Here is a 57,251-nt window from a genome sequence, read left to right as displayed (position 1 = left end):
TTAGCGGGCGATAACGTTACCAACAGCGGCAGTGCTCTGCTGGCGCAGAATGGCCTTACCATCGACAGCAGCAACAGCATTAACAACCTCAACGCGGGTCTCATCCGGGCTGGCGGCGGGCTGGACCTGAGCGCGCTGGCCGATATTAATAATATCGGCTCCGTCATCAGCGGTAAGACGGTACAACTGGAAAGCACCGATGGCAGCATCAACAACATCACCCGTACGCAGCAGTGGAGCGTGGGCGGTGACAGCCGTCGCGAAAGTGTCCACATAAGTGGCACCGATGTCGGACAAACCGCCTCCATCAGCGCCAGCGATGGTCTTTATATGGCAGCGGCGAACGACATCAATATCACCGGCGCGAAAGTAAACGCGGGCGGTGACCTCGCCATGGATGCCGGCAATAGCATCAATATCGCCGCTAACCAGATAACCGACAGCAGCAGCCGATCAGGTGTTTGGGGCCAGAAAAACACCAGTACATCCTCCACCTCAAATCAGGGTAGCAGCATTACGGCGGGCGGTAACGCGGTAATGCAGGCGGGCAACGATCTGAACGTGACGGCGAGCGCTATCAATGCGGGTAAAACCGCGCAGCTGGTGGCGGAAAATGATCTGAACCTGAACGCGGCGGACAGCGGGCAGACCAGCCGCACGGGCGGCAGTGAAAGTCATCAGAGCAGCGCCGACAGAACAACGATCTCAGCGGGCGACAACGTAACGCTGGTTGCCGGACGGGACGTGACCAGCCAGGCGGCAGGCATCGCGGCGGAAGGGAATGTCGGGATCCAGGCCGGGCGCGACGTTAATCTGCTGGCGGAAGAGTCTGTGACCGGCAGCAGCTCACACTCGAAAAAGAAAACCGTTATCGATGAATCCGTGCGCCAGCAGGGGACCGAAATCGCCAGCTCCGGCAACACCACCATCGTCGCCGGACGCGACGTCAACGCCGAAGCGGCGCAGGTGACCGCCAGCGGGGATATCGGCGTGGCGGCAGGCCGCGATGTGAACCTGACCACGGCGACGGAAAGTGATTACCACTACAGGGAAGAGACAAAGACCAAAAAAGGGTTTCTTAGCAAGAAAACGACTCACACCATCGAGGAAGACAGTGCGACCCGTGAAGCAGGTACCTTGCTTTCCGGCGACAGCGTCACCGTGCAGGCGGGCAACAACCTGCTGGTGAAAGGCTCCTCCGTAGTGGGCGATAACAGCGTGGCGCTCGACGCAGGTAATAACGTCGATATCGTGGCCGCGACCAACACGGATACCTCCTGGCGCTTTAAGGAAGAGAAAAAATCCGGCCTGATGGGCACCGGGGGGATCGGGATCAGTATCGGCAGTAGCAAGACTACCCACGATTTACGCGAGGCGGGCACCACGCAAAGCCAGAGCTTCAGCACCGTCGGATCTACGGGCGGTAACGTGGTTATCGCTGCCGGAAACCAGGCGCACATCGGCGGCGCAGACCTGATTGCCGGTAAGGACATGAGTCTCAGCGGCAGTAGCGTCATCATCGACCCGGGCCACGACAAACGTACCCGCGATGAAACTTTCGAGCAGAAGAAAAGTGGGCTGACGCTGGCGCTTTCGGGCACTGTCGGCAGCGCGATTAATAATGCGGTTACGGCGGCACAGGATACCAAAGAGGAAAGTGACGGACGGCTCAAAGCGCTTCAGGCCACTAAAACTGTGCTCTCCGGTGTGCAGGCCGGACAGGCGGCTGAGGCGGCTGACCTGACGGCCGACCCGAACGCGATGGGCGTCAGCCTCTCGCTGACCACGCAGAAATCCAAATCGCAGCAGCACGCTGAGAGCGATACGATAACGGGCAGCACGCTGAATGCAGGCAACAATCTCTCCATTACCGCGAATGGAAAAGGTAAGGGCCCGAACAGCGGCGATATCGTTATTGCCGGAAGCCAGGTGAAAGCGGGCGGCGACACGCTGCTGGACGCCAGGCATGACGTCATTCTCAGTGGGGCTGCTAACACTCAACAGTCCAGCGGCAAGAACAGCAGCAGCGGAGGCGGTGTCGGCGTAAGTATTGGTGCAGGTAAAGGCGCCGGTATCAGCGTGTTTGCCAATGTCAACGCAGCCAATGGCAAAGATAAAGGCAACGGTACCGACTGGACTGAAACCACCATCGACAGCGGCAAGACCGTCACCATTAAGAGCGGGAATGACACCGTGCTCAATGGGGCACAGGTTAGCGGCAATAAAATTGTCGCCAATGTGGGGCACGACCTGCTGTTGAGCAGCCAGCAGGACAGCAACAAATACGACAGCAAGCAGAGCAGCGTGGCGGCGGGCGGCAGCTTCACCTTCGGCAGCATGACGGGCTCCGGCTATATCTCTGCCTCCCAGGACAAGATGAAGAGCCGCTTTGACTCTGTTGCCGAACAAACCGGGATGTTCGCCGGTGATGGCGGCTTTGATATCACCGCGGGCAACCATACCCAACTGGATGGCGCAGTGATTGCCTCCACGGCCACGGCGGACAAAAACAGCCTCGATACCGGCACGCTGGGCTTCAGCGACCTGCACAACGAAGCGGACTTCAAAACCCAGCACTCAGGCATCAGTATCAGCGGCGCGGGCAGCTTCGGCGACCAGTTCAAGGGCAATATGCCGGGCGGGATAATTGCGGCGGCGGGCAACAGTGGGCATGCCGAAGGCACGACTCAGGCCGCTGTGGCTGACGGCACCATCACCATTCGCGACAAGGATAATCAGAAGCAGGATGTGGCGAACCTGAGCCGCGACACCGAACATGCCAACGACAGCATCAGCCCGATCTTCGACAAGGAGAAGGAGCAGAACCGTCTGAAGGAAATCGGGATGATCAGCGATATCGGCGGTCAGGTGGCGGATATCGCGCGGACGCAGGGGGAATTGAATGCGCTGAAGGCTGCGCAGGATAAATACGGGCCTGTTCCTGCGGATGCGACGGAAGAACAGCGGCAGGCATATCTGGCAAAACTGCGTGATACGCCGGAATACAAAAAGGAACAGGAAAAGTATGGCACCGGCAGCGACATTCAGCGCGGCATCCAGGCAGCAACTGCAGCGCTTCAGGGGCTCGCGGGCGGTAATTTAGCGGGTGCACTGGCGGGGGCTTCAGCACCGGAGCTGGCGCATCTGCTGAAATCGACAGAAGATAACCCTGCTGTCAATGCCATAGCACACGCGATCCTTGGAGGTGCGGTTGCTGCGCTTCAGGGAAATAGCGCGGCAGCGGGCGCGATTGGTGCAGGGGGCGGAGAGCTGGCGGCACGTGCTATCGCCAATATGCTCTACCCTAATGTAGATAAACTTTCTGAAGAACAGAAGCAGACAGTCAGTGCGCTGGCGAGCATATCTGCGGGTATGGCTGGAGGGATCGCTACAGGGAATACAGTTGGGGCCGCGACGGGTGCCGGTGCCGGTAAGAATGCGGTGGAGAATAACTTTTTGGGTGATAAGGACATCACGACCTTCACCGAAAAGTACGCAAATGCGAAGACGGAGGCCGAGAGAGAACAGCTACTGTCTGACCTGAAAAAGCTGGATGCAGATAAGCAAAAACAAGCCCTTGCTACAGCTATCCCGGTTAATGAGCAGAAAGCAGAGCTGGAGAAACTGAAAGTTCTACAAGCCTCGCCGGAGTGTAATACTCAGTGTCAGGGACTGGTTGCTTATTCGATCTCTGAACTTGAACCGGTGGCGAATAATACAGAGCTGCACAAGAACAACCTGAGCAAAGCGGTTCTTGCGTCGGTGATTGTGGCGTTTACACTAGATAAACCATCATCAGGAAACGGAAAGGCTTCTCAGGGAACAGCGGCTACGGGTAAGTCTGGTTCGTCGGCTATTGATAGTATTGTTAAGGGAGGTGAACAGGCGGGGAAAAATCTTGCTAAAAGCGAAACTGCACTTCTTAATGATGCCAGCAAGCAATTAGATAAATATGTAAATTCTTTTGCGGGTAGCAAGTACAAACCAGCGACAGCAATTGGTGCCGTTGATCCTCTAACAGGAAAAATAGTGACGACATCTAATGGCGCTGTACCTACCGTAGTTGCTCCAGAGTTGCAGGCCTATGCTGATAAGTTAGGCGGGTTGGGAGTAAAAACTGCGTGTGGAAATACATTAGGCCGTTGTGCGGAGTTTAGAGCAGCAAATGAGCTTTTATTGGCAAATCCAAGTTTAAAACTTAAAGATATTCAGTTCACTCCTGCGATTCGACCAAGAACCGGAGAAGTGGTTCCTCGTTGTGAAAACTGTAAAAACATATTTGGTGCTGAATAATGATGTATATGGATGATGATTTTTTAGAAAATGATTTGGACTGGTTTTTATCCGGTCAGGATGGCTTTTTAGCTCACTTTGCAACTGGTGGGAAAGGCCCAGTTCCAGATAAAATTAAAGAATCTATTGATAATTATGAATTAATTTATGATTACTTCTATTCTCTGGAGCCTTTATCTGACGTCGAGGTTATTGAATACAATCTTCCTGATTTTTCAGATGAGGAACAGCGCTCTCGTTATTTGAAGTCATTCATAGAAATGTCACGTAAAGGATTATTTAGTTATGACTATAGGAATGGCGAGTATAAGTTAATATCAAAACCTCTATACCCGTTGAGATATAGTGTATTACCAGATGATATAAAAGGAGTTATTTATATCTCACCTGAAAATATCTCATGAGTGGAATAAGCTGACTATATAACATGACGATCCCGGCCCCAGCGCCGGGATCGTGTTATCAGCGGCTATGCTCCCGAAAAATGTCCCTTGCCACGCTTGATCACCGGCAGATCGCCGGTGTCGTTAAGCGCGCCGGGGAAGGTCTTCAGCCACTGAAGCATCTTTGCCCGGTTGACGCCCGCGACGCTTAAGCCTTCGGCGCAGCCGTACAGCTCGCGGGTGTTCTGGGCGGTGATGATGATGCAGTCCGGCGTCACCCGGGTCCGGATCGGCATCCCGTCAGTAAATCCCGCCTGCGGTATCCACTCGCCGCGCAAAAATATCGCGTTATGCACGGCCCGGCTGTCCTGGGAATCCAGGAAAAAGCGTCTTTCCTCAAAGCTGGTCAGCAGACAAGGTTGTCCATGTTGTGGGCGACATAGCTACTTCACCCGATACTCAATGGTTTGCCCAGACAGGAACTGGCGGAGCGTATACAAACGCAGGAAGACCGGCAAGATGGGTTGCTTGGGAAGAACGAGGTGGTGTTAGAGTTCGTGTGGTATACGAGCCAGCTAGTGGTAAAATAGTAACGGCGTTCCCGGATAGTAATCCGACTCCTCCAACTTTAAAACCTATTTAGAAATAGTGTGGGTGTAATGGATATTAATGACAAAATTAGATCATTAGGTGAAGGATTAAAGGATCGGCTGGAACCTTCGTTAGTTGACTTTGCTCTTGATTATATTGGGTTCTCAGAGAATGTATTAGCGTTCGAAACGCTATGTGATCACATCGCTGATCATGATGTTGTGATCAGTAAAGATGAGTACACACAGGTGCTTAAAATAGCGAATGATCTTGGTCTGGAAATAGATAGTAGGTATACATATATAAATCCAGAAAAATAATAACCTTAAATCTATAAATAATCCCGGCCACCACGCCGGGATCTTTTTACCCGTCAGCCCCTGACTGGCTCGATCACCAGTCGTCCCTGTTCCACGCTGACCATCACCGGCGTATCGGTGCTGAATCCCGCTTCTGCCAGCTAGTTGCCGTTCAGGCGCCGGCTGGGGCTAAGGAAGAGAAAAAATCCGGTCTGATGGACACCGGCGGTATCGGGATCAGTATCGGCAGTAGCAAAGCTACCCACGATTTACGCGAGGCGGGCACCACGCAGAGCCAGAGCTTCAGCACCATCGGATCTACGGGCGGTAACGTGGTTATCGCTGCCGGAAACCAGGCGCACATCGGCGGCGCAGACCTGATTGCCTCCACGGCCACGGCGGACAAAAACAGCCTCGATACCGGTACGCTGGGCTTCAGCGACCTGCACAACGAAGCGGACTTCAAAACCCAGCACTCAGGCATCAGTATCAGCGGCGCGGGCAGCTTCGGCGACCAGTTCAAGGGCAATATGCCGGGCGGGATGATTGCGGCGGCGGGCAACAGTGGGCATGCCGAAGGCACGACTCAGGCCGCTGTGGCTGACGGCACCATCATCATTCGCGACAAGGATAATCAGAAGCAGGATGTGGCGAACCTGAGCCGCGACACCGAACATGCCAACGACAGCATCAGCCCAATCTTCGACAAGGAGAAGGAGCAGAACCGTCTGAAGGAAATCGGGATGATCAGCGATATCGGCGGTCAGGTGGCGGATATCGCGCGGACGCAGGGTGAGCTGAGTGCGCTGAAGGCTGCGCAGGATAAATACGGGCCTGTACCGGCGGATGCGACGGAAGAACAGCGGCAGGCATATCTGGCAAAACTGCGTGATACGCCGGAATACAAAAAGGAACAGGAAAAGTATGGCACCGGCAGCGACATTCAGCGCGGCATCCAGGCAGCAACTGCAGCGCTTCAGGGGCTAGCGGGCGGTAATTTAGCGGGTGCACTGGCGGGGGCTTCAGCACCGGAGCTGGCGCATCTGCTGAAATCGACAGAAGATAACCCTGCTGTCAATTCTATAGCACACGCGATCCTTGGAGGTGCGGTTGCTGCGCTTCAGGGAAATAGCGCAGCGGCAGGTGCGATTGGTGCAGGGGGCGGAGAGCTGGCGGCACGTGCTATTGCCAATATGCTCTACCCTAATGTAGATAAACTTTCTGAAGAACAGAAGCAGACAGTCAGTGCGCTGGCGAGCATATCTGCGGGTATGGCAGGAGGGATCGCTACAGGGAATACAGCTGGGGCCGCGAAGGGTGCCGGTGCCGATAAGAATGCGGTTGAGAATAATGCGCTCAGTGTTCCACAAATAGAAAGTTTTGCGGAGAAAGCCAGGGGCTGTGAAGCACGTGGTGACTGTGGTCAGATCGTGAAAGAAATGGAAGATCTGAGCCTCAATCAGCAGAAAGAAATGATTGCGGTCTGTTCCACCAATCCAAAGGCCTGTAAAGATAAGTACGGTGATATTCCGGCCAACGGAATGCTGGTTCGCAAGGCGCTTGATAGTCTGTTTGATGCCGATGTTCCGTCAGAAATGAAGAACGATATCTCTTCATTCTGGGCGCAGCAGATGGAAGCGGAAGGTGCCGTTACCAGTACCGAGTTTGCGAGCCAGCTGGAAAGCCGGTATGGCATGGATAAACAGCAGTCTGAAATCCTGGCAATGGCAGTACTGGGTGCCGTGACCGGCGGGATGGGTAAAGGCGGAAAACCGGGGGCGGGTACATCAGGTAAAAACATTGTTGTTGTGGACTCAGGTAAGAAAGGAGCCTGGAACAAGGCAATGAATAAGCCGGAACCGAACACCGTTTATAAGGTCGATGGGAATAAAACATTCCAGACTGATGCATTGGGAAGAACCAGTTCAGCAGAAGGGATACTGGTTGCTTCGAAAAGCGACAGAAACACTTATCAGCAATGCAAGGCCGGGAAATGTGGTAGCTCTGGTGATGAAGGTGGTCATTTAATTGCCAGTATTTTTAATGGTCCTGGCGAAAAACTCAATCTCGTTCCTATGGATGGCAACCTGAATAAAGGTGTATGGAAACAGATGGAAAACACATGGGCTAATGCTTTGAAAGATGGCAAACAAGTTAATGTTAAAATAGAACCTGTTTACACTGGGGAGAGTAAGCGTCCTGATAGCTTTAGTGTAACATACTCTATTGACGGAGGCCGTCCTGTTATCAAAGACATCAGCAACACCCCCGGAGGGGTAAAATGAACGAATTAGATGATCTGCATAATAAAATAGGTCAGTTATTAGTGGATGCCGGTCCTGCTAATGCGATGAAGATCATTGCTCGTGCTAAATTATCACTTGATGGTGAGTCATGTGAGTATGAGTATGATTATCTTGATCAAGAGGGAGATGAAGACTGGTTCGTTCCTGATAAGTTAGCTAGTCACGATCTTAGACTACTGTTAGTTAAAATGAGGGATTTTTACATCCAAAATAATATGACTAACGGGAAACCAGCATGGATAGGTTGTGAAATAATCGTTGATATACCAGAAGAAAAAATAAGCATAAACCTTCAATATGATGATTAACTGAGATCCCGGCCCCAGCGTCGGGATCCCCACAATGTCCGTACCGTGTACGGTCGAAAAAAGCGCGTCGGGGCAAAAATCGATGGGCAGCGAAAAGTAACAGGAAAAATCGGTTGTAACTCACGGAAAGGAAAGGGAAATCCTAGTTTATCGCAGCAACCTGCGTCGGAAAGAGTTGTTGTTGAGAATAACGCGCTGGGTAGTGTCCTTGCCGCAGCGAATAAGCAGAAGCCGGGAACTGTAGAAAACTACGAGGCTGGTACTCAGGCCGCAATTAAAGAGGCTTGTAGTGGAAATACTCCAGTATCCTGTGAAACGGCAATGGCAGCGGTAGGAAGCGCTCTTGCCTGGCCGTTATTGCCCGAGATGGCTGCTACCACTAGTCTGATCGGTGCGAGTGCAAATGCTGGTGTAGGCTTACTGATTAATGGTGAAGTGAATCCGAATGATGTAATCCTTGGTTACTGGACAGGTGCATTCACGGCAGGAACTGGGTTATGGGGCACAATGGCAGTCAATACTGGTAGTGGAGCGACATCAAGTTACCTTAAAGGTGATGACCCGTGGAAAGGTGGAACAATCAGCGGCATAGCATCTGGGTTGGGTTATGGCGCAGGTAAATTGGTTGAATTGCCATTTGATAAAGTCCTTAATCCAATGAAACCATGGAAAGACTGGATCTGGACAGATGTCGGGATGGGAATATCAAAACCACTGCCGATTAATCCAGTGCCCGGCGTTGCTGGCAACATAACTGGTTCAGTCACAACAGAGTATGGCAATGATCAAGCAGGAAAAGTAACGGAGGGGCAGAAATGAAAGTTTCACTCTCAAAATGGCTTTTGATCCTACTCTACTTAGTAATTGCTTTACCTATTGGAATATTTATTGCAACGGTTGCCACTCAAGTTGTAATAAAATTGTTTTATTTTATTACTAGCGGATTGTCTATGGATTTATTATCCATCGATTATGTGAAAATTTTGAAAGGCAGCGTTGTTGGTGGCGTTATTGGAGCTATAGGTTGCTGGTTTGTGTACTACCAGCACTATAGGAAAAACAGACGCAAATAACGCTATCGAAGTGAGTTGTTGTTGAGAATAACTCGCTGAGCAAAGATAAGATCTTTGACATAAACCCGATGCTGAGAGTCGGGATTGAAGGTGCAGATGGCGATCCGCTGAAAGGCGGTGGTGGGATTGTAAGCACATCTGTTTAACTTCCACGCGCTTTTTTAGATTTCCGATTTTTCAGCTATCAGCCGGTACCCTTCTATCCAGGTGCAGTTCAGGCATAGGATAGCGCTGCAGGACAGCGACCACTACGACAGTACGCAGAACAGCGTCAGCAGTGGTCTGACTTGCAGCTAACTTGCTGATATCTTTTTTACTCATGATATTACTTTCAGAAAATCCCGGTCATCGTTCCTGGATTTTACTTTATACACCCGTCAGTTACTGCTCTATCGCTGTGGCCTGTTGTTCCGCTTGATAATACCTCCTCAACACACTGCATAAATACCCGCATTGCCGGGCTGACCACTTTACCGGCGTGATGGGCGCATATCGCGTTAATAGTGAGTGGAATATCGCTGAACGGGAGTTCAACCAGCGTACCGCGCTTAAGCTCTTCCTCAACGGTGAAACGTGGCAGATAGCTGACGCCAAGATTGCTCGCCACGCACTGCTTAATACTTTCGATACTCCAGAGCTCAATGGTATTTTCCAGGGTAATGGCGCGCTGGCGAAGCGTGCTTTCAAAAATTTGCCTAAATACGCACTGTGGCTCATTGATAACAAAGCTCAGCGGAATATGTTGCCCGCAGTGGGTAAAATCGACCGCCGGATGCTGCGGCGAGGCGACCAGCGTCAGCGACTGCTGGCCAAAGCTTTTCATGGTTAACGCGTCATCGTTGCCAACCCGATAAAACACGCCCAAATCGGCGCTATCGTTGAGTAGTGCGTCGCGGATGACATAACAGTTGAGCGACTGCAGCGATAAGCGTACCTGCGGGGCCCGTTGTTTAAAGCGCTGTAGCACCTGCGGCATTTTATAGGCCAGCAGGGTTTCCCCACAGGCAACGCGCAGCTCGCCAGCCGGTTCTCCATCTTCACGAGCCGCCTCACGAATAGTTTCCATCACCCTCGCCAGTTCATGGACGTGCGGCAGCACCTTTTTACCGGATTCGGTCAGGCACATGCGGCGGCCAATTTTTTCAAACAGCTGAACGGCAAGCTCTTGCTCAAGCTGTTGAATATGAAAGGTCACCGTGGATTGCGTACAGCATAGCTTTTGTGCCGCGCGTAAAAACGAGCCTTCTTCCACTACCGTCTTGAGAGTAATAAAACGCCGCAGATCCATTTCGCCACCAACTATCGAAAATATCGAATTCAGAATCAAAAAAACATTCATTTTTTTAAATGAATGGCATCGGGTACTGTCTGCCAAAACGAAGGAGAAGACAAGTGACCCCAGCTTTGATTAGTGCTTTTTTGACTTATACCCTGATAACAGCGCTGACTCCCGGCCCCAATAATATTCTTGCCCTCAGCAGCGTCACCTCCCATGGCTTACGCCGCAGTCTGCGGGTGCTGGCGGGGATGAGCATTGGTTTTATTATCACTATGCTGATTTGCGCGGCGTTAACCTTTTCGCTGGTGGAACTCGACTCGCGATTTACCCGGATATTGGGATGGATTGGCGCGGCGTATATCCTGTGGCTGGCCTGGCAGATAGCCAAAAGCAAACCGGGGGCAGGCGCGCTGAGTACAGAGCCGGTGGGTTTCTGGACGAGCCTGGGCCTGCAGTTCGTCAACGTAAAAATTATTCTGTATGGCATCACCGCGCTCTCTACCTTTGTCCTGCCCGTTACCCGCGAGCCGGTTTGGCTCATCGGCGTGAGTCTGCTGCTGGCGGCGATTGGTGCGCTGGGAAATCTGTGCTGGGCGCTGGCGGGGCATCTGTTTCAGCGCCTGTTTTTGTTGTACGGGCGGCAACTGAACTGGGTGTTGGCAGCGTTATTGGTCTACTGCGCTTTGCGGATCGTGGTGGAATAAAAAGGGAGCGCAGCGGCTCCCGAAAAGTGTTTAGCCGATCGTGAAAGGATCGGCATCCTGCCAGGCCGGAAATTTCTCGCGATACTCCTGCAGCGCGGCCAACGACAGATCGGCATCGAGCCGCGTCGCCTGATGCGGTTCGGCGGTGGCGATAATCTCTCCCTGCGGGCTAATGATACGGCTATCGCCCCGATAGTGATGGCCGTTTCCATCGGTGCCGACGCGGTTGCAGCCGGCGACGTAGGCCTGGTTTTCAATTGCTCTGGCGACCAGCAGCGATTGCCAGTGCAGCGAACGCGGGGCAGGCCAGTTAGCAACATACAGCGCCAGGTCGTAATCGTTGTGGTTACGCGACCATACCGGGAAGCGCAGGTCATAGCACACCAGCGGCAGAATCCGCCAGCCGCGCCATTCAAAGACCACTCGTTCAGTACCTGCCTCATAATGGTGGTGCTCATCCGCCATGCGGAACAGGTGACGCTTATCGTAAAAGTGCGTTTTACCGCCGGGCTCTACCAGCAGAAAACGGTTCACCGGGCCACGTTCGGTCTGCAAGGCCGCGCTACCGGCAATCAGCGCGTTGGTCTGCTCCGCTTTCGCCAGCATCCACTCAACGACCTCTCCTTGCGGCATCGATTGTTTCGCCGCTTCCATGGCAAATCCGGTAGTAAACATCTCAGGCAGCACAATAATGTCGCGCCCGCTCACTTCTTCCAGTTGACGATCGAAATGGCGCAGGTTGGCGGGACCATCCATCCACACCAGCGGTTGCTGCAACAGCGTAATTTTCAAGCCAGGCACAGTGGTGAACTCCATTATGAAGAGGGCATTAAGCTAATTTTAATACCATATCAGCAGCCGGAGGCGGCATGGAATATTTTGTTAAAAAAATGCTATCTACGGCGAGTAACGGCAAAAGAAAAGGCGGGGAAATTCCCCCGCCTTTGTCGTGATGTGCAGTATTGCTTTTATTATGCCGCTTCAATCTTGCGGATTTTTTCCGGCAGCTTTACCGGTTTGGTCGCCAGTTCATCCGCCGCGAAATCATCAACGTTAATACTGCGCAGACGGCTGGTTTCCGCACGGGTCAGGATTGCGGCTTCTTCCTGATTAATTAACCCTTTCGCCAGCGCATTAGTGGCCAGCTCATCCAGGCGGGTGAACGGCAGATTTTTACCCAGCTCTTTGCAGATGCGCTGGTGGATTGGATCCGCCGCCATCACATCCAGCAGCGCCTCTTCCAGCAGGCCAACCGGGTTATGTTCGCTTGGCGTCAGGTACTGACCGCGACCGATACGAGAGCGGGTCGCGCTCGGAACCTGCAGGATTTTCGCCACTTTATGATCCAGCTTATCGGACGGCGCATCGTAGTGACGGCCGGTCGGGAAGATGGCGAGACGCAGCGCGCCGGCGACAAAGCGGTTCGGGAAGTTCTTCAGCAGGTCATCGATAGCCTGCTCCGCCTGATACAGCGCATCCTGCACGCCCCAATGGACCAGCGGCAGATCCGCTTCATTACGGCCTTCATCGTCATAACGTTTCAGCACCGCCGATGCCAGGTAAAGCTGGCTCAGCACGTCGCCGAGACGCGCGGAGATACGTTCGCGACGCTTCAGGCTGCCGCCCAGCACCGCCATTGATACATCCGACAGCAGGGCCAGGTTGGCGCTCAGGCGGTTCATGTGCTGATAGTAGCGGCGCGTGGTGTCACGGGTCGGCGCGCTGCTGGTGCGGCCGCGAGTCAGGCCCAGCCAGAAGCTGCGTACTTTGTTGCTACCAACGTGGCCGATATGTTTAAACAGCAGCTTGTCGAAGGCGTTAACGTCATTGTTCTGCGCGGCGGCCATTTCATCCAGGACATACGGATGGCAGCGAATCGCCCCCTGACCAAAGATCATCATGCTGCGGGTGAGGATATTCGCCCCTTCAACGGTAATGGCGATCGGCGCGCCCTGATAAGCGCGGGCAAGGAAGTTGCCTTCGCCCAGCATGATGCCTTTACCGCCGGTAATATCCATGGCGTCAATAATTGAACGCTGGCCGCGGTGGGTACAATGATATTTAACGATTGCCGACAGCACCGCCGGTTTCTCGCCAAGCATAATCCCATAGGTAATCAGCGAAGCGGCGGCGTCCATTACGTAGGCGTTGCCTGCGATACGCGCCAGCGGCTCTTCGATACCTTCCATTTTACCAATCGAGATTTTGAACTGACGGCGAATGTGGGCGTAGGCGCCGGTCGCCATAGCGACGGATTTCAGGCCGCCGGTGGCGTTGGACGGCAGAGTAATGCCGCGACCCACGGACAGGCACTCAACCAGCATACGCCAGCCCTGGCCGGCCATGCTCGGGCCGCCGATGATGTAATCGATCGGTACGAAAATATCTTTACCGCGAGTGGGGCCGTTCTGGAACGGTACGTTCAGCGGGAAATGACGACGGCCAATTTCCACGCCCGGCGTTGAGGTGGGGATCAGCGCGCAGGTGATACCGAGCTCTTCCTCGCCGCCCAGCAGACGGTCCGGGTCAGAGAGTTTGAAAGCCAGGCCCAGCACGGTGGCGATTGGCGCGAGGGTGATATAGCGCTTGTTCCAGGTCAGGCGCATACCCAGCACCTGCTGACCCTGCCAGTCGCCCATACAGACTACGCCGGTATCCGGGATCGCGCCGGCGTCGGAGCCCGCTTCCGGGCTGGTCAACGCGAAGCATGGGATCTCCTGACCACGCGCCAGGCGCGGCAGATAGTGATTTTTCTGCTCTTCAGTACCGTAATGTTGCAGCAGTTCGCCCGGCCCTAACGAGTTAGGCACGCCGACGGTGATCGCCAGGATCCCGGAAACGCCGGACAGCTTTTGCAGCACGCGAGACTGGGCATAGGCGGAAAACTCCAGCCCGCCGTACTCTTTCTTAATGATCATCGCGAAGAAGCGATGCTCTTTCAGGTACGCCCACAGCTCCGGCGGCAGATCCGCCATCTCATGGGTAATTTCGAAGTCGTTCGCCATGCGGCAGGCTTCTTCTACCGGGCCGTCGATGAAAGCCTGCTCTTCGGCGGTGAGGCGCGGCTGCGGATAGTTATGCAGCTTGTGCCAGTCCGGATTGCCGCGGAACAGATCGCCTTCCCACCAGGTGGTACCGGCATCAATGGCTTCTTTCTCCGTACGCGACATCGGCGGCATGACTTTACGGAAAGCGCGGAACGCCGGGGCGGAGAAAAGCGATTTACGCATCGGCGCAAAGTTGAACGGCAGCAGGATAATCGCCAGCGGCAGCAGCAGCCAGATATTCCATAGCCCAGCCACGCTGAGCGCCGCGGTCCAGGCGAGCAAAATCACGCTGCTGAGAAGCAGGCTGACTCGGTGATAGAAGAGCACGCCGAGTAACACTACGGTTGCAACAATACTCAAAATCATCATAGAGAAATGCTCCCTTATCTTGTAGGAGGTCTGACCACTTGTGATGTATTGGTTGTAGTGGATGTAATTTGTTTTAGCAATGTGTTTACAAAATAATTACAACCTTGCTCACATTGTTGGCTGGAAAAGCGGCACGTAAAATCAAAAGAACGGGGGATAACGTCGCCTGCTGCTTCTCGCTTCGGCGGCTATCCGGTACACTGCCAGGGTTATTCCAACCAATACTGAAGGATTATCCTCATGTACCAGGATCTTATTCGTAACGAACTGAACGAAGCCGCGGAAACGCTGGCCAACTTTCTGCAGGACGAGGCCAACATTCATGCTATCCAGCGCGCGGCGGTACTGCTGGCGGATAGCTTCAAAGCTGGCGGTAAAGTGCTTTCCTGCGGCAACGGCGGTTCTCATTGCGATGCGATGCATTTTGCGGAAGAGCTGACCGGGCGTTATCGCGAGAACCGCCCTGGTTATCCGGCGATCGCTATCTCTGACGTCAGCCATCTGTCCTGCGTGAGTAATGATTTTGGCTATGAGTATGTCTTCTCACGTTACGTTGAATCGGTTGGCCGCGCAGGCGATGTTCTGCTGGGGATCTCCACCTCCGGCAACTCCGGCAACGTGATCAAAGCGATTGAAGCCGCTCGCGCGCAGGGAATGAAAGTGATCACCCTGACCGGTAAAGACGGCGGCAAAATGGCGGGTTCCGCCGATGTTGAAATCCGCGTACCGCATTTCGGTTACGCCGATCGCATTCAGGAGATTCACATTAAGGTGATTCATATTCTGATTATGTTGATCGAAAAAGAGATGGTTAAAGCTTAAAAGGCTATTTTGTTAGCCATTTTGAACCCGGCCAGTGCTCAGACAAAACTCACCGAGTTTTGAACGCCCTTCAGGGCGGCCCGAAGGGGGAGCGTAGCGAATCATCCTCACGTACATGAAGTACGCTCCGGTTTTTGCGCGCTGGCCGTGTCCAAACTGACTGCACCAATAACGCCTTTTATGTTTCAGTAAGTTGTATGAGGTGATCTATGTGCGAATTGCTCGGGATGAGCGCCAATGTGCCGACCGATATCTGTTTTAGCTTCTCCGGGCTGGTTCAGCGCGGGGGCGGCACCGGGCCGCATAAAGACGGCTGGGGCATTACCTTTTACGAAGGGAAAGGGTGTCGCACATTTAAAGATCCGCAGCCGAGCTTTCAGTCGCCGATAGCCAAACTGGTACAGGATTATCCCATCAAATCCTGTTCCGTCATTGCCCATATCCGTCAGGCCAACCGTGGCGAGGTGGCGCTGGAGAACACCCATCCGTTCACCCGCGAACTGTGGGGCCGTCACTGGACCTACGCCCATAACGGCCAGCTCAAAGGCTATAAATCGCTGAAGACCGGAAATTTCCGCCCGGTGGGCGAGACCGACAGCGAAACGGCTTTCTGCTGGCTGCTGCACCGTTTAACCGAGCGCTATCCGCGCACGCCTGGCAATATGGTCGGCGTGTTTAAGTACATCGCGACGCTGGCGGGCGAAATGCGCGAGAAGGGCGTGTTTAATATGCTGTTATCGGACGGGCGCTATGTAATGGCGTACTGTTCAACCAACCTGTACTGGATCACCCGTCGGGCGCCGTTTGGCGTGGCGAAGCTGCTGGATCAGGATGTGGAAATTGATTTTCAACGTGAGACCACACCAAACGATGTGGTCTCCGTTATCGCCACTCAGCCGCTGACCGGCAATGAGGCCTGGAATAAAATCATGCCAGGCGAGTGGGCGTTATTTTGCCTCGGGGAGCGTATAGTTTGAGGCCAGCTGCGGCTGGATAACCTCGTGGCTGAGTGGCTTGCTGACGATATAGCGGCCATCCATCACCGAAACCACCGGCGGTTTGTGGGTCTGCTGGAAGTAGTCATAGCCTGGCTTCAGCTGCTTCCAGAAATCCGCATAGTACGAGAACTTATGTCGCGCCATGTTGGCGTCGGTCATCCGGAACGGATAGATGCTGACCTGCACGCTTGGCTGGCCAAATACCAGCGCGCCGGTGACAAACTGGAAGATCTCGTCAATGCCGGTATCGGTCATCGCGTAGCAGCCGACGGAAACGCAGGCGCCGTGGATCATCAGGTATTTACCTTCATAGCCGTGCGCGCGATCGTAGGCATTCGGGAAGCCGATATTGATCGCTTTATAAAAGCGGCTGTCTGGTTTTAGCTGACTGCGCGAGACGTTATAAAATCCTTCCGGACTTTTGAAATCGCCCTGGCGTTGCTTCGGCCCGAGGCCGCCGGAGTAGTTACAGATCCGGTAGCTATCGAGAAGCTGGTAGGTTTCGCCCATTTTGACGTAGAGATCGAGCATCCGCTCTTCTTTGAAGATCTCAATATAAACGGGGGAGCCCATTAACTGCTGTTTATATTCTTTGCTAACCGGCGTTGTCGGGCTGTTACTGCTGAGTAACCCAGCAAATGACACGCACGGCAACAGAAGCATCGCAATAAAGAATGCGATTTTGCGCATACTGCTTGTTCCTTGATAAAACAAAAAACCACATGCCAGGACGGCAAGAGATACCCGAAATCAGAGTTTTCTGGATTTAGAGCGCTCACATTAGCATCACGGCAGTTTTTCGCAAGCACGGTGTGGCTGCGTTTACAATTTAATGTTCCTTTATAGCGAATATTGCCGCAAAGCGCAGTGAGAACTTTGCGCAATAGCTCGCATTTTAGAAGCACTTATTGGCGCTTTTCCTACTTCTGTCACTCACAAAATGTTACACTCCCGCCGTTTATGACCAGGGTAAGAAAGGATGCTTCTCTCCCGTCTTGTGCCCCCGTGGCACCGCTATCCCTTTCTTATTCTGATATTCCATCAATAATGCTGGCCTCGGCTTGAGCCGGGGTTTAGGTTACGGATACCTGCTAACGATATGATTAAAATCACGAAAGGGCTGGATTTGCCCATAGCTGGCATGCCATTACAGCAGATCTCGTCCCGGCCTGCGGTAAAACGCGTCGCGCTGCTCGGCGAGGAGTACGTCGGCATGCGCCCCTCGATGGCGGTGAGCGAAGGCGATCGGGTGCAAAAAGGCCAGGTGCTGTTCGAAGATAAAAAGAACGCCGGGGTGCGTTTTACCGCGCCAGCCAGCGGGGTGGTCAGCGCCATTCATCGCGGCGAGCGCCGGGTGCTGCAATCGGTGGTGATTGATGTCGACGGCAGCAATGAGGCGGTGTCGTTTCCCCGCTATGCATTAGACGATCTTAACGATTTGCCACGGGAAGCAGTGCGGCAACAGTTGCTGGACTCCGGGCAGTGGACGGCGTTTCGTACCCGTCCTTTCAGTAAAATTCCCGCGCCGGGCAGCGTTCCGGCGGCTATCTTCGTCACCGCTATCGATACCAACCCGCTGGCGGCTGAACCGCAGCCGATTATCCTGGCCCAGCGTGAAGCCTTTGACGCTGGTCTGACGGTGCTGACGCGCCTGACGGACGGTAAAGTCCACGTCTGTCAGGCCAGCGGCGGCAAGCTGGGCGGCCATCCCGCCGGGCAGGTGACATTCAACCAGTTTAGCGGCCCGCATCCGGCAGGGCTTGCCGGTACGCACATTCACTTCCTTGAGCCGGTCAGCCTGACCAAACAGGTCTGGCATCTCAACTATCAGGAGGTCATCGCCATTGGCAAACTGTTCCTCGACGGCGAGCTGTACAGCGAACGCGTCATTGCCCTTGGCGGCCCGCAGGTAAAACAGCCGCGATTGCTGCAAACCTGTCTCGGCGCCAGCCTCGATGAACTGCTGGCGGGCGAGCTGGTAGATGATGAAAACCGGGTAATTTCCGGTTCTGTCTTGAGCGGCACCCACGCCTGCGGCCCTCACGCCTTCCTCGGGCGCTACCATTTGCAGGTCAGCGTGGTACGAGAAGGCCGTGAAAAAGAGCTGTTTGGCTGGGTGATGCCGGGCAAAGAGAAGTTCTCGATTACCCGCACCACCCTTGGTCATTTCTTTAAGCGCAAGCGCTTTAATTTTTCCACTGATACTAACGGCGGCGAGCGGGCGATGGTGCCGATCGGCAACTATGAGCGGGTAATGCCGCTGGATATTCTGCCCACCATATTGCTGCGCGATCTGCTTGCCGGCGATAGCGATAGCGCCCAGGCGCTGGGCTGTCTGGAGCTGGATGAAGAAGATCTGGCGCTCTGCACCTACGTTTGTCCGGGCAAATATGAATACGGCCCGGCGCTGCGCAGCGTGTTAACCCAGATTGAGCAGGAAGGATAAGAGATGGGCTTAAAGCACCTGATTGAGAAACTTGAGCCGCATTTCACGCACGGCGGCAAGTTAGCAAAATATTACCCGCTGTATGAAGCGGCGGCGACGATCTTCTACACCCCGGGTTTAGTCACCCGCGGCGCCGCGCACGTACGTGACGCCATCGACCTCAAGCGGATGATGATCCTCGTCTGGTTTGCAGTGTTCCCGGCGATGTTCTGGGGCATGTACAACGTCGGCTTGCAGACAATTCCGGCGCTGCACAAGCTATACGGCGCCGAACAGCTGCAGCAGGTCATTGCCAACAACTGGCACTATAGCATTGCCCAGTGGTTAGGGGTGAGCTTCAGCGCCGATGCCGGGTGGCTTAGCATGATGACGCTGGGGGCGGTGTTTTTCCTGCCTATCTACCTGACCGTATTCGTCGTTGGCGGTTTTTGGGAAGTACTGTTCGCGATTGTGCGCAAACATGAGATCAACGAAGGCTTTTTCGTTACCTCGATTCTCTTCGCGCTGATTGTGCCGCCAACGATGCCGCTATGGCAGGCGGCGCTGGGGATCTCCTTTGGCGTGGTGATTGCCAAAGAGATTTTCGGCGGCACCGGGCGCAATTTCCTCAACCCGGCGCTGGCGGGGCGCGCGTTCCTGTTCTTCGCCTACCCGGCGCAGATTTCCGGCGACCTGGTATGGACGGCGGCGGACGGTTTCTCCGGCGCGACGCCGCTCTCCCAGTGGGCCAGCGGCGGCGGTGAAGCGCTGGTTAACGTCGCCACCGGCATCCCGGTGAGCTGGATGGACGCCTTCCTCGGCAACATTCCCGGCTCGATTGGCGAAGTGTCGACGCTGATGATCCTCATCGGCGGCGCGTTCATTATCTTTGCCCGTATCGCTTCCTGGCGCATCGTCGCCGGGGTGATGGTCGGTATGATCGCCACCGCCACGCTGTTTAATTTCATCGGTTCTGATACCAACCCAATGTTCTCGATGCCGTGGTACTGGCATCTGGTGCTCGGCGGTTTCGCCTTCGGCATGATGTTTATGGCGACTGACCCGGTCTCGGCTTCCTTTACCGATAAAGGTAAATGGAGCTACGGCCTGCTGATTGGCGTGATGTGCGTGCTGATTCGCGTCGTCAACCCGGCCTATCCGGAAGGGATGATGCTGGCGATTCTGTTCGCCAACCTGTTTGCGCCGCTGTTCGATTACCTGGTGGTGCAGGCCAATATCAAGCGGAGGAAGTCGCGTGGCTGAGAAGAAAAGTAACGATAGCATCGGCAAAACGCTGCTGGTGGTGCTGGTGCTTTGTCTGGTGTGCTCCATTGTGGTCGCCGGTTCCGCCGTGGGCCTCAAGTCGCGTCAGCAGGAACAACGCGCGCTGGATAAACAGCGCAATATCCTGGCCGTCGCCGGCCTGATGCAGCAGGGGATGGATGCTGACGCGGTGGCGGAAACCTTCGCCGCGCGCATTACCCCTCGGCTGGTCAATCTGGCGACCGGCGAACTGCTGGATAAAGACCCGGGCAAATTTAATCAGGCCCAGGCGCTGAAAGATCCGCAGCAGAGCATCGCGCTCGACGCCAGCCAGGATCCGGCCGGGATTAAACGCCGCAGCAACCTGGCGGAGATTTACCTGGTGCGCGACGCGCAGCAGCAGATTCAGGAAGTTGTGCTGCCTATCTATGGCAACGGTCTGTGGTCCATGATGTACGCCTTCGTGGCGCTGGACGTTGATGGGCGTACGGTGAAAGGCATTACTTACTACGACCAGGGCGAAACGCCGGGGCTGGGCGGCGAGGTGGAAAACCCGAACTGGCGTCAGCAGTTTGTCGGTAAACAGGTGCTGGATGACAACGGCATGCCGTCGCTGAAGGTGGTAAAAGGCGGCGCGCGCGCAGGCGATCTCCACGCGGTTGACGGTTTATCCGGCGCCACGCTGACGTCAAACGGCGTGCAGCATAGCTTTGATTTCTGGATGGGCGAACTGGGCTTTGGTCCGTTCCTGAAAAAGGTTCGTGAGGGAGAGCTGAATAATGGCTGAACAGAGCGATATGAAAGAGGTGAAGCGCGTGCTGGTGGGGCCGCTTATCGCCAATAACCCCATCGCCCTGCAGGTGCTCGGCGTCTGCTCCGCGCTGGCGGTGACTACCAAACTGGAAACCGCCTTCGTGATGACCATTGCGGTGACGCTGGTGACGGCGTTTTCCAGCATGTTTATCTCTATGATTCGCCACCATATTCCCAATAGCGTACGTATCATCGTGCAGATGGCGATCATCGCCTCGTTGGTAATCGTGGTGGATCAGCTGCTGCGGGCTTTCGCCTATGAGACCTCTAAGCAGCTGTCGGTATTCGTCGGGCTTATCATCACGAACTGTATCGTGATGGGGCGTGCCGAAGCTTATGCCATGAAATCGCCGCCGCTGGCCAGCTTTATGGATGGTATCGGTAACGGTCTCGGTTACGGCGCGATCCTGATTATCGTCGGCTTCCTGCGCGAGCTTATCGGCAGCGGCAAGCTGTTCGGTATCACCGTACTGGAAACGGTGCAGAACGGCGGCTGGTATCAGCCGAACGGCCTGTTCCTGCTGGCGCCGAGTGCGTTCTTCATTATCGGTTTGCTGATTTGGGCCCTGCGTAGCTGGAAGCCTGAACAGCAGGAAAAGGAGTAACCGATTATGGCTCATTACATTAGCCTGTTTGTCCGCGCGGTGTTCGTTGAGAACATGGCGCTGGCCTTCTTCCTCGGGATGTGTACCTTCCTCGCGGTGTCGAAAAAGGTCTCCACCGCTTTTGGCCTCGGCGTTGCGGTCACGGTGGTGCTGGGTCTTGCTGTACCGATCAACAACCTGGTCTATAACCTGGTGCTGCGCGACGGCGCATTGATGGAAGGCGTAGACCTCAGCTTCCTTAACTTCATCACCTTTATCGGGGTAATTGCGGCGCTGGTGCAAATACTTGAGATGATCCTCGATAAGTACTTCCCGGCACTCTATAACGCGTTAGGGATCTTCCTGCCGCTTATCGCCGTTAACTGCGCCATTTTCGGCGGCGTGTCGTTTATGGTGCAGCGCGATTACAACTTCCCGGAATCGATTGTTTACGGCTTTGGTTCCGGCATCGGCTGGATGCTGGCGATTGTCGCGATGGCGGGGATCCGCGAAAAAATGAAGTACGCCAACGTGCCCGCCGGTCTGCGCGGGTTAGGGATCACCTTTATCACCACCGGACTGATGGCGCTGGGCTTTATGTCATTCTCCGGTGTGCAGCTATAAGGGCGGAAAAGTATGGAAATTATTCTTGGCGTGGTGATGTTCACGCTGATCGTGCTGGTCCTGTCGGGGCTCATCCTGGTGGCGCGCTCGAAGCTGGTGAACGCGGGCGACGTGGTTATTGAAATCAATAACGAAGCGGATAAACAGATCCGCACGCCGGCGGGCGACAAACTGCTGAACACGCTCTCCAGCAACGGTATCTTCGTCTCTTCCGCCTGCGGCGGCGGCGGCTCCTGCGGCCAGTGCCGGGTGACCATCAAAGAAGGCGGCGGCGATATTTTGCCGACCGAGCTTTCGCATATCACCAAACGCGAAGCCAAAGAAGGGTGCCGCCTGGCCTGCCAGGTGGCGGTGAAGCAGAATATGAAAATTGAGCTGCCGGAAGAGATTTTCGGCGTGAAAAAATGGGAGTGCGAAGTTGTCTCTAATGATAACAAAGCGACCTTCATTAAAGAGCTCAAATTACGGGTGCCGGATGGTGAAGCGGTGCCGTTCCGCGCCGGCGGTTATATTCAGATCGAATGCCCGTCGCATAAAGTGGCCTATGCCGACTTTGATATTCCCGATGAATATCGCTCAGACTGGGACAAGTTCAACCTGTTCCGCTATGTCTCTGAGGTGAAAGAGCCGACCCTGCGCGCCTACTCGATGGCTAACTATCCGGAAGAGGAGGGCATCATTATGCTCAACGTGCGTATCGCCACGCCGCCGCCGAAGGTTCCGGATGCGCCGCCGGGGATAATGTCGTCCTATATCTGGTCGCTGAAGCCTGGCGATAAGGTGACGATTTCCGGGCCGTTTGGCGAGTTCTTTGCCAAAGAGACCGACGCCGAGATGGTGTTTATCGGCGGCGGCGCGGGCATGGCGCCGATGCGTTCGCACATCTTTGACCAGCTTAAGCGCCTGCACAGCACGCGTAAAATCAGCTTCTGGTACGGCGCGCGTTCGCTGCGCGAAATGTTCTATGACGATGAGTTTGAACAGCTGGCGCGCGAAAACCCCAATTTTACCTTCCACGTCGCGCTCTCCGATCCGCTGCCGGAAGATAACTGGACCGGGCATACGGGCTTTATCCATAATGTTCTGTATGAAAACTATCTGCGCGACCATCCGGCGCCGGAAGATTGCGAGTTCTATATGTGCGGGCCGCCGGTGATGAACGCCGCGGTGATTAAAATGCTCAAAGACCTGGGCGTCGAAGATGAGAACATCATGCTCGACGACTTTGGAGGCTGATGATGTGGACGGTATTTGTCGCGACCTTTGTGATTTTTGCGCTGGTGATCCTCGGCATGTCCCTGGGCTACCTGGTGAAGCGTAAGAGTATTCAAGGCAGCTGCGGCGGGATCTCCTCGCTGGGGCTGGAGAAAGTCTGCGACTGTCCGGAACCGTGCGACGCGCGTAAGAAACGTCTCGCCCGCGAGGCGCAGCGCCAGCAGCAGCGCATTCTCTAATGCGCCGACGGCGCTACGCTTGCGTTTTCAGGCCGCTTTCGCGGCCTTTTTTATCTTACTGCCAGTTTTTCGCCTGCGCCGGAGAGTCCACCATCACGCCGTCGGCGCCCAGCTCTTTCGCCGTACGATAATCTTCCGCGCTATTGATACCGAAGAAAATGATGTGGGCCGGACCCTGCGAGCGGAAGCAATCCATCGCCTCTTTATCCCAGGTGAGCGTCGCCGGAGAAACGCCTTCACCAAGGGTAAACTTCTCGACTACCTCCACCTTGCGCTTCAGTTCCAACCCGTACCACTTATCGCCATCGCGCTGGCTGTCTTGCTGACACTGGTGGCTGAGCGAAACGTTTGCAAGCCTGGTTCGGGTTTCGCTGCGGCTAACAAAGCGTGGGATTGGTTGCGGCAGAGCGGCGATATAGCGGTCTTCGGTGGAATAAACCCGCACCCGCTCGAGGCTATGGGTGTTTTTTAACACCTCCAGCAGGCGTTCGCCCATCACCGTTGGATCGGCATCCGGTGATTTTATATCGATGTAGAAGAAGGTCTGCGGCCACTGCTGCAGCACGCTTTGTAAGGTCGGGATCGTGGCCTGCTTGCCGCGCCACGGATGGCTGTCATCGCCCCATTTCCAGCCAGCATCGACTTTCGCCAGCTCGGCGGCGGTTAAGCTTGAGACCTTGCCCTCGGCGTTGGTCAGGGCGGAGAGATCGCTTGAGCGATAGAGCACCGGTACGCCGTCGCGGCTTAGCTGTACCGTGACCCAGATGGCCTGCGCGTGGTTTTCCAGCGCCAGTTTGATGGCCGGTAGGGTATTTTCCGGCGCATCGCCGGTACCGCCGCGGTGGGCAATCAACTGCGGGTTGGCAAAAGCGCTGCCGGTCGCCAGCAGGCAGAGTACCGTGAGTATTTTCTTCATGATTGTATCTTCCTGATTCATTATTTAAATGTATGAAAATAAACGTGATTTGTTTCACTTTTATGTTGTAACAGCTTTTTTGGCGGTTGAATTAAAAAAAGATAAAATTTGCGCGTAGTTTTGCTATGCTGTATGGGTATACAGTGTTGGGCAAGGCGATGCGTAAAATTATCCATGTCGATATGGACTGCTTCTTCGCAGCGGTGGAAATGCGTGACAACCCGGCGTTGCGCGATATCCCCATTGCCATTGGCGGCAGTCGGGTACAGCGTGGCGTGATTAGTACCGCGAACTATCCTGCGCGTAAGTTTGGCGTGCGCAGCGCGATGCCGACGGCGACGGCGCTTAAACTGTGTCCGCACCTCACGCTGCTGCCGGGGCGCTTTGATGCCTACAAAGAAGCCTCGAACCACATCCGCGAAATTTTCTCCCGCTATACCTCGTTAATCGAGCCGCTGTCGCTGGATGAAGCCTACCTTGACGTGAGCGACAGCGTACACTGCCACGGCTCTGCCACGCTGATGGCCCAGGAGATCCGCCAGACCATCGAGCGTGAACTGAATCTCACCGCTTCGGCTGGCGTGGCGCCGGTAAAATTCCTCGCGAAAATTGCCTCAGATATGAACAAGCCGAATGGCCAGTTCGTCATTGCCCCGCACCAGGTGGCGGAATTTGTGCGGTCTCTGCCGCTGGCGAAAATCCCCGGCGTCGGGAAGGTGTCGGCGGCGAAGCTGGAAAATATGGGGCTGCGTACCTGTGGCGACGTGCAGAACAGCGATCTGGCGATGCTGCTTAAACGCTTTGGTAAGTTTGGCCGTATCCTGTGGGAGCGCAGCCATGGCATTGACGAGCGCGAAATCCATAACGATCGTCAGCGCAAATCGGTCGGCGTCGAGCGCACTCTGGCGGAAGATATTCACGAGTGGTCAGACTGCGAAGCGATTATCGAAAATCTCTATCCCGAGCTGGAACGTCGTCTGGCGAAGGTAAAACCGGATCTACTGATCGCGCGTCAGGGCATTAAACTGAAGTTTAACGATTTTCAGCTCACTACTCAGGAGCACGTCTGGCCGCGGTTAAACAAAGAGGATTTAATCGCGACCGCGCGCAACGCCTGGCTCGAACGTCGGGGCAGCCGCGGCGTGCGGCTGGTGGGGTTACACGTGACGCTGCTCGACCCACAGCTCGAACGACAACTGGTGCTTGGACTATAACGATGTTAACGATCAGGGCGTATTCAGAAGATGATTTTCCGGCGCTGTGCGCCATTTTTTTGCGCGCTGTGAGAGAGACCGCCAGCCGGGATTATTCTCCCGCGCAAATTGCCGCCTGGGCGCAGGTTGATGAATCCCGCTGGCGGCAGAAACTTGCCGATTCGCAAGTGCTGGTGGCGGTTATTGATAATCAGCCGGTTGGATTTATCACCGCCGTTAATGATTATATCGACCTTTTATTCGTCTCGCCGGATTATGCCCGTCGTGGAATCGGTCATGCGCTCATCGGCGCGGTCTGCGCCAGCCATCCGGGAAAGGTACTGTCGGTCGATGCGAGCATAACGGCACGATCCAGTTTTCTTCGTCAGGGATTTCGTGTCGTCGCTGAGCAGCGAGTAGAATCGCGTGGTGAGTGGTTCACCAACTATCGAATGGAAAAACGCGGTTCGGGGAAGGCTGAATAGATACTGTTATCGGTTTGCGGCTGTTTTAGCTTGAGAAAAGCTTTCATCTCATAACGCTGAGAGTCTGTTGTGGTCCAGTCGCCGGCAGGGATTTTCCCGGAGGCGGCGCATTGCGCCTTGTCCGGGCTACCAAACTGCACATTACTGTAGCCCCGGTAAGCGGTAGCGCCACCGGGGATTTTGAGGCTGCGTGGTGAACAAATTAACGGTAGGCCGGATAAGGCGTTAGCCACCACCAGACAATATCCGGCCTACCGTACAGGTCATCACCGGGGCCCGGAGGAACAACCGGCGGCATCACGCCGCCGGTGCATGGCTTACTTCGCCGGAATCGCTTTCAGCAGTTCGGTCAGCAGCGTCCAGTACTGGCCGACGCTCTCGATATGAACCTGCTCATCCGGGGAGTGCGGGCCGGTAATGGTGGGGCCGATGGAGACCATGTCCATATCCGGATACGGTTTTTTGAACAGACCGCATTCCAGACCAGCGTGGATAATCTGGATGTTCGGCGTCTTGTTGAATAGACGCTGATAGGTCTCGCGCACCAGGTGCATAACCGGAGAGTTGGCATCCGGCTGCCAGCCTGGGTAAGCGCCTTTGGCTTCGGTTTTCGCCCCGGCCAGTTTGCCCAGTGAATCCAGCATGCTGACAACATAGTCTTTACCGCTATCGATCAGCGAGCGAATCAGGCAGTGGATCTGCACGTTGTCGTCGGTCATGGTGACGACGCCGACGTTCAGCGAAGTTTCAACCACGCCTTTCGCGACGTCGGAGTTGCGGATCACGCCGTTCGGCGTCGCGTTCAGCAGGCGCACGAAACCGTCGCGGGAAGCTTGAGTCAGCGCCGCTTTATCGTTCGCGACCGCTTCCAGCAGGACGACCAGATTCTTCTCTTTGGCCGCCAGTTCGTTTTTCAGGATATCCTGGTAAGTATTCACCAGCGCTTTCAGCGCATCCGCTTTGTCCGCGGCGACGGCGACGGTCGCGAAGGCTTCACGCGGGATAGCGTTACGCAGCGTACCGCCGTTGAAATCGACCAGACGCAGATCCAGTTCATCGGCATGGCCCGCCAGGAAGCGCGCCAGCAGCTTGTTAGCGTTGCCCAGGCCGACGTGGATTTCACCGCCGGAGTGGCCGCCTTTTAAGCCTTTCAGGGTCAGTTTAAAGCTCTGGAAACCGGCAGGAATCGCTTCGCGAGTCAGCGCCAGGTTAGAGGTGAAATCGATACCGCCGGCGCAACCCATGTAGATTTCGCCTTCTTCTTCCGAATCGGTATTGATCAGGATATCCGCCTGCAGCCAGTTGGCCTGCAGACCGAACGCGCCATCCATGCCGGCTTCTTCGGTCATGGTCAGCAGCACTTCCAGCGGGCCGTGGGCAACGCTATCGTCGGCCAGCACCGCCAGCGCGGAGGCCATACCGATGCCGTTATCCGCGCCCAGGGTGGTGCCGCGCGCTTTGACCCACTCGCCGTCGATGTACGGCTGGATCGGGTCTTTGGTGAAATCGTGGACGGTATCGTTATTTTTCTGCGGCACCATATCGAGGTGCGCCTGCAGAACCACCGGCTTGCGGTTTTCCATACCGGCGGTCGCGCCTTTACGAATCAGAATGTTGCCAACCTGGTCGCGTTCCGCGTGTAAGCCTTTTTCTTTTGCCCAACCCATGATGTGCTCGGCGAGCTGTTCTTCGTGATAGGACGGGTGCGGGATGGAGCAAATTTTGGCAAAAATATCCCAAAGCGGTTGCGGGGATAATTGAGACAATTCAGACACGATGAGTCTCCTTACAGTCACCTGCAAAAGTCGTTTACAGGTCGAGGGTTAGCAATAAGATTCACTACAAGCTCGGGCTTGCGCGATGTGGTTGAGAATACCACTTTCCGCGCGCTCTGCTAGTGTAAAGCACGCAAAAAGCGTTGCCGGAGGCGCTTAATACTGGTTTTTAGTGCGTCAGGTCTCTATAATCTCGCGCAACCATTTTCCCCCTCGAACAATATTTAAGCCGTTATACACAGGCTGGGACAATTCACATGAGCGAAAAATACGTCGTCACCTGGGACATGTTGCAGATTCACGCCCGCAAACTGGCAAGCCGTCTGCTGCCGGTTGAACAATGGAAAGGCATCATTGCCGTTAGCCGTGGCGGTCTGGTACCGGGAGCTTTACTGGCGCGTGAACTGGGTATTCGTCATGTTGATACCGTATGTATCTCTAGCTACGATCACGACAACCAGCGCGAACTGAAAGTACTGAAGCGCGCTGAAGGCGATGGCGAAGGTTTCATCGTTATTGATGACCTGGTCGATACCGGCGGCACCGCCGTCGCTATTCGCGAAATGTATCCTAAAGCGCACTTTGTCACCATTTTCGCCAAGCCGGCTGGCCGTCCGCTGGTTGATGATTATGTGGTTGATATCCCGCAGGATACCTGGATTGAACAGCCGTGGGATATGGGCGTCGTCTTCGTCCCGCCAATCGCTGGCCGTTAATTCCCGCCAATAGTGAATAATTACCACGCCCGGTTATGCCGGGCGTGGTTTTTTTTACCCTGACGCAGGTTACAATAGCGAAAGCAGCAACATGATGGAGGCGGCACATGTCACAGGCTAACCTTAGCGAAACGTTGTTTAAACCCCGATTCAAATACCCGGAAACCTCAACGCTGGTCCGTCGGTTTTCCTCCGGCCAGCATCAGGGCATGCAGACCGCGCTGAGCGGTAATCACGTCGATCACTGGTATCGCTTAATCAATCGCCTGATGTGGATCTGGCGCGGCGTTTCGCCGCAGGAGATATGGGATGTCCAGGCGCGTATCGTGATGAGCGACGCCGAGCGTTCCGACCCGGAGCTCTACGATACGGTGATCGGCTATCGCGGCGGCAACTGGGTGTATGAGTGGACTAAACAAGCGATGATGTGGCAGCAAAAGGCGACCCAGGAAACCGATCCTCTGGTGAGCGGTCGCCACTGGCTGCACGCCTCCAACCTCTATAGCATCGCCGCCTACCCGCATATCAAGGGCGATGGATTAGCCGATCAGGCGCAGACGCTGGCCAATCGCGCCTATGAAGAGGCGGCGCAACGCCTGCCGGGCGAGCTGCGTGAACTGGAGTTCGCTATCCCCGGCGGCGCCCCGGTGACGGGCTTCCTGCATATGCCGAAAGGCGAAGGCCCGTTCCCGACGGTGCTGATGTGCGGCGGTCTGGATTCGCTGCAAACCGATTATTACAGCCTGTATGAGAAGTATTTTGCCCCGCTGGGTATCGCCATGCTGACGCTGGACATGCCGTCCATCGGTTTCTCAACCAAGTGGACGCTGAGCCAGGACACCAGCATGCTGCATCAGTACGTGCTGCAGCATCTGCAGAATGTACCCTGGGTTGATCATACCCGGGTGGCGGCATTTGGTTTCCGCTTCGGCGCCAATATTGCGGTTCGTCTGGGGTATCTGGAATCGCAGCGACTGAAGGCGGTGGCCTGTCTGGGGCCGGTGGTGCATAACCTGCTGGTGGATCCGCAGCTGATGGCGCGGGTGCCGGAGATGTTCCTCGATGTGCTGGCATCGCGTCTTGGTATGCACGATGCTTCCGACGAAGCGCTGCGTGTCGAACTTAACCGTTATTCATTAAAAACTCAGGGCTTGCTGGGCCGCCGTTGCCCTACGCCGATGCTCTCCGGCTACTGGAAAGACGATCCCTTTAGCCCCGAAGAGGAGTCGCGGTTAATCACCTCGTCTTCGTCGGATGGGAAGCTGCTTGAGGTACCGTTTAAGCCGGTTTACCGTAATTTCGATCACGCATTGCGTCAGATTGCCCGCTGGATCAATCATAGATTTGGTTAATATATTGCTAAATTTTATTGGTTTGGTAAAACAGTTGCATCACTAAAGGAGATCGCAATGACGTTACCGAGTGGACACCTGAAAAGTAAGCTGATTAAAAAATTCACGGCGCTAGGCCCCTATATCCGTGAAGGGCAGTGTGAAGAGAACCGCTTTTTTTTCGACTGCCTGGCAGTTTGCGTCAACGTTAAACCAGCGCCGGAGAAGCGGGAATTCTGGGGCTGGTGGATGGAAATGGAAGCACAGGAATCTCGTTTCACTTATAGCTACCAGTTCGGCCTGTTTGATAAAGAGGGCAACTGGCAAGCGGTCGCCATCGACGATCCTGAGGTTCGCGAAAGACTCGAAAAAACGCTGCGTGAGTTCCACGAGCGCGCCGCGGCGCTGCTGACGACGTTCAATCTGAAACTCGAACCGGCTGACGATTTCAGCGAACCGGTTCGCCTGCGCGCGTAAGCTCTACTTTTGGCATCCGCTTTCTGCTGTGGGAAGCGGATGACCGCCAACGATCATTCTGGTCATCAGGTCACGGCGCTTCAGCCGTTATTCCTGCGCTTCGCGATGAGTTGACAACACCCGGAACGGCTGGCCGACCACTACCTGACCGGCGGCCAGATCTTTCGTCACCACGGTCCCCGCGCCAATTTTAACATTATCACCCAACGTCACCGGGCCGATGACCACCACGTGGGCGCCGAACTCGACGTTATTGCCAATTACCGGGCTTGCCCCTTCGCGGCCTTCGCTATCCGTCAGGCTGCCGATGGTGGCCCCCTGACGCAGAATACAGTTTTCACCGATGACGGTGCCGCGGTTGAGAACAATGCAGTGCGGATGATATAGCTTCAACCCGTAGCCGATCCGCGTCTGCCAGGGGAGTTCGACGCAAAACAGACACTCGTTAATCAGTTTATTGAGAATAACGAATGGAATGCCGAGCAGCTTGTAAAACGGGTTGCGGCTGCGATACAGCGTCGCGAGGCGATAGAGCAGAATCGCGATTTTCGCCTTCATACTGCCGGTATGTTTGATCTCTCGGCGGACCTGACTGATGGCATTAGGCATGAATTCTCCGTTTACTTAAGGGAAAAGGTGGTCAGTTGATACCAGCCGTCGGCGGTTTTGCCCTGGTTGGCCAGCAGCAGCCGCGGCTTGCCCTGGGCATCGGTGATGGCGGTCTGCAGCGCGTAATCGCCGGCGGGCAGCGAGGCGGGTAGCGTCAGAGTGACAGTGCTTTGCATTTCCCCCGGCAGCCAGCGGCGCACGTCATCCTGGGTTTTTACCTGGGTAACCGTGGCGCCGGTGGCGTTGACCACCCGCCATTGTACCGGGTAGAACAGGTAGGCCGGGGCGACGCCATCATTACGCCAGGTAACACTGACCGCTAACGGCTTACCAGCCTTAACCGGCGTTTCGAAGGCGAGTTTGTTGACCCGGAAACGGTAGCCGATTCGCAGTAAGGCTTTATCGACAATATCGCGGTATTCCGTCGGAATCGGTCGCGATTTCAGATTCAGGCTGCTGGCGTGTTGCTGCAGCGCCCAGTCGAAGGTGGCCTGCACCTCTTCACGCGTGTAGTGCTGTACGCTCTGCCATTCGCTCATATAGCCGCAGATCTCAAGGCTGACGGGCGCCCGTTTCCAGCTATCGACAAACCCCGGCGCCGCGGCCTGAGCGGCGGCCAGACGCTGCGGATAATCATCGCGCATATGGCTCCACTCGCTGGAGAAGTTATGCCAGTCGCCCCAGCAGTCCGCCCGCCAGCCCGCGCCGCGGCGGCTGGCCCAGGCCAGCGAATCGCCGCCGCTAATCAGCATGACTTTCGGCGTTTTCGGGAAGCTATCGAAATGCATATCAACATAGCGATTGAGCTGCTCCGGCGTGTACTTCTCCATTAACGGCGGAATCTCGCTAAAGTTGGAGTTGTGCCATTCGCCCCAGGAGCCGACCATGCCGATATCGATAAAGGCCAGTTCCGGATTGCCGTCATAGCGCTGACCGAGGGCATTCAGCAGTTTCTGCGCATAGGCGATAAAAGTTGGATCGCTGAGATCCGGCACGAAGGTTTTGCCGTCGGCGACCCACTGTCCTTTGATCCCTTTGGCGATCAGCCAGTCGGGGATTTTCGATCCCGTTTGCGGATCGTCAAGCGCCATCACCCTCAGGCCGACGTTCATGGCTGGCTGATGGTTGGCGGCGACGCTAAAGGCGTTATCGATCGGGGCGAAATTGTAGACCCCTTCCTGTGGTTCCAGCTCGCTCCAGTAGAAGCGATCGTACTCAAAACCCGTATCGGGATACTCGGCGCGGGTTGGTTTTTCACCATAGCCATCATGAAAGCTGGCGACGCCGATGCCCGGATTGGTGAGCAGACCGTCGAATGGGGGCGGGGTGATGACCGTGGTTTGCGCGCCAACGGACGCTGACGCCAGCGTGCTGGCCAGCAGCAGGGCGCGAAACAGAGGAGCGCTACGCAAAGATGATATCGCCATACTCAATTCACTTTGTCATGTGGTCATGAAGATTAACAAACCACGTCCAGATACCGACGTGGAAATTTTTAAATACATCAATGCCTAATGCTGATTTCAGCATATAGAGCGCCAGCAGGATCGACAGCAGGGCGAATACCACGCCAAGCGTAATCAGCAGAGTCGCGAAGATGCGTCCGAATAGGGTGCTTTCACGCGAAACTTTGCGTAGATCCCGACCAAAAAGAAACACCACAAAATAGCGGCGATGCAGGAACGGAAAGCTGTGGCGAAAATCGATGCGATGGCGTGACGCCAGGTTGGCGCGCACCAGCGCCTGCTCGATTCCCCGTTTCTGCTCCGCGGTTAATGAGGTTTCTACCTCCTGGTCAAGCGCGGCATAAAAGCGCTCGACCACCAGTTCAGCTGTAGATTTCGGCACGAGTAACCTGCTTACGTTAAGCGCTGATAGACTTGCGCGGTTTGCGCGGCAATTTCCGGCCAGCGGTACTTCGGCATAAACTCACCATAATCCGCTTTTTCTCCTGCGACCCACTGCTGCAGTTTCTGCGTCAGGGCCGGAACGTTGCCGACGGGAAAGTAGTCCGCTGGCGGCAGACCAATTTCAAGGTTGGCCGGAATGTCGCTGACCACCACCGGCAGCGACCACGACATGGCTTCCAGCAGCGCGATTGGTAATCCTTCATGATAAGAGGGCAGCACGAATAGCCCGGCCTGCGAGAACAGCGTATGCAGCGGCGCGCCGCTGATAAAGCCGGTGAGGATGACGTTTGGCGTGGCGGCCGCCTGTTGCTTCAGGCGCTCGCTATATTCATCGGCGTGGTCGGCATCGCCAATGAGCACCAGCGGTACCGAACACCCGGCGACGGCATAGGCGGCAACGAGATCGTGCAGTCCTTTCTCTTCGACAAAACGGGCCACGGCAACGATATACTGGCCCGGTTTTAAACCGTATTTATCGAGGATCTCCGCCTGCCGATCCGCGGGCGGCAGTTCGACCTGGCGTACGCCGTTGTAGATAACGTGGGCGTTATGTCGTCCATGCTCGTGCTTAATCAGATTATTGATGACCTCGGAAATGACGATCACTTCATTGGCGTATTTCACCGCCCATTTTTCGCCAAGGCGCAGCATCTCTTTGGCCATCTTGCCCCATTTCTGCCGATCGTAATCCGGGCCGTGATGGGTAAAGACGACGCGTTTTCCCAACAGACGCAGCAACGGCACCACCAGGCCGGGGCCAACGGCGTGAACGTGAACCACGTTGGAGCCGTCGAATAAGGTACTGAACGCCGCCAGCGTCGAGTGAATAATAGCCTCGAATTTACGGCTTTTCGGCGCCCACAGGCTCTTGAGTTTAACGCCCTGATATTCGCTGCGGCGGTAGTTCACATACGGCGAGCGGGCGATCACGCAGACTTCCGCACTGCCCTGGCGATAGATTTCCGGGTATAAATTCTGGCAGTGCGTTTCGACGCCGCCCTGCACATCGGGGATCCCGCGAGTGCCTAATACCGTGACGTTGATGGTCATTTTTTCTCCCCGACAAGTTGCTGATAAAGCGCCTGCAGCACCTGCATGTGGCGGGCGAGATCGTATTTTTCTTCCAGCCGCCGGCGGGCGTTAATTCCCATATTGCGGGCCAGCTCAGGGTCTGCAGCCAGTTTGTCCATCAGTTGCGCCAGCGCGTCGCTATTGCCGGGTTCAACCAGATAGCCGTCGACGCCGTCACGGATCTGTTCCGGGATACCGCCAATATTGCCGCCGATCACCGGGCGGCCAAAAGCCATGGCTTCGAGCACCGACATGGAGCAGTTTTCATAATATTCAGAGGGGACGACTACCGCGCGGGCCCCGCGAATAAGGTTATTCAGCTCCTCGCCGTGTTTCATATAGCCGAGGAACTGCGGGCCGCTGAAACGCGCGCGCAGGTCTGCGCCCAATGGGCCGTCGCCGACAATCTTAAGCGGCATCGCCTCCCGCATTTTTTGCTGCGCCTGCGCCAGCGTCGGCACGCCTTTTTCCCGGCTCAGGCGGCCAATATAGAGAAAATAGTCGCCTGCGGTGTCGCCGGGCACGGTGCTGTCGGCATCGATACCGTTGACGATCACTTCAATGCGGGCGTCGGGCAGCTTACGCAGCAGGGTCTGGCGCATAAACTCGCTCGGGGCGATGATACAGTCGAGCATGGCGTAATTCCTGGCGAACTTCTGCCAGTAGGCTTCCAGCGACAGTAGCAGGCTTTTAAAAGTATCGCCCTGCTGGCAGCGGTGACGAAAGGCGTTGATCACCGACCCGGTGAGACACTCTTCGCAGACATGACCATCTCGCAGCATGGTGTAGGAAGGACAGACGATTTTGTAATCGTGGGCGGTGAGTACCGTTTTGCAGCCAAAGCGTTTCGCCACGCCGATAACGGCAGGCGTAAGCTGATGATAAATATTATGAAAATGAACAATATCCGGCCGCTCACGCAACAAAAGCGTGTTGAGCTTCGCGCAGGCCTCGGCATTATAAATAAAGTCCACCCCGGCTTTGATTTTGCTCATCAGGCCGTGACTGTCGTGATAATCGACGTTATGGACGAAAAATTCCTCCCACGGCGACGGTTTATTTTCCGCGTGCTGCATGCTGAAGTCGACCACCTGGTAGCCGGCTTGCAGCATCGCGTCGCGCTCCTGAAAATAAACGGTTTCCGCGCCGCCTTTGATAAAGAAGAATTTGTTAACGAAGAGAATTTTCATTTTCAGTATCAATATGCTGTGGATTCGAGACGGTCACCGCCGGGCGTTTCATCGGATCGCGCACGGAATTAATCACCCCGCGCAGCAGCCCCGCTGAAAATAGCGATAAGTTAATGGCACTCTGCACGCCATCGCGCAGCGATTTATTTTTGATGGCCTTCAGAGCGATAAACGCCAGCAGCGGCAGCAGGGCAATGGCGATAACCTTGCCATTGAAGGTCAGCAGGCAGATCAGTAAGACCAGAAGATAGAGGGTGAAGATCAGCTCATTACGTACAATCCGCAGCGCCGCCGGGAAATGGGCTTTACCCCAGCAGTTTCGGAGCAACTCGCCCGGCGCCCACAGGAAACCGTTTTTCCAACGGTAGGCCAGCATTTTAAAGGTCGGCATGGTGTAAGAGGCGTGGCTAAAGTAGGGCGCCGCCAGGCGATGCAGCTTGTAACCTGCGGCCTGTAAACGAATGCCCAGCTCCGCTTCTTCGTAGCCGTGCAGGTTGAGGTTGGTCAGATAGCCGATTTTCTCGATCGCTTCACGACGATACAGGCCGCCTCCGCCCAGATGATCGGTGTCGCCCTGCGGATAGATCAGATGCAGGCGCTGCTTGCGCGATTTGAACTCGTAGTTCGAGGCATCATCCATCTCGACGCTGCCGGCGACTCCGGCGTACTCCGGATGCGTCTCCAGGAATTCGACCGCGGTATCGAGAAAACCCGGCTCCAGCTCCATATCGCCATCCAGCAGCAGCAGATAATCGCCTTCGCTATAGAGCCAGCCCAGCTGGTGGCCGATACCGCAGCAGCGGTCGGCGGCGTTATCCAGGCACACCACCATCGCGCCTTTCGCGATAGCCAGTTCGCGGGTGTTATCCGTTGATAAGCTGTCGGCGACGATGATTTGATGCGGGTACGGTTGCAGCTGTTTGCGCACGCTATCGATGGTTTTTTCGATGCCCTGCGCTTCATTCAGAGTCTTGATGCTGACGGTAATTGATGGCGTTTTATTCATAGTGGGTACCGGAGTTAAGACGGACAGCGCGGTGGATGACAATCAGCGCCCCGAGGGCTAACCATAATAAAAACTGTAGCATGGGAATGATCATCAGGATCTGGCTGTACGGCAGGCTGAGCAGACAGCCGATGACAAAAACGTAGAACGCCGGCGCCGAGCTAAGGAGTTGCAGATCCTCAAGCTTGAGATCGTGGCGCGAAAAGGTCTCTTTCGGCCGCATGGCGACCAGGATGGAGGCGATGGTGCCAATGAACAGAATGATGCCGATAATCCCCACTTCCCACAGCAGCATGCTTAAAGCGGTGGAGTCGAGGATCAGGTGATACCAGGCGCCGATATAGCCCGGCGAGACGGTACTGCCGCTGTTGGTGGCGTTAAGGCCGTAACCAAACAGCATGCCGCCCGGGCCGAACAGTTCGTTATGCTGCAGCCAGAAGAAGAGGGTGGTAAAACGCCCCAGTTCGCCGCTTGGCATAATGTAGTTAGTATCAAAAATATAGCCCAGCGAATCGATAAATACCGATAGCGCGCTTTTGGTCGGGTCGCCGCCGAAGGCTGAGGAATAGTTAGAAGCCAGCACGGTAATGGCGACAAAAATTAATAGCGCCATGCCGGCGGCGATGATCAGCAGCGATCGCAGGCTAACTTTACTTACGCCGCTTACGTAGCCGGGCAGGATCCACAGCAGGGCCAGCAGGAACGGCGACAGCAGAATGACGAATTTTACTTCCCCCACCACGCAGAGGAAGAAACCCAGCGCGATGTGGAACACCAGCGATTTAAATGAGCAGATGCCGTGCTTAAACTCCGATACTTTCATGAGCATGATCAGCAGACAGAACATCCCCATCGCCGCGGTGTTGCCGCCGCCCATCGGGTCGCCGCCGAAAGTGCCGACCACCGAGTCCCATTTCTCATCTTCGCCGCGAAACGCCACCCGTTTAGGCACCACGAAAATCACCTGATAGATAGCGACCGGGATCTGCACATAGTAGATCCAGTAGAAAAGCCGCGTCAGACGATACAGTTGTGATTCACTAAACATCCCCAGCAGCATGCAAAACATCAGTAGCGACAGCGCCAGCTCGTTTTTAAAGCCGACGATGGCGGTGACGACCCCTGACTGCAGTACCGTTGAGACCAGCCCGAGTACGATAAAGGTCAGATACAGCGCCAGTATTAGCTTTTCCCGCCCGGTGAGCGCCAACGGCTGCGGGCGGCTCTGCATCAGGAGCAGCACCGCCATCACCAGCACCAGAAAAAATGGCAGCCACAGCACGGCCGCGATACCGGTGAAATACTGGACCGTACCGCAGAACACCAGCGTCATCAGGGCATAGGCTTCGAGATAGCGGCCGGTGTTTAGCTGCATATTTTCTGCTCCTGCAGCGAAAGCGTTTTCGCCCGCTGATTCATTTTGAGCAAAATGAATAAGTAACGCGCGAAGGTCAGGAACGAGAAGGCCAGCAGGGCGATTTCATAACTGACGCCAAAGTACGGTAAGGCGATGAAGGCGATGACGATAATCAGCAACTGCTCAATCTGAATACGCAGGAAGTAGCGTCGGGAGCCGAAGATCAGTTCGATCACCGTCAGCGGGCTGACCGCCAGCGCGGCGAACAGATAAGGCAGCATGTAGCGCGAGGTGGGGATCGAATTCAGCCACTCCTCGCTAAAGCCCAGGCGCATCACCAGCGGATAGAAAATCCAGATACCAAGGATGCACACCGCGGCGGCGCCCAGTAGCAGCAGGCGAACCTTTTTATATTCCGGATAGTTAAAGGTGTGGTTGCGAAAATCCATCGACCATTTAGAAAAGATGGAGTTGCGCACGGCGTTACCGATAATCATCACCGGCGACAGGCAGAAACGGCTGACCACCGAAAAGTAGCCGGCGACCAGCGGCGAGAACCAGATGTTAATCAGCATCGTCGGCAGGTTATTACTGGCCATCGCCAGCACCTCGGCGCTGCCGACGCGGCTAATATGCTGCCAGTGCTCGCGTAAAAAACGCAGATTCGTGGCAATCGAAAAGTGGCGCAGCGTTAAGCTTTTGAAGTTAAACAGGCGAATCAGGCAGGCGATCAATAGCAGCAGGATCCCGACCATCCACGCCAGATAAAACAGCGTTGGGTTGGGCATCACCAGCAGCGCAATGGCCACTACCAGCGACACCGCAATGCGCTGGAAAGTCAGGAAAGGATAGTTGCCGCCGCGCAGGGAAAGGTTTTCCGCCACCAGCACCAGCGCATAGCCAAAAGTCAGCAAATAGAGAAACGCAATGTTAAGTTCGAAGATAAGCCCGGTAATGACCGCCCAGGGGAGGGCCATCACCAGGCTCTGCAGCAGGCAGAACACCACGTTTTGCCCAAGCTCGTGATCCTCCTGACGGGGGATTAGCAACTGCGAGGCAAAGGTACAAACCTGCGCGCCGATCAGCACATTGCTGTAGATCATCGCGTAATGGCCGACCTCGGCCATACCGTAGCGATGAGAGATAAGCCAGACCGAAAAGGCGCCTATCAGCTGCGAAAGCACCGATGAACTGGCGATGGATGAAATACTCTTAATCAGATTCATAGGCGCTATTTCGGAGCAATGAGTTCGCGCATCTGGCGCTCAAGCAGGCGTTTACCTTCCTGCGTTTCCAGATGTTCTTCGCGCACCTGGTTGAGCACGTTTGCCACCCGGCTATTGCCCGCGCTCTGCAGACGTTGTTCCGCTTTACGGATCCGCGGAGCCAGCTCGCCGGCCTTCACCACCAGCAGAGTCATATCGCTTTGTGCCGCCAGCAGCAGACTATCCTGCGCCTGATTGAGCGCCGGAGCGTCGATGATTAGCGTATCGTAAGTCTGATGCAACGTTGCCAGCAGCGCCGGCAGGCGTTCAGAGGTGAGCAACAGCAGCGAAGAGTCGCTGAGTTTGCCGCGAGGCATAAAGTCCAGCCGATCATCCAGTTTGACGACGGACTGCTCCGGCAAGCACTCGCCGTTCAACAGTTGGCTGAAGCCCGCTGTATGCAGAGGAAATTTCGCCGATAATCCCTGAGTGGCCAGGTAGTCGAGGTCAATCAGCAGCGTTTTACGCGATTTGCTGGCTGAGCAGGCCAGCAGTTCGGCAATAAACGAACTGCCGGAACGGGATTGCACCGAAGTCACCAGGATGGTGGCGGGTTTATCGCGCTGATTGAGCAACGCCAGCCGTAGGCTGTGGATCATATCGGCGTAGAGCACGTTATGGAAAATCTGCTGCGCGTTTTCCAGATGCGTCAGGAGCGGAAATTCGCCGCTGGCCTCGAGGGCGGTTTTCGCTTTGAGCTCGCTGAGGCTATTCACCGTTTTATCCAGCGCGGTACTGACGATCAGGTACATGATATACAGCGCCAGCGCCATCAGGGTAATCATCACGATCAACAGGCCGCGCTGGGGTTTAGACGGACGGTCCGGCGGCACGGCGGCGTCGTAAATGACTTCATCCGCTACCGAGAAGGTCTCCGATAATTTCTGCTCGTTAGCGCGCTGGTACAGCGACTTATAAAGCTCTTCGGTTTTATTCAGCGCGGTGGTCATGGTGTTGTACTGGTCGCGCTTGGCGCCGAGCGCCTGGAAATCAGCCTTCTGATCGTTGAGCATTTTTTGGTATTGCTGCTCATCGTCGAGGGCAATTTGATACTGCTGGCGCAGGCCGTTAAACAGCTCGCCCAGCACCTGGCCAAGCTGGGCATTGACCGCCTGCAGCTGCGCCTGAGCCTGCAGATATTTCGGATGCTGCGGGCCGTAGTGTTTGGCCGCTTCGGAAAGATTGCGCCGCGTCTGGATGAGCGCAATGCGTAAATCCTGCACCTGCGGATGGCCAGAGATTTCCGGCAGCGAGATAATCTGTTCTACCGGTTTACCCTGCTGGCGACGGACCTTGTCCCATACCGTCTGCGCTTTCAGACGACGCTGGGTGGCGTCGGCCAGATGGTTAATCACAATCCCCAGCCGCTCGGTCTCATAACCATCCATGCTGCGGAAGGTTAGTAATCCGTTCTGCTTGAGGAAGTTATCGATGTCCGCCTTCTGCTGATCCATTTTGGTTTTCAGGTCGTCCATCATTTTTTCGTTCCAGCCCTGCGCCTGAAGCAAGGTATTTTGCTTCTGCTGCAGGCTGTAATCGATGAAGGCCTGGGCGACGCCGTTGGCGATATCGGCGGCTTTCTGCGGTGATTTCGCTTCCATCGATACGGCAACCAACTGGGTGGTGCGCACGCCGGAAATGGTCAGGTTTTTTTGCAGCGCCTGAATGGCATTATTGATGCGCGCGGCTTCATCAAGATTATCGCCGCCGTTAAATTCGCTATCTTGCTCCAGCTTTAATTTACGCACCGCGGCATCGAGCACTACTCGTGACCCCATTAACGCATACTTGGTCTCGTAGTAATCGCTGCGCGTGGAGTCGTAATTTTCCAGCCGCGGTAGAGGAGAGACGTCCTGCGACTGCGCTTTGAACAGCACGGTAGCGGTCGCCGTGTAGCTGGAAGACATAAAGCGCGTCAGAATAAATGACGCCACGGCGGCGACAATCACCACCGCCAGGCACCAGATAAGCTTGTGCTTAATTTTGTTGAAATAAGGCGTGAAGTCGATAAAGCCTTCTTTCTTTTTCGCGTTTTCGACCAGTGAAATTGCCATATCAGAAGAAACTCATGCCAATAATGATGGTATCTCCTGCCTGCACGGAGGAGTCGGCGGCGACATTATCCAGCAGCCTTCCGCCGCGGGCCTGTCGAATTTGAATATCATGACGGTCGGCACGGTCGGTAAAACCGCCGGCCAGGGCGATGGCTTTTTCCGCCGTTAAACCCGGCTCCCAGGCATATCCATCCGGTTTTTTCACTTCACCGAGCAGATAAACTTTGCGGTATTCGGCGATGCTCACCGTGACCATCGGCGCCTGTAGGTAGTTACCGCGCAGTTTATCGGCGATTTCATTACTCACCTGTTCAGGCGTTTTGCCTTTTAACAGCAGCGATCCGATATAGGGGTAATCAATGCTGCCGCTATTATCGATTTTTACCCGCATCGTCAGATCCTGCTCCCCCGAGACCGCGATATTCACTTCATCGCCCTGGTCCAAAAGGTAGACGGCGTCCGGCGGCGTTTTAATGGTCTGCGGCGGCGTCGAACAGCCCGCCAGCAGTAGCGCCAGCAGTGGAAGCATCGCCAGGGTCCTGTTTAAAAAGGTCATAGTTGTACCTGCGTCATAAAAATAATGGCCGAATCGTCGTAGCCCAGGGTGCGGTCAACCGCATGCGAGTAGTCCGGGCCAATATAAAAAGTGTCCGTATCTTTATTTGAGTGCATGGTGTTCCATTGCAGCTTCAGCTTAAAGTTAACCGATGGTCGGAAATCATAGTTAAAGGTCAGCGACAGCAGATTGGACTTATCTTTGCGCTTATTACTCTGATGCTTATAGTCTTCGGTGATATATGAATAATCGACCAGAGTTGAGAAACGATCCACCAGCCAGTGATGTTCATAGCCGACGCCGAAATTCGACACCAGGATATAGCCGCCGGAGTCGGTGGGGTCTTTGATGCGCTGGGAGCTGTGTAGATTAACTTTCATTTGCTCCAGCGGTTTCCAGTCGGCGTTGATATCCCAGTTCAGGCCGTTAAAACCCTGCGAGTCCGGGTTATGGATAAAGTCTTTGTAGAGCCAGGCGACGTTACCGTTAATCTCCGTTTTACCCGACAGGCGATTCTTCATGCCGACTAGCAGATAATACTCATTGCTGTCTTTTAACGGGTTCAGCTCGTAGCGGCGCTGGTTGGTGATAAAGCTATAGCGATAGCGCAGCGTTTTGGCTTTCTGGTCGAACAGTTCGGCCACCAGGCTGTTTTCATGCCACTCCTGATCGTGCATGTAATAGTTAAAGTCATCGCTGGCGTCTTTGATGCTGTCGAGGTTGCGAAAGCGCAATTGTTTATGCAGTAGCGCGACTTCAACTTTACCGCGGCCTTCCGGCGCGCCGTAGCTGTAACGCAGCTCGCTGTTAAAGAAGCGGGTGCCGATCGGCTTGTTGATGCCAAACTCTTTAAACTGCTCGGGCAAAAAGCCTTCGGTGGTGTCGCGGCCGCGCTCTTCATGACCCAGCGTCTCATTGAGATCCAGCGACAGCCCGTGCATGCTGCCAAATCGCCATTTGCCGTTAAACATTAAAAAATGGTTGTTGCGATTATCCGCGCTATCGTTGCCATAGTTGCGGTAATCGCCGGAATACATCAACAGGTAGCGGTCTTCATAACGTTCGCCGATGGCTTTGACGATAGGTTTAATATTCTGGTAGCTGGAACTGATTTTATTTTGGTCGTAGCGCTGCCAGGTCACGTTGTCATCGTAACCGATGTCATAACCCAACTGGCTCTCGAAATCGATGCCGGCAACCCCGGTATGCGGTTTTGCCTGCAGGTCGGCGTGTGCGTAAGGCACAGACAGCAAACCGGCCAGAACGGCGAACCTAGAACGCATTTTTGCCAACAAAGCCCCGGAAGAAAGTCAAAAAGACGATTTTGAGATCGAGGAACAGCGACCACGACTGGATGTAGGCCAGATCGTACTGAATTCGCTTCTCCATTTTGTCCAGCGTGTCGGTCTCGCCGCGGAAGCCGTTAATCTGCGCAAGCCCCGTGATCCCTGGTTTAACCTTATGGCGAATCATGTAGTTCTCCACCAGCACGCGATACTGCTCGTTATGCGCCACCGCGTGCGGGCGCGGGCCGACGATCGACATCCGCCCCTGAAGCACGTTGAAAAACTGCGGCAGTTCATCCAGTGAGGTTTTACGCAAAAAAGCGCCGAATTTGGTGATGCGCGGATCGTTGCGGGTCGCCTGAGTGACCACGGCGCTATTTTCCATGACCCGCATGGTCCTGAATTTCCACACTTCTATTTGCTTGCCGTTGAGGCCATAACGATTCTGTTTAAATAAAATCGGCCCCGGCGAGGTGAGCTTGATACCAATCGCCACGAACAGCATCGCCGGCAGGCTAATTAAGGTAAAGAAAGAGCCGAGAATGATATCTTCGATACGCTTGATGATCGCCCCTTCGCCATCAAAAGGCGAAGTGAAGATACTGATAGTCTGCAGATTGCCGAACATGCGCAGCTGGGAAATATGCGAGCTGTAAGAGAATAGATCCGGTACCAGGAATACATCGACGGTCGTATCAGAGAATTCATTAAGAAACTGCTTAATACGCTGCTGTGCAACCATGGGGAGCGCGATATAAATTTCATCAACGCCGCCTGTCTTCGCCAGGGCCAGCAGATCGCGCGAGTTACCTTTTCTTTCAATACTCATCAACCGGCTATCGCGATGGTTGTTGCGGTCTTCAAAATAGCTGATGATGATACCGCGCTGTGAGTACTCTTTTTGTAAAGCCTGCTCGATGGCCAGGCCCGCGGGCGTAATACCAAGAATCGCCACCCGTAACACCGAGTTAAACAGATAATGGGCAGTGATTGCCCGCACCACGAAGACAATCAGAAATATAAATATTGAGCATTTCGCCAGACTGACGGCCAGCGGGATAAAATTAACCACTGGTTGCGTGTTAATTAACCACTCGGCAACGACGAAAAATAAAAATGAAACAATACTGCTTAGGCATACGCTTAATATGAGCGCGGCTGATTTTGCGAAATAGTGGCCTTTAAATTGCCCGGAGTACAATTGAAAATACTCATTAATTCTTATGAATACTAATGAATAGATAATTCCAACGAGCGCGGAAGCGGTAGAGGGTTCGGTGTAAAAATACTTTAAATAGATGAAAATCAAAATGTTGACGGTAAGGAAGTCCAGTAGTTTTATCAACTTGCTATAACGGGAGTGATAAATTTTTATATTGTTATCTGCCATTTTTTGCTCGTTTAAAATGAGTTATTTAAACATCGTTATGCTATTGTTTTTAACTAACTGGAAAGCCTGATAATCATTCACATTTGCAATAAGTGGTTATCAATCATCATTGTAGACTATGAGTTGAGTAGTGTCGACAAATCTCAGTTTAAAAATAAAACTGCTTTTTAATGTTCTTTATGAGACTTATTTAAGCGGCAGAGAAAAGTATTACTACCGAAGTATTATGTGTTGTTGAGCGTAAAAGCAGAGAGAAATGCAGGGTGTAGGGTTAATTGCAGGTGAAACAATCGAAAGCGGGAGAGTGAGAATTCTTAGCCCCCGGCCAACTCAAAATGCTGAGTCGCCGGGGCTCTGAAGGGGACCCGACTTTACTTGTACAGTTCCGCGCTCATCGTCACCTTATTCCCCATATGGGCACTGGTGATTTTATAATCAGTCGCATTTAGCTCTTTCGCTTTTTTGGCAATCACCGCTTCAGCGGAGTCAAGCGTATTACCGGTCGCAGTGACGCTATGCGCGGAAGCAGTAAAGGCAAAAAGTGAAAGTGCGGCTGCGGAAAAAAGAGTCGATACGGTTTTCATGTTCATAATCCTGGTAAGTTGTTTCGTTAACGTTGCCCGTTGCAACGTGATGGCGTAAAGGATAGGCCCCGCCCGTTGTCTGAAAAAGACGGCAACGGGCAATAGACTTTTCTTCTTTTGTTCATAAAAGGAATGGCCTGGCCATTCCTGGCAACAATCAGGCGCTAAAGTTATTTTTTAACGCCTGCAGGCCGTCGCGATAAATACCGCTGAACAGCGCTTCGGCATCCGCGTCGCTGACGTTAACCGGCGTGAAGCTGCCGGACCACTCAACGCGGGTGATATTGCTATCGGCAGTTGCCACTACCGCGATCGTGGAGAGGTAATCCACTACCGGGAACGGCGCCTGGATTATCGAGTAGCTATAGCTGCGCTGGCGGTTATCAAACGCCTCCAGACGTTCAATGACCGTGCCGCCATCGGAAGTGGTCAGCGTACGCACGCGTCCTCCTTCGCTCACTACGCTTTTCGGGATGAACGGCAGCCAGTCGGGCAGCGAGTCAAAGCCGCCCATCAGTTGCCAGACCTGGTCGACAGAAGCCGGGATTTCGATAGATACAGTGGTATTAGCCATTTTATTTCTCTCTTTATTGCAGATGATTAGAATTACATTGCCAGGGTGTCGACGACGCCGCCATCGACGCGCAGCGCAGCGCCGGTGGTGGCCGACGAGAGCGGCGAGGCGAGATACACCGCCAGGTTCGCCACTTCGTCGACGTCCGCCGCCCGCTGGATAATCGAGCTTGGGCGCGCGATCTTCACAAATTCATCAGCCTGTTCACGCGGGCTGCGGCCAGACTGCGCGGCGGCCTCCGCCAGCATCTCCTGCAAACCTTCGGTGAAGGTGGGGCCGGGCAGAATGGCGTTAACGGTGACGCCGGTACCGGCCAGACGTTTCGCCAGACCGTGGGAGACCGCGAGATTGGCGCTTTTGGTCACGCCGTAGTTGATCATGTCGGCAGGAATCGCGACGCCGGATTCCGAGGAGACGAAAATAATGCGTCCCCAGCCGTTGTCGATCATCCCCCGGGCGTAGTGGCGCGACAGCCGCACGCCGGAAAGCACGTTGACGTTATAAAAGTGCATCCACTCGCTATCCGGTACGCTAAAGAAATCTTTATCGTTAAAGATGCCGAGGTTGTTAACCACCACATCAGCATGCGGCTCGGCGGCGAGCAGCGCGCTGACGCCCTCCTCGGTGCTGAGGTCGGCGACCACCCCGCGCAGCTGCGCATCCGGGAGTTCGGCATTAATCGCCGCCATGGCGGTATCAACACCGCGCCGTTGACGGCCGACGATGACCACGGTCGCGCCCGCCTGAGCAAGGCCTTTAGCGATGCCAAGCCCGATGCCGGAAGTGGAGCCGCTCACCACGGCGACTTTATGAGTTAGATCCAGTTTCATGGTGTCTCTCTTGTTTTAAGAGGGGCCCTGCGGCCCCGCTAAAATTAACGAATCGGCAGCGGCGCGTTATCCGCCACCAGATTCTGGCTGCGCATCTCTTCCCAGAAAGCGGCTGGAATGGTTGCTTTCAGCGCGGCCAGATCTTCCGCCATACGGCCCGGACGGCTGGAGCCCGGGATCACGGCGGCCACCGCCGGGTGAGCCAGGGCAAACTGCAGCGCCGCGGCTTTCACATCCACCTGATGACGAGCGGCAACGGCCTTGATCTGCGCCACCTGCTGGTGGATCGCCGCAGAGGCTTTCTGGTATTCGAAGTGTTCACCGCCGGCGAGAACGCCCGAGCTGTAAGGGCCGCCGACAACGATATCGACATTCTGTTCCAGCGCTTCCGGCATCAGGCGCTGCAGGGCGCGTTTGTGGTCCAGCAGCGAGTAGCGGCCAGCCAGCAGGAACGCATCCGGCTTCGGCTCGTCGAGCGCTAAGGTCAGTTCGCAAGGTTCGACGCGGTTCACGCCCAGACCCCATGCTTTAATGACGCCTTCTTCACGCAGGCGGGTCAGCGCGCGGAAGGCGCCGGTACGGGCGATGTTGAACTGCTCCAGCCAGCTGTCGCCGTAGAAATCCTGCGCTGGATCGTGGATCCATACGATGTCGAGATGGTCGGTTTTCAGCCGTTTTAAACTGTCTTCAATAGAACGCAGGGTGGCGTCTGCCGAGTAATCGTTGAGGATTTTGTTTTTCAGGCCGTATTCGAAAAGACCGCCTTTCTCACCGAAATCACGCGCGGCCGGGTCTTCCATTTCATCAAGCATGATGCGGCCGACTTTGCTGCTCAGAACGAACTGGTCGCGAGGGTACTGTGAGAGCGCTTCGCCCATCCGGATTTCAGAAAGACCGGACCCGTACAGCGGCGCGGTATCGAAGTAACGAACGCCCAGATCCCAGGCGGCGGCGACGGTGGCGTGCGCCTCGTCTTCCGGGATGTTGCGGAACATGTTGCCCAGCGGCGCGCCGCCTAAACCGATGTTGCCTGGCAGAATATGTTTGATGCTCATCTAAGATGTCCTCGATATAGGGTTCCCGTTTTGGGAAGGGTTCTTTGCGAGCGACTTGTGCTGTCGCTCTGTGACGGAGATCACAATACCTTGCGGTGTTATGACTTGATAGGACATAATTCGTCTGACTTAAGTCCTTTGAGGTCTCATATGATTGATTTACGCCAGTTGAAATACTTTGTGGTGGTGGCGGAAGAGGAGCACGTTGGCCGTGCCGCCGAACGCTTACATATTTCGCAGTCGCCGCTCAGCCGCCAGATAGCCCAGCTGGAGGAGCGCCTTGGGCTGATGTTGTTTGAACGTAACCAGCAGCGTATTCGCCTGACGGCGGACGGGCAGACGTTTCTGGCCGAAACGCGCTCGTTGCTGACCCACGCCAATCGTCTCGAATCATTAGGTAAACGACTGGGGCGCGGCGAAGATGGCGGGTTGTGTATCGGTTATATCGAAAACGCCATGCACTCCGGCGTGCTTTCTACCGCGCTGCGCACCCTGCGAACGTCGCGCCCGGACGTGCATATCGCGCTGTATAGCCAGCCGCCCGCTACGCAGATTGAGGGCCTGCGCCAGCGCAGCCTGGATTTCTCGCTGGTGGACATGCCGCCTTCGGCGGGCGAACAGGATCTGGAGTACACCCAGGTGCTTGATGACCGGATGCTGCTGGCATTACCGCAGAATCACCCGCTGGCCGCTGCGGAAAACTTGCAGCCGGCGCAGCTGGCCGATCAGCAGTGGATCGCGGTTATCCATAACGACGATGCCCATTCACGCGATGAGTTCGTCGCCGCCTGCGTACGTGCGGGCTTTAATCCGGATATTCGTCTGGAAGCCGGAGAGCCATTAACGGCTCTGGGGCTGGTGGCGGCGGGGCTGGGCGTGGCGCTGATCCAGCACAGCCTGCGGCATAACGCCCCTGAGGGGGTCGTGCTGCGGGAAATTCCGTGGATGAGCTATTCGACCCAGCTGTGGGCGGTATGGCACAAAGCTAACCAGCGCCCGCTGGTGATGCACTTTCGCGAGGTGTTACGCGGCGCGAATAATTAGGAATATTCCTGGAGTCGGGCGCGGTGGGAAGAAAATCCGCCGCGATCCCTGTTTGAACGGCCAATTCATGTTACCGTTAAATAATTGACCCTAAAATTATAAGACCTTCATGAAATTTGTATTATCTATCAGTTTATTAAGCTTCTTCCTTTCTCCGGCTTTCGCCGGCACAGCGGTAAAATTGTCCTGCTCTTTACGTAAAAACGTGACTATCTCGCGTTTCCATTACCAGCTATCAACCATGAAGTGGGACGACCATTTCCAGGTGGCTTCCGGCATGCGTCAGGCGCACACTAAAAATAATATTCCCTATCGGGTGACCAGCTTTCGTAACGGCGACGATCTGGTCTTTTTCCCGGACAGTCAGGAGTACTTTTTCTTCTATTCGGGAATGGCGACGCCGGACCGCTGCGTGGTGGAGGAGCATTATGAGTATCCGGTCAAGCAGCTGCCGTATTATAAAAAGCCCGCCGCCTGAATCAGGATTGCTGCGCCTGCAGTTTGCCGGCCATCGCCTGTTGGATAATCGGGATGGGAGTCAGTAAGTGCTCGCGCATAAGCGCGCTGGCTCGCTCGGCGTCGCGCGCCAGAATGGCTTCCAGCAGCGTCTGGTGCTGGACATGTTTATCTTCCAGCATTTCTACCGACAGCACGGTGGTGCGCAGCCAGATGAAGCGGTAGCGCGCCGCCAGATCGAACAGCCGTTCGCGCATCTGCAGTAAATACTGCGAACCACAGCCAGCGACGATGGCGGTATGAAACGCCTGATGGCGCTGATCCCATTCATCGAGTAAGCGCTCACTTGCTTCGCTGGATTCCAGCTTATTAAGCAGATGGGCGCGAGCCAGCAGTTCGGCTTCCCACTCATCGCTGCCGCGCTCAATGGCGAGGCGCACCAGCATGGCTTCCATGTTGGCGCGGGCATCGAAGATATCGAGGAGTTCCGCCTCGGACATCGAGGCGACGCGATAGCCTTTTTGGTTGACCACCGTCACCAGCCGCTCGGCCACCAGCTGCGAGAGCGCTTCCCGCAGCGGGCCGACGCCAAGCTCATAGCGCGACGTCAGCAGGCTCATACGCAGTTTTTCATCAGGCTGATAAACGCCGCGGATGATGTCGTTTTTCAACCAGCGGTATCCATCAATGGCCGTCGCTTGGGGAATGGCGGTCATAGTCTTGCTCCTGAATACATTTCCCGGCTTGCGCCGGGAACAGGGTTAACGCGTATTTTGCAGCGGCAGTTTTTGCCACAATAGCAGCTTTTTCCAGCGTGACATAATCGGCACCGTGCAGATGATAGCGATCGCCAGCACGCCGGTGGAAATCACCTCCAGCTGCTGCGCCGGGCGGAACAGCATCACCACCAGTACGAAGGTGATAAAGGCGATAACCAGCCAGGTGAGCCACGGATAGAGCCACATCTTAAGGCGAATTTCTCCGCCTTTCGCCAGCAGGATTTTGCGCATCCGCAACTGAGATACGGCGATGACCAGATAGACCAGCAGGGCGATGGCGCCGGAGCTATCGATGAGGAATTTAAAGACCTTTGCCGGGGCATAGTAGTTCACCACCACGGTTAAGAAGGCCGCGCCGGTGGAGAGCAGCACTGCCACATACGGCGTTTTACTGCGGTTGGTTTTGCCCATTATGGCTGGCGCATCGCCGCGGCGGCTCAGGGAATAGAGCATTCGCGAAGCGGTATACAGCGCCGAGTTCAGGCAACTGGTCACCGACAGCAGGATCACGCCGTCCATAATCAGTTTGGCGTAGGGGATATGCAGTAACTCCAGTACCGAACGGTATGAACCGACGTTCTTCAGCCCCGGCATGTTCCACGGGATCAGCGAGACGACCACGAAAATGGAGCACAGATAGAAGATAGAGATGCGCCAGATTACGGAATTCGTGGCGCGAACAATATGTTTATCCGGGGTATCCGATTCGGCGGCGGCAATGGTGACAATCTCGGCGCCCATAAATGAGAACATGGTAATGAGCATTGCGCTGAGCACCGCGCCGAAGCCGTTAGGCATAAAGCCGCCGTGATCCCACAGGCGCGAAATCCCGCTCACTTCGGCATACGGATAGAAGCCGGTGATGGCCACCGCGCCCAGTACGATAAAGGCCAGAATGGCGATAACTTTACAGATAGCCAGCCAGAATTCGAATTCGCCGTAGTTCTTGACGCTCAGCAGATTACTGCCGGTGAGGGCGAGGGTGATGACCAGCGAGAATAGCCATACTGGTACGCCGGGGATCCATGAGTTGAGAATAATGGCCGCGATATTGGCTTCCAGGGGGATAACCAGTACCCAGAACCACCAGTACAGCCAGCCGATGGTATAACCCGCCCAGCGGCCGATCGCTTTGTCGGCGTAGGTCGAAAAGGAGCCCGTATCCGGGGTGGCGACGGCCATTTCGGCCAGCATACGCATAATCATCACCACCAATAACCCGGCGAACAGGTAGGAGAGCAGCACCGCCGGGCCCGCTTCGGCAATGGCGACGCTGGAACCGACAAACAAACTTGCGCCGATCACGCCGGCAATAGATAACATGGTGACGTGGCGTGATTTCAGCCCGCCCCCTAAATCATGTGATTGCGACAGTTGCCCCATCATTAACCCCTTTTATTGTTTTTTGGCGCCGTTTGCCGGATGGCGGTTGCGCCCCATCCGGCCGACAGGCAACCGGACGGGACGCGCGAGCGTCGCCATCCGGTGCAGGAGTGTTAGCGTTGTTTAGCTTCGTTAAAACAGTCGGCGATAATCTGCAGCCCCTGCGCGATCTGCGCATCTTCGATAGTCAGCGGCACCAGAATACGCAGCACGTTATAGTACGGCCCGCAGGAGAGCAGGATCAGGCCTTTATCCCGCGCGCGGGCGACGATATCCGCCGTTAGTTTGGCGTTGGGTTTGCGGTGATCGCCCTCTTCAAAGAGTTCAATGGCGATCATCGCTCCCAGGCCGCGGACGTCGCCGATTTCAGGATGCGTTTCGGCGATATTGAGCAGGCCCTTACGCAGCTTGTCGCCGAGCTGGTTGGCTTTTTCCAACAGGTTTTCCTGTTCGAAAACCTTGAGTACCGCCAGCGCGGCGGCGCAGGCAATCGGGTTGCCGGCATAGGTGCCGCCCAATCCGCCCGGCGCAATGGCGTCCATGACTTCCGCCCGTCCGGTGACGCCCGCCAGCGGGAAGCCGCCGGCGATGGATTTGGCAAAGGTGGTGATATCCGGCGCCACGCCCATCTGCTCCATCGCGAACAGCGTGCCGGTACGGCCCGCGCCGCTCTGGACTTCATCGGCGATCAGCATGATGCCGTGCTCGTCGCACAGCGCGCGCAGGCGCTGCATAAAGGCCGGGGAGGCGGCGTAGAATCCGCCTTCGCCCTGGACGGGTTCGATGACGATAGCGGCGATATCTTCCGGCGCGGCGTCATTTTTGAAGATGCGATGGATGCTGGCGATCGCGTCATCATCGCTGATGCCGTGCAGCGCGCACGGGTAGAGCGCGCGATAGACATGGCCCGGCATTAATCCCATGCCCGCGGAGTAAGGGTTCACTTTCCCGGTTAACGACAGGGTGTAATGGGTACGGCCATGATAGGCGCCGGTAAAGGCGATGGTGCCGCTACGCCGCCCGGTCGCCGCGCGGGCGATTTTGACCGCGTTTTCCACCGCTTCCGAACCGGTGGTCACCAGCAGGGTTTTCTTGGCGAAATCGCCGGGCACTTTCTGGTTCATCATTTCGCACAGCTGCAGGTAGGGCTCGTAGGCCAGCACCTGGAAGCAGGTATGGGTCAGCTTCTTCAGCTGGCCTTCCACCGCGGCGATCACCTCAGGATGCAGGTGGCCGGTGTTCAGCACCGCGATACCGCCGGCGAAATCGAGATATTCACGGCCTTCAACGTCCCATACCCGGCAGTTCTCCGCACGGTCGGCAAAGATAGGGTGAATTTGTCCGACGCCGCGCGGCACCGCGTCGCTACGGCGCTGCATTAACGCTTTATTGCTGGTCATGTCCTGCTCTCCTGTTAAAGGCCGATACACATATATTTGATTTCTAGATAATCTTCGATGCCGTACTTCGAACCTTCGCGGCCCAGACCGGAGGCTTTAATGCCGCCGAACGGCGCGACTTCGTTGGAGATAATGCCGGTATTGATGCCAACGATGCCGTACTCCAGCGCTTCGCCGACGCGGAAGACGCGGCTCAGGTCGCGGGCGTAGAAATAGGCGGCGAGGCCGAATTCGGTATCGTTGGCCTGGGCAATCACATCGGCTTCATCTTTAAAGCGGAACAGCGGCGCCAGCGGGCCGAAGGTCTCTTCTTTCGCCACTTTGGCGCTGCTCGGGACGTTGACCAGGATGGTGGGCTGGAAGAAGTTGCCGCCCAGCGCGTGCGGTTTACCGCCGGTGACGATGCGCGCGCCTTTCGCAAGGGCGTCGGCAATATGTTCTTCGACTTTAGCTACCGCTTTATCATCGATCAGCGGGCCGGTGGTGACCCCGTCCTGCAGGCCGTCGCCGATGCGCAGCTTTTCCACCGCCTGCTGCAGTTTCTCGGCGAAACGGTCATAGACGCCGTCCTGTACATACAGACGGTTGGCGCAGACGCAGGTCTGTCCGGCGTTGCGGAACTTCGACGCCAGCGCCCCTTCGACGGCTTTATCAAGGTCGGCATCGTCAAAGACGATAAACGGCGCGTTGCCGCCGAGTTCTAACGACACTTTTTTGATGTCTTTCGCACACTGTTCCATCAGCTGGCGGCCAATTTCGGTCGAGCCGGTGAAGGAGAGCTTGCGTACCAGCGGGTTGCTGGTCAGTTCGTTGCCGACGGCCCCGGCGGAACCGGTGACCACGTTAAATACCCCGGCGGGAATACCGGCGCGATTCGCCAGTTCGGCCAGCGCCAGCGCGGAAAACGGCGTCTGGCTCGCCGGTTTCAGGACCATAGTGCAGCCGGCGGCCAGCGCCGGGCCCGCTTTACGGGTGATCATCGCCGCCGGGAAGTTCCACGGGGTGATGGCGGCGGTAACGCCGATGGGCTGCTTAATGACGATCAGGCGCTTGTCGGCCTGATGACCGGGAATGGTATCGCCGTAAATACGCTTACCTTCTTCGGCAAACCATTCGATAAAGGAGGCGGCGTAGCTGATTTCGCCTTTGGCTTCCGCCAGCGGTTTCCCCTGTTCGAGGGTCATCAGGCGGGCAAGATCGTCCTGGTTCTCCATCATGAGATCGAACCAGCGGCGCAGAAGGGTGGCGCGCTCTTTGGCGGTCAGGGCACGCCAGGCTGGCAGGGCGCGGTTGGCGGCTTCAATGGCTTCGCGGGTTTCGTCGGCGCCCATTTTCGGCACGCTACCCAGTTGCTGGCCGTTGGCGGGGTTGGTCACCGCAATCACGTCGCCGTTTTGCGCATCGCGCCACTGGCCATCAATTAGCGCCTGCTGGCGAAACAGAGTTGCATCTTTAAGTTGCATAATCGCTTCCTGTCTAAAGGGGTTAACGAGTAAAAGCGGCGTGTAGTGTCTCCACGCTACGTGCCGCACGCAGCGTGCGTCCGGGATTGCTCTGGCTTTCCAGCAGGGTTTGCACCTTGCTGACGATGTGCGCGCCGATCGGGATAGCCGACGTGGCCGCCGGCGACGGCGCGTTACAGGTGTGGATGGAACGCGCGGTAGTAACAAAAAGGAAATCGTCGATCAGCTTGCCCTGCGGCGATACCGCCTGTGCCCGCACGCCGGCAGGCCACGGGCGTAAATCGCTCAATGTCAGGCTGGGGCAGTATTTCTGCACCAGCCGCAGATAGCCGCTTCTGCACAACGAATTCTTCATTTCGCCAAGCCCGGAGCGCAGGTTGTTTTGTAATACCCGGCGAATGCCGGGCGAGGTCAGGATCTCGAAGGTATCGGTCAGCGAGATATCGCGCTTACGATAGCCTTCGCGCTTCAGCGCCAGCACCGCGTTAGGGCCGACAGTGACGCTACCGTCGATCATGCGGGTCAGATGGACGCCGAGGAACGGCATCGCCGGATCGGGGATAGGATAGATAAGATGATTAACGATCTGGTTGTGCTGCGGCGCCAGTTGGAAATATTCGCCGCGGAACGGGCAGATGATAAAGCCGGGATCGACGCCGATCATTTTCACCAGCCGATCGGCCATCAGCCCGGAGCAGGTAATCAGCGTCGATGCCTCATATTCGCCGCCCTGACGGGTGTGGACGACCACACCGCTGGCGTGTTCTTTCAGGGCGCTGACTTCGGCGTCGTAGACGATCGTTCCGCCTTTAGATTCGAAGATCTTCGCCATTGCCGCCGCCACGTCGCGATAGCTGACAATGCCGCTCGAAGGAACGAAGATCCCGCCCAGTCCGCTGATGTTCGGCTCGCGTTCGCGCAGCTCGCCGGCGCTAAGCCACTCGCGCTGCAGGCCGTTAGCGGCGGTGCGATCCCACAGCGCGCGCATCCGCTCCATTTCCAGCGGCGAGGTGGCAACCAGCATCTTGCCGCAGACGTCGTAGCGAATCGCATTCTGCTCGCAAAAGGCTTTGGTGGCGCGGTTGCCGGCGAGGCAAAACTGCGCCTTGAGGCTGCCGGGAGTATAGTAAACGCCGGCGTGGATCACCCCGCTGTTGTGGCCAGTTTGATGGCAGGCCGGACCGGACTCTTTTTCCAGCAGGGCAATGCGGGCGTCCGGGTAAATCTCAATTAACTGCATGGCGGTCGACATGCCGATAATGCCGCCGCCGATAATCACGAAATCATACATCCGCTCAATTCCTTCGCCTGAGAACCCTTATTGATGAGTCTGGTAATGATTCGTGGAATACGCAAAGTAGCCGCGCTGGCGCATCAGTTCGCGACGAAGATCGGGGTGCGGCGTAAAGCGGTCGCGACCGTGCAGCCAGAACAGGTTGTTTATCAACAGGAATTTCCCCACCGGCACCGGCACGGAAAGAATGTTTTTACTGGTTTCCAGCGCGTCGGAGAGGCGGCTCAGCCAGGTGCCTTCTTCGAAATCTTTCGGCTGCACAAACTGGTCGATATAGCGCATTACCGGGCGGCCCTGCTGGTCGACATCGAAAACCGGATGATAGACATCTTTGCTGACGTTTTTGCTCGGTGGCGCGGCCCAGCGCATCGGACGGCGGGCGAGCGGGTCGCGGAAGAATTCGTCGAGATGTTCCCAGTCATCGAGATGCAGCAGCAGTGAATTGCCGCCCTGCATATTTTGCTCATCGATCTTCATCATCAGCACGTAGTCGGTAATTTCTTCGACATAGGTACCGTCATTGTGCAACTCCATCACGCGGTGCGGCTGACGCAGATAGCTGTCTGAGTTATCGACGTTTTTCACTACGAAGCGGGCGTAATACTGGCCGCTCATGGCATCAAAGTTGGAACGTCCGATCAAATGCGCCACGGCGGTAGCCAGCTTGACCATCTCATCGGCCTGAGAGACGTTGTCAATGCCGATACCGTTGATCAGCAGCGCGCCCTCCGCGCGATTGAGCAGCGTGTTGATCAGCAGCGGCTGCAGCTGGTTGCCGCACAGATCGTCGAGGATCTTGCCGACCTGAAAGCGCAAGAAGGATTTATATTCCAGCGCCTGCACCGGCCACTGCGCGACCTGTTGAAGAAATTGCGCGGTCGTTTCGGCGGTGAACGTTAGCTCCAGCAGACGCGGCGATTGCGCGGACGGAGCGAAGGAAAAACCGGTGTAGCTGTGGGCCAAATCATCAGCATGGGGTTTTACGGCGGTCAGTGCATTCATCAGAATCATTCCTCGGGTAGAGTCAGAGAGTCGGGGTGATGCTCATTTCGTAGCCATAAATTAAAAATATCTACATTTTTGAAAAATGCGTATGAAATAACCATATTGTTTAATTTTTGTGATCGCTAGCAACAATAAGTTAACAATATGAAAGGCGAGGACAGGCGAGGTGGAAAAAGAAAAATGCCAGAAAATGAATAAGTTGAAGAGAGGACGGACAGCCCGGATAGCGGGGGAGTGGATATCCGGGGAAAAGAGGGGTTATTTTTCGACGCTGGCCACTAAGGCTTCAATGGTTTGTTCCCGCCAGAGGAGCCCCTGCAGGGCAAACCACGGCATGTTTTCCAGCCACTGAAGATGGGCTTCGGTTTCAATACCTTCGACGATCACCTGATACTGGTTCGCCTGAAAATAGTGCAGCAGCGAGTCCATCAACTGCTGGCCGTTTTTCTTTTCCAGCAGGCTCCATAACAGGTTCTTGTCGGTCTTGATAAAACGAAAGGGTTGTGCCGTCAGGGCGGCGAACCCGGCGTAACCGGCGCCAAAATCATCCAGCCAGAAGGAGTATTTGTCCGTCAGGGCGTCGATGGTCGGGGTGCGTTTCACCAGCGTGTTGGAAAATTCATTAACCTCAAAATGCAGGCAGCCGATGGTTTTCACACACTCGGCGATAAAATCATCATGCAGCATATGCAGCATATGCAGCGTCGACTCGTCGACGTTGAGGGTAACCATGACTTCGTTGTGGCGGAACCACTGCTGATGCTGCCTGACCAGCTCAATCTGTTCGAGCAGGATGCGGGCGCGCAGTGATTCCGATGCCTCACTGAAAAACCGTTCTATATCTTGCGGACTAGCAGGCTCGTGATGAGCAAACCGGGTCAAACATTCAACCGCGATCATTTTGCCTTCGCGGTTGAACATCGGCTGAAATACATAGCGTAACCCGGTCGGTTCGGTGTTGGTCAGCGGCATTTTGCTTCACTATTTAAAGGTAACGTCGATGTTGGCCGTCGCATTAAAGGTGCCGATTTTTGGCTTAACGCTTAGCCATTTCAGGCTGGCCAGGAAGTTGCTTTCTACCACGCTGCCGTTAATCATGCCCAACTGCGTCGGGGTATTCATGGAAAGCCAGGTCGTCGGCGCATCGGCGCGCGAGAGCAGG

Annotated in this window: 54 protein-coding genes and 3 pseudogenes (1 of these 57 only partly in view); 25 read left to right on the top strand and 32 right to left on the bottom strand. The window is 55.4% G+C overall.

The annotated features are described in order from the left end of the window. Window positions 1–255 precede the first annotated feature (255 nt). Window positions 256–3,528 (top strand): annotated as a pseudogene (locus tag PGS10_RS25085) (hemagglutinin repeat-containing protein); the annotation flags it as partial. Between the two features lie 773 nt (window positions 3,529–4,301). Further along, complete coding sequence (locus PGS10_RS13095; protein WP_072251447.1) at window positions 4,302–4,697, top strand: hypothetical protein; 396 nt, start codon at window positions 4,302–4,304, stop codon at window positions 4,695–4,697. Window positions 4,698–4,762: 65 nt separating this feature from the next. On the opposite strand, the pseudogene PGS10_RS13090 reads toward PGS10_RS13095, so the two are convergent. Beyond that, window positions 4,763–5,020, bottom strand: a pseudogene (locus PGS10_RS13090) (SymE family type I addiction module toxin); the annotation flags it as partial. Between PGS10_RS13090 and PGS10_RS13085 the strand changes: the two are divergent. Together PGS10_RS13085 and PGS10_RS13080 are read left to right on the top strand one after the other, a co-directional pair. Further along, window positions 4,984–5,319, top strand: a complete 336-nt coding sequence (locus PGS10_RS13085; RefSeq protein ID WP_316423081.1) for an EndoU domain-containing protein — start codon at window positions 4,984–4,986, stop codon at window positions 5,317–5,319. The pseudogene PGS10_RS13090 and the gene PGS10_RS13085 sit on opposite strands and share 37 nt — an antisense overlap. A gap of 16 nt (window positions 5,320–5,335) precedes the next feature. Continuing rightward, the gene (locus PGS10_RS13080) at window positions 5,336–5,587 is read left to right on the top strand and encodes a MafI family immunity protein (protein WP_045398312.1); all 252 of its coding nucleotides are present in this window, start codon (window positions 5,336–5,338) and stop codon (window positions 5,585–5,587) included. Window positions 5,588–5,640: 53 nt separating this feature from the next. On the opposite strand, the gene PGS10_RS13075 is transcribed toward PGS10_RS13080, so the two are convergent. After that, window positions 5,641–5,727, bottom strand: coding sequence for a SymE family type I addiction module toxin (locus PGS10_RS13075; RefSeq protein ID WP_074165310.1), 87 nt, complete (start codon window positions 5,725–5,727; stop codon window positions 5,641–5,643). Window positions 5,728–5,943: 216 nt separating this feature from the next. Between PGS10_RS13075 and PGS10_RS13070 the strand changes: the two are divergent. The 4 genes and pseudogenes from PGS10_RS13070 to PGS10_RS13055 form a co-directional block, all read left to right on the top strand. Continuing rightward, window positions 5,944–7,851, top strand: a pseudogene (locus tag PGS10_RS13070) (DNA/RNA non-specific endonuclease); the annotation flags it as partial. Then, the gene (locus PGS10_RS13065; RefSeq protein WP_047078708.1) at window positions 7,848–8,180 is read left to right on the top strand and encodes a hypothetical protein; all 333 of its coding nucleotides are present in this window, start codon (window positions 7,848–7,850) and stop codon (window positions 8,178–8,180) included. The pseudogene PGS10_RS13070 and the gene PGS10_RS13065, both read left to right, overlap by 4 nt. A 45-nt stretch (window positions 8,181–8,225) precedes the next feature. Continuing rightward, window positions 8,226–8,999 (top strand): hypothetical protein, encoded by a 774-nt coding sequence (locus PGS10_RS13060; RefSeq protein WP_316423074.1) that lies wholly within the window; start codon window positions 8,226–8,228, stop codon window positions 8,997–8,999. Next, on the top strand, window positions 8,996–9,253 hold the full coding sequence (locus PGS10_RS13055) for a hypothetical protein (RefSeq protein WP_047047390.1): 258 nt from the start codon (window positions 8,996–8,998) through the stop codon (window positions 9,251–9,253). Before PGS10_RS13060 ends, PGS10_RS13055 begins: the two co-directional genes overlap by 4 nt. A gap of 361 nt (window positions 9,254–9,614) precedes the next feature. On the opposite strand, the gene PGS10_RS13050 is transcribed toward PGS10_RS13055, so the two are convergent. Continuing rightward, the gene (locus tag PGS10_RS13050; protein WP_063447314.1) at window positions 9,615–10,541 is read right to left on the bottom strand and encodes a LysR family transcriptional regulator; all 927 of its coding nucleotides are present in this window, start codon (window positions 10,539–10,541) and stop codon (window positions 9,615–9,617) included. Window positions 10,542–10,645: 104 nt separating this feature from the next. On the opposite strand from PGS10_RS13050, the gene eamB reads away from it, so the two are divergent. Continuing rightward, window positions 10,646–11,236 (top strand): cysteine/O-acetylserine transporter, encoded by a 591-nt coding sequence (gene eamB / locus PGS10_RS13045; protein WP_271031961.1) that lies wholly within the window; start codon window positions 10,646–10,648, stop codon window positions 11,234–11,236. A gap of 30 nt (window positions 11,237–11,266) precedes the next feature. Here the strand turns inward: eamB and PGS10_RS13040 are convergent, their stop codons facing one another. Together PGS10_RS13040 and fadE are read right to left on the bottom strand one after the other, a co-directional pair. Then, window positions 11,267–12,037 carry an amidohydrolase gene (locus PGS10_RS13040; RefSeq protein ID WP_045391172.1) on the bottom strand — a complete coding sequence of 257 codons (771 nt, stop codon included), beginning with the start codon at window positions 12,035–12,037 and terminating at the stop codon, window positions 11,267–11,269. Window positions 12,038–12,207: 170 nt separating this feature from the next. Further along, window positions 12,208–14,652 (bottom strand): acyl-CoA dehydrogenase FadE, encoded by a 2,445-nt coding sequence (fadE, locus tag PGS10_RS13035; protein WP_047047387.1) that lies wholly within the window; start codon window positions 14,650–14,652, stop codon window positions 12,208–12,210. Between the two features lie 240 nt (window positions 14,653–14,892). On the opposite strand from fadE, the gene lpcA reads away from it, so the two are divergent. Continuing rightward, on the top strand, window positions 14,893–15,474 hold the full coding sequence (gene lpcA / locus PGS10_RS13030; RefSeq protein ID WP_004099149.1) for a D-sedoheptulose 7-phosphate isomerase: 582 nt from the start codon (window positions 14,893–14,895) through the stop codon (window positions 15,472–15,474). Between the two features lie 209 nt (window positions 15,475–15,683). Next, a complete protein-coding gene (locus tag PGS10_RS13025; protein ID WP_015368120.1) occupies window positions 15,684–16,451 on the top strand; it encodes a class II glutamine amidotransferase in 768 nt (255 codons plus the stop codon). Here the strand turns inward: PGS10_RS13025 and dpaA are convergent. Continuing rightward, entirely contained in the window at window positions 16,422–17,162 is a 741-nt protein-coding gene (gene dpaA, locus PGS10_RS13020; RefSeq protein WP_015704469.1) for a peptidoglycan meso-diaminopimelic acid protein amidase, read from the bottom strand. The two genes, PGS10_RS13025 and dpaA, sit on opposite strands and share 30 nt — an antisense overlap. A gap of 409 nt (window positions 17,163–17,571) precedes the next feature. On the opposite strand from dpaA, the gene PGS10_RS13015 reads away from it, so the two are divergent. Genes PGS10_RS13015 through nqrM form a run of 7 tightly spaced genes read left to right on the top strand, consistent with a single transcriptional unit; the run spans window position 17,572 to window position 23,635 of the window. Further along, complete coding sequence (locus tag PGS10_RS13015; protein WP_063414190.1) at window positions 17,572–18,918, top strand: Na(+)-translocating NADH-quinone reductase subunit A; 1,347 nt, start codon at window positions 17,572–17,574, stop codon at window positions 18,916–18,918. Between the two features lie 3 nt (window positions 18,919–18,921). Beyond that, a complete protein-coding gene (locus PGS10_RS13010) occupies window positions 18,922–20,160 on the top strand; it encodes an NADH:ubiquinone reductase (Na(+)-transporting) subunit B (RefSeq protein WP_316423073.1) in 1,239 nt (412 codons plus the stop codon). After that, entirely contained in the window at window positions 20,153–20,947 is a 795-nt protein-coding gene (locus tag PGS10_RS13005; protein ID WP_015704472.1) for a Na(+)-translocating NADH-quinone reductase subunit C, read from the top strand. The genes PGS10_RS13010 and PGS10_RS13005 overlap by 8 nt, the downstream gene beginning before the upstream one ends. Further along, complete coding sequence (locus PGS10_RS13000) at window positions 20,940–21,578, top strand: NADH:ubiquinone reductase (Na(+)-transporting) subunit D (RefSeq protein WP_002889716.1); 639 nt, start codon at window positions 20,940–20,942, stop codon at window positions 21,576–21,578. Before PGS10_RS13005 ends, PGS10_RS13000 begins: the two co-directional genes overlap by 8 nt. Window positions 21,579–21,584: 6 nt before the next feature. After that, a complete protein-coding gene (gene nqrE, locus PGS10_RS12995; RefSeq protein WP_015368115.1) occupies window positions 21,585–22,181 on the top strand; it encodes an NADH:ubiquinone reductase (Na(+)-transporting) subunit E in 597 nt (198 codons plus the stop codon). A gap of 12 nt (window positions 22,182–22,193) precedes the next feature. Beyond that, the gene (gene nqrF / locus PGS10_RS12990) at window positions 22,194–23,417 is read left to right on the top strand and encodes an NADH:ubiquinone reductase (Na(+)-transporting) subunit F (protein WP_316423072.1); all 1,224 of its coding nucleotides are present in this window, start codon (window positions 22,194–22,196) and stop codon (window positions 23,415–23,417) included. 2 nt (window positions 23,418–23,419) lie between these two features. After that, complete coding sequence (gene nqrM, locus PGS10_RS12985; protein ID WP_015368113.1) at window positions 23,420–23,635, top strand: (Na+)-NQR maturation NqrM; 216 nt, start codon at window positions 23,420–23,422, stop codon at window positions 23,633–23,635. Window positions 23,636–23,690: 55 nt separating this feature from the next. Here the strand turns inward: nqrM and PGS10_RS12980 are convergent, their stop codons facing one another. Then, entirely contained in the window at window positions 23,691–24,551 is an 861-nt protein-coding gene (locus tag PGS10_RS12980; RefSeq protein WP_316423071.1) for a glycerophosphodiester phosphodiesterase family protein, read from the bottom strand. A 158-nt stretch (window positions 24,552–24,709) separates the two neighbouring features. On the opposite strand from PGS10_RS12980, the gene dinB reads away from it, so the two are divergent. Together dinB and PGS10_RS12970 are read left to right on the top strand one after the other, a co-directional pair. Then, on the top strand, window positions 24,710–25,765 hold the full coding sequence (gene dinB, locus PGS10_RS12975) for a DNA polymerase IV (RefSeq protein ID WP_015704475.1): 1,056 nt from the start codon (window positions 24,710–24,712) through the stop codon (window positions 25,763–25,765). A gap of 2 nt (window positions 25,766–25,767) precedes the next feature. Next, window positions 25,768–26,229: a GNAT family N-acetyltransferase gene (locus PGS10_RS12970; protein WP_045391137.1), complete on the top strand. Its 462-nt coding sequence runs from the start codon at window positions 25,768–25,770 to the stop codon at window positions 26,227–26,229. A 317-nt stretch (window positions 26,230–26,546) separates the two neighbouring features. Here PGS10_RS12970 and pepD read toward each other — a convergent pair whose 3' ends face one another. Beyond that, entirely contained in the window at window positions 26,547–28,004 is a 1,458-nt protein-coding gene (gene pepD, locus PGS10_RS12965) for a cytosol nonspecific dipeptidase (RefSeq protein ID WP_015368040.1), read from the bottom strand. Between the two features lie 257 nt (window positions 28,005–28,261). Here pepD and gpt point away from each other — a divergent pair, with 257 nt between their 5' ends. The 3 genes from gpt (at window position 28,262) to crl (ending at window position 30,528) form a co-directional block, all read left to right on the top strand. Then, window positions 28,262–28,720, top strand: coding sequence for a xanthine phosphoribosyltransferase (gene gpt / locus PGS10_RS12960; protein WP_002889733.1), 459 nt, complete (start codon window positions 28,262–28,264; stop codon window positions 28,718–28,720). 107 nt (window positions 28,721–28,827) lie between these two features. After that, complete coding sequence (gene frsA, locus PGS10_RS12955) at window positions 28,828–30,072, top strand: esterase FrsA (protein WP_049059873.1); 1,245 nt, start codon at window positions 28,828–28,830, stop codon at window positions 30,070–30,072. A 57-nt stretch (window positions 30,073–30,129) separates the two neighbouring features. Further along, on the top strand, window positions 30,130–30,528 hold the full coding sequence (crl, locus tag PGS10_RS12950; protein WP_045380819.1) for a sigma factor-binding protein Crl: 399 nt from the start codon (window positions 30,130–30,132) through the stop codon (window positions 30,526–30,528). An 87-nt stretch (window positions 30,529–30,615) separates the two neighbouring features. Here crl and PGS10_RS12945 read toward each other — a convergent pair whose 3' ends face one another. The 16 genes from PGS10_RS12945 to PGS10_RS12870 form a co-directional block, all read right to left on the bottom strand. Continuing rightward, window positions 30,616–31,137, bottom strand: a complete 522-nt coding sequence (locus PGS10_RS12945; RefSeq protein WP_045391132.1) for a serine acetyltransferase — start codon at window positions 31,135–31,137, stop codon at window positions 30,616–30,618. A gap of 11 nt (window positions 31,138–31,148) precedes the next feature. After that, window positions 31,149–32,564 carry a DUF4832 domain-containing protein gene (locus tag PGS10_RS12940; protein WP_316423070.1) on the bottom strand — a complete coding sequence of 472 codons (1,416 nt, stop codon included), beginning with the start codon at window positions 32,562–32,564 and terminating at the stop codon, window positions 31,149–31,151. A gap of 7 nt (window positions 32,565–32,571) precedes the next feature. After that, window positions 32,572–32,985: a hypothetical protein gene (locus tag PGS10_RS12935; protein ID WP_015704480.1), complete on the bottom strand. Its 414-nt coding sequence runs from the start codon at window positions 32,983–32,985 to the stop codon at window positions 32,572–32,574. A gap of 11 nt (window positions 32,986–32,996) precedes the next feature. After that, entirely contained in the window at window positions 32,997–34,097 is a 1,101-nt protein-coding gene (locus PGS10_RS12930) for a glycosyltransferase family 4 protein (protein ID WP_316423069.1), read from the bottom strand. Then, window positions 34,094–35,308 (bottom strand): glycosyltransferase family 4 protein, encoded by a 1,215-nt coding sequence (locus tag PGS10_RS12925; RefSeq protein ID WP_045391124.1) that lies wholly within the window; start codon window positions 35,306–35,308, stop codon window positions 34,094–34,096. Before PGS10_RS12925 ends, PGS10_RS12930 begins: the two co-directional genes overlap by 4 nt. Continuing rightward, window positions 35,289–36,314 carry a glycosyltransferase family 2 protein gene (locus PGS10_RS12920; protein ID WP_045391122.1) on the bottom strand — a complete coding sequence of 342 codons (1,026 nt, stop codon included), beginning with the start codon at window positions 36,312–36,314 and terminating at the stop codon, window positions 35,289–35,291. The genes PGS10_RS12925 and PGS10_RS12920 overlap by 20 nt, the downstream gene beginning before the upstream one ends. Beyond that, the gene (locus PGS10_RS12915) at window positions 36,307–37,689 is read right to left on the bottom strand and encodes a hypothetical protein (RefSeq protein ID WP_047078700.1); all 1,383 of its coding nucleotides are present in this window, start codon (window positions 37,687–37,689) and stop codon (window positions 36,307–36,309) included. Before PGS10_RS12915 ends, PGS10_RS12920 begins: the two co-directional genes overlap by 8 nt. Beyond that, window positions 37,680–38,897 carry a lipopolysaccharide biosynthesis protein gene (locus PGS10_RS12910; protein WP_045391116.1) on the bottom strand — a complete coding sequence of 406 codons (1,218 nt, stop codon included), beginning with the start codon at window positions 38,895–38,897 and terminating at the stop codon, window positions 37,680–37,682. Before PGS10_RS12910 ends, PGS10_RS12915 begins: the two co-directional genes overlap by 10 nt. A 5-nt stretch (window positions 38,898–38,902) precedes the next feature. Further along, entirely contained in the window at window positions 38,903–40,990 is a 2,088-nt protein-coding gene (locus PGS10_RS12905) for a GumC family protein (RefSeq protein ID WP_316423068.1), read from the bottom strand. A 1-nt stretch (window position 40,991) separates the two neighbouring features. After that, window positions 40,992–41,546 carry a polysaccharide biosynthesis/export family protein gene (locus PGS10_RS12900; RefSeq protein ID WP_047046082.1) on the bottom strand — a complete coding sequence of 185 codons (555 nt, stop codon included), beginning with the start codon at window positions 41,544–41,546 and terminating at the stop codon, window positions 40,992–40,994. Next, window positions 41,543–42,829, bottom strand: coding sequence for an outer membrane beta-barrel protein (locus PGS10_RS12895; RefSeq protein WP_047046079.1), 1,287 nt, complete (start codon window positions 42,827–42,829; stop codon window positions 41,543–41,545). Before PGS10_RS12895 ends, PGS10_RS12900 begins: the two co-directional genes overlap by 4 nt. Beyond that, the gene (locus PGS10_RS12890) at window positions 42,819–44,222 is read right to left on the bottom strand and encodes an undecaprenyl-phosphate glucose phosphotransferase (protein WP_047046076.1); all 1,404 of its coding nucleotides are present in this window, start codon (window positions 44,220–44,222) and stop codon (window positions 42,819–42,821) included. The genes PGS10_RS12895 and PGS10_RS12890 overlap by 11 nt, the downstream gene beginning before the upstream one ends. A gap of 371 nt (window positions 44,223–44,593) precedes the next feature. Further along, entirely contained in the window at window positions 44,594–44,806 is a 213-nt protein-coding gene (locus PGS10_RS12885) for a DUF1471 domain-containing protein (RefSeq protein ID WP_045391105.1), read from the bottom strand. Window positions 44,807–44,963: 157 nt separating this feature from the next. Continuing rightward, window positions 44,964–45,380, bottom strand: coding sequence for an SRPBCC family protein (locus tag PGS10_RS12880; RefSeq protein ID WP_045391102.1), 417 nt, complete (start codon window positions 45,378–45,380; stop codon window positions 44,964–44,966). Window positions 45,381–45,412: 32 nt separating this feature from the next. Further along, entirely contained in the window at window positions 45,413–46,210 is a 798-nt protein-coding gene (locus PGS10_RS12875) for an SDR family NAD(P)-dependent oxidoreductase (RefSeq protein WP_047046073.1), read from the bottom strand. A 44-nt stretch (window positions 46,211–46,254) separates the two neighbouring features. Next, complete coding sequence (locus PGS10_RS12870; protein ID WP_045391096.1) at window positions 46,255–47,265, bottom strand: aldo/keto reductase; 1,011 nt, start codon at window positions 47,263–47,265, stop codon at window positions 46,255–46,257. Between the two features lie 150 nt (window positions 47,266–47,415). Between PGS10_RS12870 and PGS10_RS12865 the strand changes: the two genes are divergently transcribed. Together PGS10_RS12865 and PGS10_RS12860 are read left to right on the top strand one after the other, a co-directional pair. Beyond that, on the top strand, window positions 47,416–48,309 hold the full coding sequence (locus PGS10_RS12865) for a LysR substrate-binding domain-containing protein (protein WP_047078697.1): 894 nt from the start codon (window positions 47,416–47,418) through the stop codon (window positions 48,307–48,309). 109 nt (window positions 48,310–48,418) lie between these two features. After that, window positions 48,419–48,787 carry a hypothetical protein gene (locus PGS10_RS12860; protein ID WP_047046065.1) on the top strand — a complete coding sequence of 123 codons (369 nt, stop codon included), beginning with the start codon at window positions 48,419–48,421 and terminating at the stop codon, window positions 48,785–48,787. 1 nt (window position 48,788) lies between these two features. Here the strand turns inward: PGS10_RS12860 and csiR are convergent, their stop codons facing one another. The 8 genes from csiR to PGS10_RS12820 form a co-directional block, all read right to left on the bottom strand. Then, complete coding sequence (gene csiR / locus PGS10_RS12855) at window positions 48,789–49,481, bottom strand: DNA-binding transcriptional regulator CsiR (RefSeq protein ID WP_047046063.1); 693 nt, start codon at window positions 49,479–49,481, stop codon at window positions 48,789–48,791. Between the two features lie 45 nt (window positions 49,482–49,526). Next, window positions 49,527–50,927 carry a GABA permease gene (gene gabP / locus PGS10_RS12850; RefSeq protein WP_045391085.1) on the bottom strand — a complete coding sequence of 467 codons (1,401 nt, stop codon included), beginning with the start codon at window positions 50,925–50,927 and terminating at the stop codon, window positions 49,527–49,529. 113 nt (window positions 50,928–51,040) lie between these two features. Next, complete coding sequence (gabT, locus tag PGS10_RS12845) at window positions 51,041–52,327, bottom strand: 4-aminobutyrate--2-oxoglutarate transaminase (RefSeq protein WP_316423067.1); 1,287 nt, start codon at window positions 52,325–52,327, stop codon at window positions 51,041–51,043. Between the two features lie 14 nt (window positions 52,328–52,341). Next, a complete protein-coding gene (gabD, locus tag PGS10_RS12840) occupies window positions 52,342–53,790 on the bottom strand; it encodes an NADP-dependent succinate-semialdehyde dehydrogenase (protein WP_015368063.1) in 1,449 nt (482 codons plus the stop codon). Window positions 53,791–53,812: 22 nt separating this feature from the next. After that, window positions 53,813–55,081, bottom strand: coding sequence for an L-2-hydroxyglutarate oxidase (gene lhgO / locus PGS10_RS12835; RefSeq protein ID WP_289578259.1), 1,269 nt, complete (start codon window positions 55,079–55,081; stop codon window positions 53,813–53,815). Between the two features lie 27 nt (window positions 55,082–55,108). Beyond that, window positions 55,109–56,086: a glutarate dioxygenase GlaH gene (glaH, locus tag PGS10_RS12830; protein ID WP_047078694.1), complete on the bottom strand. Its 978-nt coding sequence runs from the start codon at window positions 56,084–56,086 to the stop codon at window positions 55,109–55,111. 261 nt (window positions 56,087–56,347) lie between these two features. Then, window positions 56,348–57,061 (bottom strand): EAL domain-containing protein, encoded by a 714-nt coding sequence (locus PGS10_RS12825; protein ID WP_316423066.1) that lies wholly within the window; start codon window positions 57,059–57,061, stop codon window positions 56,348–56,350. A gap of 9 nt (window positions 57,062–57,070) precedes the next feature. Continuing rightward, window positions 57,071–57,251, bottom strand: the 3' portion of a protein-coding gene (locus PGS10_RS12820; RefSeq protein ID WP_015368067.1) for a fimbrial protein. The gene runs 860 nt beyond the window's last position; only the last 181 of its 1,041 coding nucleotides appear in the window; its start codon lies off the right edge, out of view; its stop codon occupies window positions 57,071–57,073.

It is taken from the genome of Klebsiella sp. 141153, assembly GCF_032601995.1.
Taxonomy (GTDB): domain Bacteria; phylum Pseudomonadota; class Gammaproteobacteria; order Enterobacterales; family Enterobacteriaceae; genus Klebsiella; species Klebsiella aerogenes.
The sequence above is the reverse complement of the archived record's forward strand: the minus strand, read 5'-3'. Positions and strand labels throughout refer to the sequence as shown.

Bases quoted from the DNA above. Each gene is read 5' to 3' on its own strand.
- PGS10_RS12900 (WP_047046082.1), bottom strand. From the start codon at position 41,546: ATGACCTTTTTAAACAGGACCCTGGCGATGCTTCCACTGCTGGCGCTA.
- nqrF (WP_316423072.1), top strand. From the start codon at position 22,194: ATGGAAATTATTCTTGGCGTGGTGATGTTCACGCTGATCGTGCTGGTC.
- PGS10_RS12860 (WP_047046065.1), top strand. From the start codon at position 48,419: ATGAAATTTGTATTATCTATCAGTTTATTAAGCTTCTTCCTTTCTCCG.
- PGS10_RS13025 (WP_015368120.1), top strand. From the start codon at position 15,684: ATGTGCGAATTGCTCGGGATGAGCGCCAATGTGCCGACCGATATCTGT.
- PGS10_RS12890 (WP_047046076.1), bottom strand. From the start codon at position 44,222: ATGGCAGATAACAATATAAAAATTTATCACTCCCGTTATAGCAAGTTG.
- csiR (WP_047046063.1), bottom strand. From the start codon at position 49,481: ATGACCGCCATTCCCCAAGCGACGGCCATTGATGGATACCGCTGGTTG.
- PGS10_RS12875 (WP_047046073.1), bottom strand. From the start codon at position 46,210: ATGAAACTGGATCTAACTCATAAAGTCGCCGTGGTGAGCGGCTCCACT.
- PGS10_RS12930 (WP_316423069.1), bottom strand. From the start codon at position 34,097: ATGACCATCAACGTCACGGTATTAGGCACTCGCGGGATCCCCGATGTG.
- PGS10_RS13065 (WP_047078708.1), top strand. From the start codon at position 7,848: ATGAACGAATTAGATGATCTGCATAATAAAATAGGTCAGTTATTAGTG.
- PGS10_RS13010 (WP_316423073.1), top strand. From the start codon at position 18,922: ATGGGCTTAAAGCACCTGATTGAGAAACTTGAGCCGCATTTCACGCAC.
- lpcA (WP_004099149.1), top strand. From the start codon at position 14,893: ATGTACCAGGATCTTATTCGTAACGAACTGAACGAAGCCGCGGAAACG.
- PGS10_RS13095 (WP_072251447.1), top strand. From the start codon at position 4,302: ATGGATGATGATTTTTTAGAAAATGATTTGGACTGGTTTTTATCCGGT.
- PGS10_RS12865 (WP_047078697.1), top strand. From the start codon at position 47,416: ATGATTGATTTACGCCAGTTGAAATACTTTGTGGTGGTGGCGGAAGAG.
- dpaA (WP_015704469.1), bottom strand. From the start codon at position 17,162: ATGCGCAAAATCGCATTCTTTATTGCGATGCTTCTGTTGCCGTGCGTG.
- dinB (WP_015704475.1), top strand. From the start codon at position 24,710: ATGCGTAAAATTATCCATGTCGATATGGACTGCTTCTTCGCAGCGGTG.
- PGS10_RS13055 (WP_047047390.1), top strand. From the start codon at position 8,996: ATGAAAGTTTCACTCTCAAAATGGCTTTTGATCCTACTCTACTTAGTA.
- lhgO (WP_289578259.1), bottom strand. From the start codon at position 55,081: ATGTATGATTTCGTGATTATCGGCGGCGGCATTATCGGCATGTCGACC.
- PGS10_RS13000 (WP_002889716.1), top strand. From the start codon at position 20,940: ATGGCTGAACAGAGCGATATGAAAGAGGTGAAGCGCGTGCTGGTGGGG.
- PGS10_RS12980 (WP_316423071.1), bottom strand. From the start codon at position 24,551: ATGAAGAAAATACTCACGGTACTCTGCCTGCTGGCGACCGGCAGCGCT.
- PGS10_RS12920 (WP_045391122.1), bottom strand. From the start codon at position 36,314: ATGAATAAAACGCCATCAATTACCGTCAGCATCAAGACTCTGAATGAA.
- PGS10_RS12970 (WP_045391137.1), top strand. From the start codon at position 25,768: ATGTTAACGATCAGGGCGTATTCAGAAGATGATTTTCCGGCGCTGTGC.
- PGS10_RS12910 (WP_045391116.1), bottom strand. From the start codon at position 38,897: ATGAATCTGATTAAGAGTATTTCATCCATCGCCAGTTCATCGGTGCTT.
- gabT (WP_316423067.1), bottom strand. From the start codon at position 52,327: ATGACCAGCAATAAAGCGTTAATGCAGCGCCGTAGCGACGCGGTGCCG.
- PGS10_RS12940 (WP_316423070.1), bottom strand. From the start codon at position 32,564: ATGGCGATATCATCTTTGCGTAGCGCTCCTCTGTTTCGCGCCCTGCTG.
- gabD (WP_015368063.1), bottom strand. From the start codon at position 53,790: ATGCAACTTAAAGATGCAACTCTGTTTCGCCAGCAGGCGCTAATTGAT.
- nqrM (WP_015368113.1), top strand. From the start codon at position 23,420: ATGTGGACGGTATTTGTCGCGACCTTTGTGATTTTTGCGCTGGTGATC.
- gpt (WP_002889733.1), top strand. From the start codon at position 28,262: ATGAGCGAAAAATACGTCGTCACCTGGGACATGTTGCAGATTCACGCC.
- PGS10_RS12885 (WP_045391105.1), bottom strand. From the start codon at position 44,806: ATGAAAACCGTATCGACTCTTTTTTCCGCAGCCGCACTTTCACTTTTT.
- PGS10_RS13050 (WP_063447314.1), bottom strand. From the start codon at position 10,541: ATGGATCTGCGGCGTTTTATTACTCTCAAGACGGTAGTGGAAGAAGGC.
- fadE (WP_047047387.1), bottom strand. From the start codon at position 14,652: ATGATGATTTTGAGTATTGTTGCAACCGTAGTGTTACTCGGCGTGCTC.
- frsA (WP_049059873.1), top strand. From the start codon at position 28,828: ATGTCACAGGCTAACCTTAGCGAAACGTTGTTTAAACCCCGATTCAAA.
- PGS10_RS12880 (WP_045391102.1), bottom strand. From the start codon at position 45,380: ATGGCTAATACCACTGTATCTATCGAAATCCCGGCTTCTGTCGACCAG.
- PGS10_RS12905 (WP_316423068.1), bottom strand. From the start codon at position 40,990: ATGGCAATTTCACTGGTCGAAAACGCGAAAAAGAAAGAAGGCTTTATC.
- glaH (WP_047078694.1), bottom strand. From the start codon at position 56,086: ATGAATGCACTGACCGCCGTAAAACCCCATGCTGATGATTTGGCCCAC.
- PGS10_RS12915 (WP_047078700.1), bottom strand. From the start codon at position 37,689: ATGCAGCTAAACACCGGCCGCTATCTCGAAGCCTATGCCCTGATGACG.
- nqrE (WP_015368115.1), top strand. From the start codon at position 21,585: ATGGCTCATTACATTAGCCTGTTTGTCCGCGCGGTGTTCGTTGAGAAC.
- PGS10_RS13080 (WP_045398312.1), top strand. From the start codon at position 5,336: ATGGATATTAATGACAAAATTAGATCATTAGGTGAAGGATTAAAGGAT.
- crl (WP_045380819.1), top strand. From the start codon at position 30,130: ATGACGTTACCGAGTGGACACCTGAAAAGTAAGCTGATTAAAAAATTC.
- PGS10_RS12925 (WP_045391124.1), bottom strand. From the start codon at position 35,308: ATGAAAATTCTCTTCGTTAACAAATTCTTCTTTATCAAAGGCGGCGCG.
- PGS10_RS13015 (WP_063414190.1), top strand. From the start codon at position 17,572: ATGATTAAAATCACGAAAGGGCTGGATTTGCCCATAGCTGGCATGCCA.
- gabP (WP_045391085.1), bottom strand. From the start codon at position 50,927: ATGGGGCAACTGTCGCAATCACATGATTTAGGGGGCGGGCTGAAATCA.
- PGS10_RS12825 (WP_316423066.1), bottom strand. From the start codon at position 57,061: ATGCCGCTGACCAACACCGAACCGACCGGGTTACGCTATGTATTTCAG.
- PGS10_RS12870 (WP_045391096.1), bottom strand. From the start codon at position 47,265: ATGAGCATCAAACATATTCTGCCAGGCAACATCGGTTTAGGCGGCGCG.
- PGS10_RS12895 (WP_047046079.1), bottom strand. From the start codon at position 42,829: ATGCGTTCTAGGTTCGCCGTTCTGGCCGGTTTGCTGTCTGTGCCTTAC.
- PGS10_RS12945 (WP_045391132.1), bottom strand. From the start codon at position 31,137: ATGCCTAATGCCATCAGTCAGGTCCGCCGAGAGATCAAACATACCGGC.